This is a genomic window from Alteromonas confluentis (genome assembly GCF_001757105.1).
Classification (GTDB): Bacteria; Pseudomonadota; Gammaproteobacteria; order Enterobacterales; family Alteromonadaceae; genus Alteromonas; species Alteromonas confluentis.
Genome location: NZ_MDHN01000029.1, coordinates 57,672 through 113,867, shown reverse-complemented (window position 1 = coordinate 113,867; position 56,196 = coordinate 57,672). Strand labels below are relative to the sequence as shown.

Here is a 56,196-nt window from a genome sequence, read left to right as displayed (position 1 = left end):
CTATATCATTGAAGAACAACTTACCAAACTGACCGGAAACTCAGATACGACCCTCAGTTGGGGAGTAATGCTGAGCCTGCTCATTACCACCTGGAGTAGCTCAAAGGGAGCGAATGCGCTAATCACGGCTTGTAACATCACGTACAACGAGAAAGAAGGGCGTCCATTTTTATGGGGATTGGTTGCGCGCATGGTGTTAACCGTTGGCATCATTGCTTTTGTTATTGTGGCGTTGCTGTGTATCTCAGTTTTGCCAGAAGTGCTGAGTTATATTGCAGGTGCTGCATTAAGTGAAAAAGCGGCGATGTGGCTCACCTGGCCAGTTATGATTTTGCTATTTAATGTCGCGTTGGCGGCGCTATATCGTTATGGCCCACATCGTCGTCCAGCTAAATGGCGTTGGGTGACAGCAGGGTCACTGTTTGCGTCCATCTTCTGGGTCGTAGCGTCTTATGCGTTTTCTATGTATCTGAACGCCTTTGCCTCGTACAGTAAAACCTACGGGTCGCTGGGTGGCATTGTTATTCTGCTGATGTGGTTTTATCTAAGCGCCTATATCATTTTATTGGGGGCAGAGCTGAATTCAGCTACGGAATATCAAACTGACCAGGACAGTACAGCAGGGGAAGACAAACCGAAGGGGAAGCGTGGCGCTTATGTTGCCGACCATTCTCCGGGGGACGGTAGCAACTGAAACTGTATAAAAGCCGTAAATTAAAATGGCCGGATGAGCCGGCCATTTGAAAGAGTCAGAAATTGATATGTGCTGACTCGAAAATCCTACAGATTAATTGAAGTAGCGATCTACTTCTTTTTCTGCTTCATCACGGCTTTTGCCGTAATTTTTCTGAATCTTACCTACCAACTCTTCGCGACGACCATCAATCTTATCAAGATCATCATTAGTGAGTTTACCCCACTGCTGTTGGATTTTACCTTTCATTTCTTTCCAGTTACCTTCAATACGATCGCTGTTCATAGCAGTCTCCTCGTGTTGTTAACTTGTTTCGCCGCGTTGTGCGACTGAATGTTTCAGAATGAGTTATACAAGGCCTGTTCCAAAAAGTCGCACATCAAGTTAAATACATGAATTCAATTAATTATTTTATATTCTCGATTGCGATGGCACCGAGTGGTTGATAGCGGTACGATGTAGAACTTTCACACCGCCCGGTAAAAGCGTTTCGGTTTACCCAAAGTGCTTAAAAGTTTGTAATTTGGATCGGTAAATGCCGGTCTGTAGTATTAAAGATGTTGTTAACCGACTTGCGTCGGTATTTGGTAACAAGCCACTTGATAAATGGCGTCGAACCACTATCTTTTCCCGCTATGCACGAATGCATCAATAGGAAAGTCCATGCTCGTATCTACTCAAAATGCTGATTTCTGGCTAACGCTGAAATCTGAAGCTCAGACAATTGCTGATAATGAACCGCTTCTTGCGAGCTATATTCATGCATGCATTCTTACTCACCATAATTTTGAATCGTCGCTAAGCTTTATTCTGGCCAATAAAATGGCGGATGAAGTGATGCCTGCCATGGCAATTCGTGAGGTGTTTGAAGAGGCGTATTTACTCGACCCGATGATTATTGAATCGGCGGTTGAAGATATCAAAGCCGTGTACAATCGCGATGCGGCGGTAACGAACTTTCTGACTCCATTACTGTATTTTAAAGGCTTCCACGCTGTACAGGCGCACCGTCTGGCGCATTACCTTTGGCAGCGGGGGCGCCATCAGTTAGCCCTGTTTCTTCAAAGCCGTAACTCGGAAACCTTCGGCGTAGATATTCATCCAGCCGCTAAAATTGGCAAAGGTGTCATGTTCGACCATGCGACGGGCATCGTGGTAGGTGAAACGGCAGTTGTTGAAGATAACGTGAGTATTCTGCAAAGTGTAACGTTAGGCGGTACAGGTAATGAATCTGGCGATCGTCATCCCAAGATTCGTCAGGGTGTACTTGTGGGCGCTGGCGCAAAAATTCTTGGTAACATCGAAATCGGTGAAGGCTCTAAAGTTGGCGCGGGTAGTGTAGTGCTTGATAATGTACCAGCGCACGTAACGGTAGTTGGAGTTCCTGCCAAAGTGGTGGGCAAGCCCTGTTGCAAACGTCCTTGCGACTCCATGCGTCAAAACGTGCTTGAGGACAGCGAGCAAACAGCAAGCTAGTGAGTCTGCTTTAAAACGATATTGAGGCTGGTTTATGCCAGCCTGAGTAAGTCATCCAGCGCCGATAACTCAACGTGAGGCAGCAAAGTTACAGCTTCACGACTTAAGTTCATCTCCCGATTAGCGGCTATCCACGCGCTTTGCATGCCTGCCTTGATCGCACCCATCACGTCCTTTTCTAAGTTGTCACCCACATGCAGTATCGCTTCCGGTGGCAGGCTCAGCATGTCTGCGGCTTCGTGGAACATGTCTGGCGCAGGTTTCGACGGGCGAACGACGCTGGCGTGCAACACCGCTTCGAAATACTCTGTTAATCCCGTTTTCTGCGTATCTACGTTTCCGTTAGTAATCGCGATAAGAGGTACTTTTTTCGCCAACGCCGACATGACTTCATGAACCTTATCATCTAGCCGGAAATCACTACGGGCATGGTAAAAGCAATTAAAGCAATCCTGTGCTGCCTGCTCGAGCGCAGAGCATGGCGCGACATCGTCAGCCAACGCGACTCGCAGCGTTTCTAATCGCAGTAACCCCATATCAGAACCCAGCGGGGGATTGTTTTTGATAAGTTCGCGTTTTATTTCGTTCCAGCGAGAGCGAGGAAGCGCTGCCGCACGGGGGAAATTTGCAGCGATAAATGCAGTTAGCGAAGCATCAGCCAGACTAATGATCGGTTCGTTATTATACAAGGTGTCATCAAGGTCGAAGGTCATCGCCTTTATCGGAGAAAGCGGTCTATAAAATCGCATGGTACCTCTGTGAGTCTTGCTTGTTACTTTTTACGTGCGCGGGGGTGTGCCGAATCGTACACCTTTGCTAAATGCTGAAAATCCAGATGCGTATAGACCTGGGTAGTGGAAAGATTAGCATGTCCTAACAGTTCCTGTACGGCACGCAAATCACCACTAGATTCTAATACGTGTGTGGCGAAGGAATGGCGCAGTTTGTGAGGGTGAACGGTCTGGTTCATGCCCTGTGATTGTGCCAGCGCGTTAAGGCGGTTTTCTACCTGACGGTTAGAAATTCGATTGCCTCTTTTACTGACGAATACAGCAGGTTCGTAGGGGGAGGCGAAATCACCGCGTACTTTCAACCAGGCGCTAAGGGCTTTTTGTGCGGTTCTTCCCAACGGCACTAAGCGTTGCTTATTTCCCTTACCCGTCACTCGTAACGTGCCGTCTGACTTATTCCAGTCAGCCAGCCGCAGACCCGTGAGTTCATTTAAACGTAGTCCACAGCCATACAGAAGTTCCGCCATAGCCATATCCCTACATTCAATGCCGGAATCCTGCGGCGTAGAAAGGAGTTGCTGCATGTCATCTACACTGATTTGCTTAGGCAGTGGTCGACCAAGCTTTGGGGCTTGAATGCCTTCAACAGGATTGCTGAACAGTTCGTTCTTTTCTATCAAGTAATGACATAGTGTACGCAGAGAAGAGAGCATGAGTGCAATAGAGCGGGCATGCTTGCCTTGGCGTTTGGCAATAGCCATTACCCTTTTTACATCAGAAGGCGTTAGGCCAGACCAATCCTCCAGTGCGAGTTCGCGGGCGACGGAAGTAAGTTGTCGTTGATAGTTGGAAATGGTGTGAGATGACAGACCCCGCTCCACTTCAAGGTGCAGAAGAAATTTATCAAGCCATTGCTGGCAGGTGTCAGACAGAGGGGGCTGTTGCTCCGCCGCTGGCATCAATACCCCAACAAATCCGGCATAGTAATATTCAGGACTTCCTGTAGCTGCTTAAGCAGAAGGGTATCCATGTCTGGAGTGAAGTGACTGGCATCGTTAGAGCCTATGGCCAGTATGCCCATATCACGATTGTCACCAAGCAGGATCAGCGCGACAGACTCGGCGGTTTCTTCACCAAAAATCACTTGTCGCTCGTGCTGGCTCAAACGGCCGAAGAAGAATGTGCTGTCTTTGAAACGTTTTTCGATAACCAGGCGACGCTGCAGTTCCTGCATGGCGTGAGGGCCTTTGAAAAGCTGTAATACCACCGAGTGGAGATCTAAACGTTCCTGCAGTACTGTTTCCAGTTTGTACTGAATCTCAGACACTGATTTGCAACGCAGTAATTCTACGTTCAGGTCGGTATACACCCGATAGATTTTTTCGTTCTGCTTGGCAACGCCAATAAGCTGATTGAGTTTGAAATTTAGCTGGCGTACTTTCTTGCGCAGCTGTTCGCTCTGTCTTTCAACCAGAGAAATTGCCCCTTTTTCCTCGTGAGGAATAACCAGGCGCTCTAAGATATCCGGATTCTGGTTGAAAAATTCGGGGTGTTTTAGAAGAAACGCCCTGACTTCTTCAGCGGTGAGTCCGAATGCCTCGTCGTAATTTGGTTCCAGCGTTACCGGTTGCTTAGTTTGACCTGAAGCATCACTCATAGGTTAATCTGTCCGTCGTAAATATGCTCAGCCGGCCCGGTCATCTTAAGTGCCGAGTCCTCGCCCTGCCAGCGAATACGTAAACTGCCGCCGGGTAAATCTACCCTGACTTCCTTATCTAATTTGCCTTGAATCTGACCGACAGCTACCGCCGCACAAGCGCCACTGCCGCACGCCAGGGTTTCCCCTGAGCCGCGTTCAAACACCCGAAGTTTAATATGTTCCTTCGACACCACCTGCATAAAGCCAACATTAACCCCTTCAGGAAAACGCTCATGACGCTCCAAAAGCGGGCCAAGTACATGCACATCCGCGGTGTCGACATCATCGACTTCCATCACACAGTGAGGGTTGCCCATCGATGCCGCGCCTAAGAAAACCGTTCTGTCGTCAACCCGGAAAATGTAAGTCTTTTCTGGTTTATTGGCGACCATAGGAACCCGGGTGGGCTCGAAGTCAGGCACACCCATATTCACGGTGACCTGACCATCCTTTTCCAGATACAACACCATTTTTCCTGCTTTGGTGCTGACCTTAATTTTGTTGCGGTTGATTAACCCTTTCATTTTGACGAAACGGGCAAAACAACGGGCGCCGTTGCCACACTGTGACACTTCGGAGCCGTCTGCATTGAAGATGCGGTAATGGAAATCCTGTTCAGGATCATAGGGAGGTTCTACCAACAAAAGCTGGTCGAAGCCAATACCAAAGTGCCGATCCGCGAGTTGCTGGATCTTCTCCTTTGAAAAGAAAACGTTCTGGGTAACGTTATCAATAACCACGAAGTCATTACCCAGGCCGTGCATTTTGGAAAATTGAACTTGCATTAAGCGCACATCTTTCTTATTTGTATGTCTCTAGTTTACGTAAGTTTATGCTCACCTTTCCAGAGATCTTTTAACATTTCTCGTTCACGCACTACAGTAACGGTAGTTCCATCGACCATAATTTCAGGTGGACGACAGCGTGTATTGTAGTTTGAAGCCATAACAAAACCATAGGCGCCGGCGCTACGAACCGCCAGTAGATCACCGGGTTTTATTGCCAGTTCGCGGTCTTTACCAATGAAATCACCGGTTTCGCAAATTGGGCCAACCACGTCATACACCCGTGGCGTTGCATCGGTGTCTTGTTCAACGCGGCCAATATGTTGCCATGCTGAGTATAATGAGGGGCGGATAAGGTCGTTCATCGCCGCATCAACAATGGCGAAGTGTTTTTCGTCACCTTCTTTTACAAACTCAACCTCGGTGATCATGATGCCCGCATTCGCTGCAATGGCCCGTCCCGGTTCCATAATCAATTTCAATTGCTCACGGCCAGACATTTTTTCAGCCAGTGCGGCGGCATACTCTTTCGGGTGAGGCGGCGTTTCGTTGTTGTAGGTTACGCCAAGGCCTCCACCGACATCCAGGTGACTGATGGTGATGCCTTTCGATGCCAACACGTCAATGAGTTCAAGCAGGCGCTCAAGGGCATCGACAAAGGGTTCGATGGTGGTGAGCTGCGAGCCAATATGACAATCCATGCCTTTTACTTCAAGATTCGGCAGGCTGTCTGCTAACTCGTAAGTGGCAATAGCACGCTCACGAGGAATGCCGAACTTGTTCGCCTTCAGACCGGTAGAAATATACGGGTGAGTTTTGGCGTCCACGTCAGGATTAATACGTAGAGAAATGGGCGCTGTGACCCCCATTTCTGCAGCTACCGCATTGATGCGCTCGAGTTCTGGTTCCGACTCTACGTTAAAGCACAGAATACCTTGCTCCAGCGCATAGCGGATTTCTTCGCGGGTTTTACCAACACCGGAAAATACCACTTTACCTGCATCGCCACCGGCTTCCAGTACCCGTGCCAATTCACCACCAGATACAATGTCGAATCCAGAGCCCAGCTTTGCCAGAACACTGAGTACACCAATATTGGAGTTGGCCTTTACCGCGTAACAAATAAGGTGCGGGTGTTCGCCTAGCGCTTGGTCAAAGGCGTGCCAATGACGCTCAAGGGTTGCGCGAGAGTAAATGTAAGCCGGGGTGCCATACTGACTGGCAATATCAGAAACCGCCACGTCTTCAGCGAAAAGGCGGCCGTCACGGTAAGCGAAAAAATCCATTACTGGGTATCTCCGGATTGATCGGCGGGTGACTCGGCAGGAGTCTGTTTGTTGTTTTGAGACTCATCTGGAAGAGTGAGTGCCCCGCGATATCCACATGCCGACAGGCTGCTGGCAGCCAAAAGCAGCACGATTAAAAAGAAGGGTTTTCTGCGCACAACGAACCCGCAAAGAAAGACTGAAATTGCTGCTATGATGGCACCGCGGTGCTAAATTGCAAGCGCCAATAATCGCTCTTTGGTTTTATCGCCATATTGTACCTCTGCCCACAGTGCGTCGCACAAGGTTTGGGTATCATGCAGGTCACCATTTTTCAGCCAGTTAATCAGTAGTGATGGGTCTTGCGGGAATTGAATTGCTTCGTTTTCTGGGGCGTCGAGCCATTCTTCCACAATGTCGGTATCGAGCTGGAACAGGGTATGGCACAAACCCATTTTATCCAGTGTCAGCACGTTGGATAACTGTTCGAACTGCCCGTGTAGTGGTTTGATCAACAGCTTCTTACCTAGGTGGAGTGCTTCGCTAGACAATTCAAAGCCGCCATTGGCAATCACTCCATTACAATGTTGCAGGTCGTGCTGAAACCCTTTTTTCGATGGTGGATGCCAACTAATATGGCGATTTTGGAAATGCCCTTTTATTGCTGGGTGATAGCAAATAAATTGCTGTTCGGTGAGAGGTTCCAGCATCAGGCGAATATCGTCGATATGCTCGAAGGGCAAATAAACTAACACATGGCTTTTAGTTGGCCGGGCGATACGTTCATCGGCGACAAAGGGAGGCACAATGGGCTGGTTGAAGTGAAACCAGTGCACGCCGAGTTGTACTTGCGTGGGGGCAAAATATTTCAAAATAAGCTTGTTAAGCACGCCATCACCGGCTTTAGGTACCGGATAACTGAAACAGGCTTGGTGGCTAATTGAAATAGACGGTAGCCCTGCACGTTTCGCTGCCCAAGCGGTGATAGGCTCAAAATCGTTAATCAGCAGGTCGTAACCAGACACGTCAAAATGACGCACGTCTTTAATAAGCTGGCTAAAATTGTTCGATTTAACCGTGGCAATGTTGTCTACTCTGCCATGGCTGGTGATAAAGGTTAGCCCTTGGAAGGTGCGGTAGTTTCCAAACACATCCATGTCGAAGTATTTGTCGGTGTCGCGACCTGAAAAAACAAAATCAACTTGAAAATCATCACGATGGGCAAACGCTGCCGCCATAATTCGCGCACGCGCGATATGACCGTTACCGGTGCCCTGTACACCATAGAGAATTCTCATACTACCCCAGAATAGTCAGACTCGCAGATGCAATGGTAAGGCCCAGCAACGCGCCGGCAATGACATCCGTTGGATAATGCACGCCCAGAAGAATGCGGGATAAGCCAATTAATGCTGCCCAGCTATAAGCAACGACAGCGAATGGCGGATAAAAGTGCGCGACAATACTGGCCATCAGCCAAGCTGCTGCAGTGTGCCCAGAGGGAAGGCTGAATTTATCTGATGGCGTGACGTGCGCGTTCAGATTATGCAGAAAGTCGCAAGGACGCGGGCGCTTGAACATACGTTTAAGCACCACATAAACGGGCAGTTCCAATGCGTAAGCCATAAGCGCCGTATACAAAAACAGTTCACCGAATTCAGGCTCGAACGCCCAGAGCAATAATCCAATGGCAAAATACAGGTAGCCGTCGCCGGTTTTTGACAACCAGACAATTGCGGTGCAGTTTCGTTTTTGTGTTCGTCGATAAAGCCAGTAGAACAAATCAGTATCGGCTTTGGTCAAGGATTTCCGGTTTAGCATAGCCTTGGCCTACATAATATTGGTTAAGAACTAAGCTAATCGCGATCTGTGAACCGCAGGTGACAGAAAAAAGAAACCTTTGTGACAGGGGGGTGAGCGGGAAATATTTGTGCCTGATAAAAGCGGGGTAGGTGTTTTTATTACAGTAAATAATGCTATGCTAACAATAGTTTCTGTTAATACGCTGTATGCTTTTAAGCTTACATAAATAGGGCGGTTTTCCGGCCTGCTGCGTATAACGAGTTTACAATCGGTTTCACAACCAGCACCTCCCTTTCTCTCATCAGCAATAAGGCACAGCGATGGACTATAACACCTCTGAATTATGCGATTTATTTGCAGACAGCGTAGACGTGGTCGACCCTATGTTCGTCAGTTATGGCGGGCGTTATTCGTTTGGCGGCGAAGTCACAACGATTAAGTGCTTCGAAGATCGCGGTCTTATCGATCGTGTATTGGCTCAGCCGGGTGCAGGAAAGGTATTGTTGATTGACGGTGGCGGTTCTACCCGTCGTGCGCTGGTCGATGCCGCTTCTGCCCAGCTTGCCATCGATAATGACTGGGAAGGCATTGTGGTATACGGGAGTGTTCGTGAGGTAGATACACTGGCAGATATGGACATCGGTATTCTTGCCGCAGCTTCTATTCCTGTTAATGCCGAGTCAGAAAGCGTTGGAGAAGTGGATATCCCGGTTAATTTCGGTGGTGTGACATTCTTACCTGAAGATCATCTGTATGCAGACAGCACTGGCGTTATTCTGTCTCCGGAGCCGCTTGATTTGGATTAGTCTGAGCGTTAACGCCTCAGTATTGAAAAACCTTCCGCGCACGTGCCCGGAAGGTTTTTTTAACGCTATTTCTTAGCAAATACGTTATTCAGGTACGCTGCAATACGCACACCAGCTTGTTGTAAGCGGGTTTTGGCTACCGGTAGAAAGTCGTAAACATAGTCGTAAGACATGTTGTTCGCATCTTCCGGGTACAGAGTATCGCGAATTTCAGTGCTTTCTTTGATCCAGACATTGGGGTCAAGTTCTTGCCACTCTTCGGCCTGTTTAGCGGTAATTTTTCTATCCAGCCAGTCGGTCCACTCTGTGTACGACAGATTTTTTGAATCAATCATGCCCGAATCCCAAACTGAATGAAGATTGCTGTCTTCCCAGAAGAAACGCACTTTTACTGAGTTTCCACCGCGATCTGTGCCGTTACCTGCGTGTAGAGGCTGATGTAAATCGCCGATAATATGTACGATAAAGCGCAACGCAACCCGACGATCTTCTCGGCTGGCTTGCGGGTCTTTAATCACTTTTGTGTAGTGCTGTAGCGCGCTATAAGCATCGCCTTGTTCTGGTGCACCCACCTCATGATACTCATGGCCTTCGGGTACGGTAACGTAGTGCCAGGGCGGCGAAATTTTGCGCCAGAATTCACTCGGATTAGAACGCATTTCATCAGGATACGTGGAGGCTTCTGCCAGTGATTCATGGGGTAGCAGTTTTACTACAGCCGCTTTCGCTGCGGGTGAAAGATGGTTTTCAGCAATAGCGCCGGTAACCCGGTGACCGGTTTGTCCCCAGCCAAATGCCGGCAAACTGGTTGCCAGCGTGGATGCCAGGCAAAAAGAAAGTGCAACAGTCCGTTTTGCAAACACCTGCATATCGGTTCCTCTTAAAATTGTTATTTGTCGTTAGTGTGGTGGTAGCCCCAGCGCATCATGAGTGTTTGGTCGATGCCCAGGTGGTCGAGTACTCTGGCCACGACGAAATCAACCAAGTCGCTGATTTTCTGTGGGTTATGATAGAAGCCTGGAGACGCAGGCATAATTGTGGCACCCATTTGTGACAGTTTTAGCATGTTTTCCAGATGAATCGTTGAAAGGGGCATTTCCCGGGTAACCAGAATTAACTGTCCGCGTTCCTTTAGCACTACATCTGCAGCGCGCTCGATAAGGTTGTCGCTTGCGCCCACGGAAATGGCCGACAAAGTGCCGGTAGAGCAGGGGCAAACTACCATCTTCTTTGGTGCCGCGGAGCCGGATGCTACTGGGGAGAACCATTCTTCTTTACCGCAAACGGTGATCTGGCCTTCGCGAGCACCAAATCGCTCGCTAAAAAACGCGGCAGCATCTTCAGGACGAGAGGGAATTTTAACCTCTTCTTCGGTGGCGAAAACCACCTTCGCTGCTGATGATATCAGCACGAATATGTCGTAGTCTGCCTTGACCAGGATCTGCAGTAACCGCAATGCGTAGGGCGCGCCCGATGCGCCAGTAATCGCTAGCGTGACGGTATTCGTCGTCATGTAAAAACCTCTGATTAACTCTGTGTCTTGGTGCTTTGCCAGTGAATCTATTTGCTACCAAGGGCGTCTAGTAATCGCTGATGAATACCTTCAAAGCCGCCATTACTCATTACCAAAACGTGATCGCCCGGCTGACTGATAGCAGCCACCTTTTGCACAATACTTTCTACATCATGATAGCAGTAAGCAGGCGTTTCACTGTGTTCGGCTATCTCGTTAAGCGACCAGTTCATCCCTGCAGGCTCGAATACAATGACTTCATCTGCCTGTTGCCAGCTATTCCCTAAAGTATGTTGATGTACGCCCATTTTCATGGTGTTCGATCGCGGCTCAAGTACAGCGATAATGCGTGCGTTACCTACTTTATTGCGCAGGCCGGCCAGCGTGGTGGTAATGGCAGTGGGGTGGTGAGCGAAATCGTCATAAACGGTAATGTTGTTTACCGAGCCTTTGCATTCCATGCGGCGCTTCACGTTTTTAAACGTGCCCAGTGCTGCGATTGCATCGCTTAACGTTACACCTGCGTGGTGGGCCGCAGCGATAGCCATCAACGCATTATCAACATTGTGCTGACCTAACAGCGACCAATTTACCGTGCCAGCCAGTTCGCCCTGATACATCACATCGAATCGGCTGCCGTCGGCTGCGTGCAGCTCGGCTTTCCAGTCAGAACCAACAAACTGTTGCTCTGACCAGCAGCCTTTCTGCAATGTGTCGTTCAGTGCTTCGTCATGCTGCGGAGACAGGATAAGGCCGTTTTGCGGTACCATGCGCACCAAGTGGTGAAACTGAGTTTGAATGGCCGCTAAATCGGGAAAAATGTCAGCGTGGTCAAATTCTAAGTTGTTCAGTATTAGCGTGCGCGGGCGGTAGTGCACAAATTTGGAACGCTTGTCGAAAAAGGCACTGTCGTACTCGTCTGCTTCAATCACAAAGAATGGGCTTTCGCCAATGCGTGCCGATACACCGAAGTTTTCCGGAATACCGCCAATCAGAAAACCAGGCTTGAGACCGGCATATTCGAGAATCCATGCCACCATGCTTGAAGTGGTGGTTTTCCCGTGGGTGCCCGCAACACCGATAACCCAGCGGCTGGTGAGCAGGTTATCGAGCAACCACTGTGGGCCGCTGGTGTAAGGCAGATTGCGATTCAGTACATATTCAACGGCAGGATTTCCCCGCGACATGGCGTTACCAATAATCACCATATCCGGTGCTGGCTCAAACTGCGCAGTATCGTAGCCTTCGGTAAGCGTTATGCCCAGTGCTTCCAGTTGCGTACTCATTGGGGGGTAAACGTTGCGATCTGAGCCGGTAACTTTGTGGCCCAGTGATTTGGCGATAGCGGCAATACCACCCATGAAGCTGCCGCAGATCCCGAGAATATGAACGTGCATAAAAATCCTGTATCCAATTAAGAGCGCTACTTTAGCAGAACTCCTACCGTGCGCGCCAACATGAGCGTTGAGACCAGGAGTAAAAGCCAATCTGTGAATAAGCCGTTTCCCTGAGCGGCATTCGCGGTTACAATCATTTTTAACTGCTGCTGTACAAATAAAAACATGATCGAAATCATGTTTAATTTCCAATAATAATAACTAACCACTGCAGTTCTGATTTGTTCGCCAAAGACGGGCGGGAATGCCCGGCTGCGTTCAGTCGTTACCCTACATAAATCAAAAAGGCTATTGCACACAATGAAACGTTTAAATTCTCAACTTCAACAAGACGGCGCTCCCCTCGAACTGATCCTGCTTATCCGTACTTTGCTTGCGGGCTGTAAGGAAATTTCGTTCCGTGTAAGTCAGGGCGCACTGGCAGGTGTACTGGGTTCCACGTTGAGTGAAAACGTACAGGGCGAAACGCAGAAGAAGCTGGATGTGATTTCCAACCAAATTCTGAAAGATACATTGCGCGACTCGGGTTACGTTAAAGCGATTTCGTCTGAAGAAGAAGATACGGTTGTGCCATGTAACCCTGAAGGGAATTACCTGGTGAGCTTTGATCCGTTAGACGGCTCATCGAATACTGAGATTAACAGTCTGATTGGTACCATATTTTCAATCGCTCATGCGCCACAGTGGATGGAAGCGGATGACCCTTCTGCGTTCCTGCAGCCAGGCACGCAAATGGTCGCTGCCGGTTATGTGCTGTATGGCCCGTCTACTATGATGGCGTTAACCACAGGTCGCGGTACCCACATTTATACGCTGGATAAAACCCATGGTGGTTTCCTGCTGACGCACCCCAATGTGCAGGTGCCAGAGCAAACGTCAGAGTTTTCCATCAACGCATCGAATCAGCGTCATTGGGAAGCGCCAATGAAAGCGTACATCGCAGATTTGCTGGCCGGTACTGATGGTCCACGCGAAAAGAATTTCAACATGCGCTGGGTAGCAGCCATGGTGGGTGATATTCACCGCTTACTGTGTCGCGGTGGTATTTTTATGTATCCGTACGACAACCGTAATCCGTCGAAAGCCGGTAAGCTTCGTTTGTTGTATGAAGCCAACCCGATGGCGTTTCTGATGGAGCAGGCGGGCGGTATGGCCGATACCGGAACAGGTCGTATTATGGAAGTCATGCCAACAGAAATTCACCAACGAGTACCGGTGATTTTGGGTTCCAAAGAAGAAGTGGAAACCTGTCTGAGTTATCAGAACAAAGCTGAATAGGCTCTATTCAGCTAAGAAATAACGAGAAATAACGAAAGCTGCTTAAGACATGGGTCGTAAGCAGTTTTTATTTGTCCGGAGTCACCGTATACTTAGGCGGCGATTTCGCCGGGAAAGGGAATAAATAAGTTTCCTTTCCCGGAAAAATCCTATTTTAATTTAGCAAACCAAAGGACTATTTCATGAGCCTTAATAACGTTCCAGCTGGTAAAGATATGCCAGAAGTGGTGAATGTCATCATCGAAATCCCAGCTCACGCTGACCCGGTAAAATACGAAGTAGACAAAGACACCGGTGCAATGTTTGTTGACCGTTTCATGGCTACTTGCATGCACTATCCGGTAAACTACGGCTACGTGAACAACACACTGTCTTTAGACGGTGACCCGGTTGACGTACTGGTTATGACCCCGTTCCCAATCATTAGCGGTTCTGTCATCAAGTGTCGTCCTGTTGGCGTTCTGAACATGACCGACGAGTCTGGTACCGATGCAAAAGTACTGGCAGTGCCAGTAGACAAGCTGTCTACCATTTATCGTGACGTTAAAGACATCAACGATGTGCCAGAACTGACTAAGCAGCAAATTGAGCACTTCTTCTCTCACTATAAAGATCTGGAACCAGGCAAGTGGGTTAAGATCGACGGTTGGGCAGATGCTGAAGCAGCAAAAGCTGAAATCGTATCTAGCGCTAAGCGTTATCAAGAAGGCGAATAAGCCCTCAACGCATGTTTATGCTTAAGTATTTGGAAGCCCGGTAAGCCGGGCTTTTTTATCTCTGGTTATCCTGATCGGGTTGTATTGTAAACACGAAAAAGATCCGATCTGATCGGCATTTTAGCTTGCATTTTCCAGACTTTTCCGAAACAGCGATCCACAAACAGTTTGACAATTTCCACAGGCACAACTTTTGTTGTATTTGCCAAAGGCTATAGTTACTTCTTCTACTATTTATATCTGCTGAATTGATCGACACCTTGTCATATAGGGTCTTGACGGCTGTTGAATGGCTTCTCTATGCGGCTTGCAGAGCGGTTGATTCAATCTCATCAACGCTATGTATACAAACAATACACAAAGTTATCCACAGGTTGTTGGCGATCAATTACTCTGATCCGGATCGAAATACAAGCGTGATCAATTCGCGGCCAGCACACATGTTTGTAGACGATGAAATTAGACTGGCTCGATTGGAAAAGTGGGGCGTATGTTGTAATTTGTGCTAGAAGTAGTAGATGGTCTGACAATCTTGTGCCGCGCCTGGCTGTGTTCAGGACGTCCGTTGTCTTATCCAATTGTAACGGCCGCACGAAGTCGCGCGGCTGCCGGAGGGTGATGTGAGTTCAGAAATCAGTAAGCTTCAACAGCAAATAGCCGTATTGCAGCGCAAGCTGAGCCGAGAACAACTTGCCAGAGTGGCAGCTGAAGACATGCTGAACAACTACTCTCGGGATGCTTACCTGGCCAATCAGAATTTGCGTAAAGCCCTCAGTGAAACACGCGCAATTTATCAGCACTTACTCACTCACTTGCCCGAAGAAAAAGCGGCGAAGTTAGATACTGCTTCACAAGCTAATTTTCATGAGGCAGGTATGGTAGACCGCATGACTCTTCTTAGTCAGCTTGCAGCGGGTATTGCTCACGAAATCAATAATCCCATCGGCTTTATTAAGAGTAACTGTGAGATTCAGGGCCATATGCTTAAAGATCTGTTTGAGGCTTGGGATGAACTCAAAAGCGAGATAGTGCAGTCGGACTCTGAATTGAAAGACTTACCTCGTGATCTTGAGCTTAAATACATGCTACCGGACGTGCGTGAAATGTTGGACGACATCCAACAGTCCTCTCTTGAGGGAGCGAGTCGTATTGCTGAGATAGTATCGTCACTGCAAATATTTTCCTCACCAGTCACCGTTGAAAAACGGTGGGAAGAAATTGACGACTTATTGCAATACTGCGTTGAAGATATTATTCACAAATTACCATCGTCGATTAGCCTTGAGATGATGCCCACCCTCACACATGAAGGCATTGAAGTTAACCGCAAGCAAATTAAGCGTGTTGTAGAATCGCTGATTGAAAATGCCGTGGATGCTTGTGGGAAGAAAGGTGCAATTACGGTGGCCACCTCCATTATGCCGGGAGCACTGAAAATCTATATTAAGGATAACGGCGAAGGTATAAAGCCTGAACATAAACCACTCATTTTTACTCCCTTCTTTACAACCAAGCCCCCCGGTGGTGGAACCGGACTCGGCCTGTCTGTAGCGCAAGCTTTGATGGAGTCTCACACCGGTTGGATCAACATAGACAGCACTGAAGGTGTTGGTACCACGGTGACCCTTAACTTCCCACTTAGCTGAGCGTTTATCTGGGGTTTACATCATTGTGGTCATAGATAATTATAAATTCTGCGATTTTCAATCGCTTGTATGCCCTTTATAATCAGGAATAGTTTTTTTTATCGGGTCAATTACCTATTAGTTGTAATTTGCACTAAGGTTTACTTAACGATATTTAATCTATCTTGAAACAATAGGGATATGATTCAGAAACATGCGAAATAATCAGCCGGTTACTCAAAAGCTTTACTCGATTCCCAAACAGTTTCGCCTTATCTCGTCTACCGACAAGCGCGGGATTATTACTCACTGCAATGATGAATTCGTTGAGGTGAGTGGCTTTGAGCGTGATGAACTCATTGGGAAAAACCACAATCTTGTTCGACATCCCGATATGCCCCCTGATGTTTTCAGGGAAATGTGGGAGACATTGTCTGCCGGCAAGATCTGGATGGGATTAGTGAAGAACCGCCGCAAAAATGGCGATCACTATTGGGTATCTGCGTTCGTAACACCGGTATTTGAAAGCGGAGCAATTGTTGGCTACGAGTCGGTACGGGTACCCGCCTTGCAGCACGAGATAGACCGAGCGGAATTTCGTTATGCCCGCTTGCGCGCAGACCAGTCAAGTACGTCGATGGGTGAACTCACTGTTCACTGTATCAAGTCGAATCTGCCTTTTTTTATTGTAGGGGCGGCGACAGTTTGCGGGCTATTACTGTTAGCCGGACTGCTACCCGCGTTAGTGGGGCTAATTGGATTCGTGCTCTGCGCACTTTGGATGGCACACCAAAATAAGCAGGATTGGCTAAGTATCATTTCACTCTCGCCGGAGAGTTATTCAAACCCATTGGTTGCGCAAACCTATTTTGCTGATTACGGAAACAAAGCCAGAGCTAAACTCGTTTTGGGCTGTGAACTCGCGCGAAGCCGCACGGCATTGGCACGCATTGAGGATGCAGCAGGTGGTTTGGACGTGATAGCCAACACAACTCATGAACAGGCAGAAATTACCAGTACAGCAGTGGTGCAGCAAAACGAGGCTACGCAGAATATTGCTTCTGCGGTGAATCAGATGTCACAAGCCATTCAAAGCGTGTCAGAAAGAGTTGATATGAACGCTGAAAGTGCGCGCTCGGCATCAAAAAATGTGGAAGAAGGAAATCGCAAAGCAGACGACGCCTTAAGCGCGATTATGTCGCTGAAACAGGCTGTGGGCTCAATCTCAAAAACGGTACAGGAACTTGCGCAGTCAACCAACGACATTGGTGAAGCGGCCAGCTTGATATCTACCATCGCAGAACAAACGAATTTGCTGGCGCTCAATGCTGCCATTGAAGCTGCACGGGCAGGGGAGCAGGGACGAGGCTTTGCCGTGGTAGCCGACGAAGTACGTTCTCTGGCTTCGAAGACGCGGGAGTCTACCGACAAAATTCACAACATTATACATGTACTGGCCGAACGCTCTGAAAGGGCAGTCAGGGTGTCTAACGATGGTATGGAGTCTGCGGAGCAAGGTGCGAATATCGTAGAAGATACCCGCAAAACCCTGTCTGAAATTAACTCTGCTGTGAGTGTTATTGCCGATCAAACCTTTGAAATGGCATCAGCGGTGGAAGAACAAAGTTCGGTGGCTGAGCATATTAATCAGCAAATTGTTGAGATTGCTGATGGTGCTAAAGACACCCAGCGGGCTTCAGAGTCTTCGCTGGATGCTAGCCAAAAACTTCGTAATACCGTTACCGAGGTGTATTCCGTCATTACCCGGTTTGCGAGCAAAAGTAATATTGTCTGACTCGACGTACCCACGCCTATCGCTGCGCCCGGGCGTTAGTAACAGGCCGTTAGCTTTTGCTATTGGCCTGTAGCTTTACCACTTCAGCGGATTCGCTTTCCAGTACATCATCGGCAGAAGCGCCTTTAAGCAGTTTTGTTAGCGCATCTTTATTTTTTGCCAGCATAACTGACAAATCTTCAATCAATTCTTCATCTAGCTTAATACCTTTCGCGCCTATGTAGGTGGCGATATTGTCGGCGGCATCCAGCATCTTATCGTACTGATCGGCTTCCTTTTTATCTGTAGTCACCAGTTTCTCTACCCCTTTATGTGAAACAACATATTGCACTGTAATAGCCATGATGGTTCTCCGAAAGTCTGCGCGTTGTGAAATTTAATTGTTACTCGATTCGTAATTACTGTATAAATAAACAGTATGAAGAGCAACTATTTTTTGACCTATGCTGAGAATTATTCCTGTTGTCGCACAAGCCGGTATTACCGGATTCGAATCGCCCGCGGCGGAGTACAGAGAGCTCGGGCTGGATCTCGACGCCCTGCTTATCGATCATCCCACGGCCACCTTTATTGGTCAGGCCCAGGGCGACTCGATGACGGGGGTGGGCATTTTTGACGGTGATCTGCTTATTGTTGATCGCTCAGCTGCGCCCACATCGTTAGATGTAGTAGTGGCAAACCTCAACGGTGTTTTCGTGTGCAAGCTGTTCGACCGTAAATCTATGGTGCTTATTTCACCGGGTAAGGGTCATAATCCTTACGTACTCAGCGAGGGGGACGTGTTTGAGGAAGAGGGCATTGTGGTGCGCTCTGTGCGCATGCACCGCTATACCAGGATGCTACGCAAATGTTTGCGTTAGTCGATGCCAACGGATTTTACGCCTCAGCCGAAAAGGTGTTCGACCCGTCCATACGTAATAAGCCTGTTGTGGTGCTTACCAATAACGACGGCTGTATTTGCGCGCTGTGCGATATTGCCAAACAACTTGGCGTGAAAAAATTCGGGCCCTATTACAAAGTACAGAAGTTTCTTGAAAAACACGGTGCAGTTGTGCGGTCATCCAATTATGAACTGTACGACTACTTGTCTAATCGAATGATGGCGGTGGTTGCCGGCTTTGCGCCCCATCAGCATGTGTATTCTATCGATGAGTGCTTCCTGTATTTCGATAACTGGCAGCCGCAAGAAGGCTGGTATGCTTATGGCGAACGTATTCGCAAAGCCGTATGGGAACAATTGCGATTGCCTGTCGGCGTGGGCTTTGGTCTTACACCAACCTTAGCCAAAGCGGCCAGTCATGCTGGAAAACGTTTGGGCGACAAGTCAGGCATTGCTGTGTTGGCCGACCGCACAGGCATTCAAAGCACACTGCAACAAATGACACCGCAAGATGTGTGGGGAATAGGGCTGCGTATTGGCGAAAAGCTGGAACAGTCTGGCATGCAGACAGCGTGGGATTTTGCCTGCGCCGATGCCAAATCCATTCGTAAGCGCTTTTCCGTGGAAATTGAGCGCACGATAAGAGAACTGAATGGCATCCGCTGTATGGAGTGGGAAGAATACCGGCCGAAGAAAAAGCAGATTTACGCCACCCGCGCATTCGGACAGCCCGTTTCCGACATTCAAAGTCTTAGACAGGCATTGTGCTGGCATGCCGAGCGGGTAGCTGAAAAGCTCAGGCGGCAAAACAGTAGTGTAAAAACGCTGACCCTGTTTGCTCATGCCAACCCGTTTGCTGCCAGTGGTCATTATCACAAGGCCGTGCAACACCAGTTTGCTTTCGCCACTGCTGATTCTTGCCAACTGGTGGCCGCCGCCAGTAAAGCCGCTGATACGCTGTATTGCGCCGGCGTACAGTTTCATAAGTGTGGCGTGGGCGCGATAGAAGTACAGGACGACGATGTAAAGCAACCCGACCTGTTCGACGAGAACCCCACAAACAATAAACTTATGGCTTGCATGGATGCCATAAATGCGCGTTATGGCAGCAGTACCATTGGCGTAGCAGCAAAAGGGGAAAATCAGCAGTGGCGCATGAAACGGGCGTACCTGTCACCACGCTACACCACCAACTGGCAGCACATCCCTCAGTGCAAGTGCTAGTACAACCCTGTTGCGAGCAGGTTTCCCCAAGTTTAATAGAGATGACTGAATTCAAAGGTATACTCAGTGTTTAAATTGATAAACCACAGGCAGGAGTGAATGGAATGCTGAACCTTGAAGGCATAAAAGGCGTGATCTTTGACTTAGACGGCACGCTGGTGGAATCGTCACTGGATTTCACCGCCATGCGCAAAACCATTGGCTGCCCGCAAGATGAAGACATTCTTACCTTCATCGATAACCTGCCCGATAACGATCAGCAAAAAGCCGCGCATCAGGTGATTTTAGACCACGAACTCGCCGACGCCAGAGAAGCCCGCTGGCTAGACAACGGTAAAGCGATGGTAGAAGCTGTACTAAAGGCCAACCTGCCCATGGCCATAGTCACTCGCAACTGCCGCCAAGCTTCAGACATCAAAATTACCAACAACAACATTCCCATCACTAACGTGCTTACCCGCGAATGCGCCCCCGCTAAACCCGACCCCACCGCACTACTAATGGTAGCCGAGCAATGGCAAATAGCCCCCGCACAGTGTTTGTATGTGGGGGACTATATTTACGACCAGCTTGCTGCGGAAAATGCAGGGATGAGGTGGGTATTGGTTTAGTTTTGATTTCCGGTTTTTGGCCAATCAGGTTTATCAGGTATCTCGGGCATGAATGCTATGCCCTGCTTATCTATAGCTAAATACTCAAATAGGTGTTCTTGACTTATGCCTCCCATGACTACTTTACATTCTTTAGTATTAAGTTCGTGAATATTGCCTTTAACTAATTTATCCATTCTTTTATCCTCTTAAAACCTTCAAAAATTATTCATAAAATATGGCGGACACGCAGTCATGGAACGGACGCGCTTTTATCAAAAAGGGACATTGATTCTTTTTGTCCTTCTATGCACAGTTATTTGGCCGGTTCAAGCGAACCATTATTGGAAAGATGCAAATGTCTATTTTGACGGGTTCTCAACGGGCATAATTCGTGACATTGAATATGCTGAGGACGGACTCTGGCTAGGAGCTGAGAATGGCCTCTTTCGCTTAGCAGGAGAGGAAGCAGAAAGATTTGAACTCCCTTATCTCACATCCGGCTATATATCTGACTTAGAGCTAACAGTCGAAGGGGATATTTGGCTGACTGTCTATGGTACTGGTATCTTTCTCAAAAGAAGAGATGGTGCGATAGAGAAACTTGAACAAGGTGAGGCTTTTCAATCCGCTTGGCAAGTTCACGATACCGGAAGCACACTACTCGTTCTGACGGTTGGAAGTGTTTTGATTTATGATAAAAGAAGCTCAGAAATTGTTCGTAAAATTGATGGGCTAACTAAACGAAAATTCGATGGCTTCCCTTATATCTTTTCTAACAAGGAACATACGCTAATTATCGAAGGCAGCGATGTTTTGCACGCACAAGACTCATCATTTAAGTTTGATGAGTATGAAATTGAAAAATACTGGCCTCGCCTCAGTACAGTATCTCATATTGCCCACCATCGTAATGTATACCATGTAGTAGGTCCGGAAGGGGTCTATTCCGGTTCAAAGCTATTTGAACCCGAAATATATCGATCTGCGGACAGGCCTTTAAAAAATATCAAACTGGTAACATCTATTGATGACACGGTTACGCTTGTTGGAAATAGTCTTTCAAAGTTAACAAAAACCAAGGTTGAGGCTGTTCGGTGGGTCAGAAATTTATGGGATGATCAGGAAATAGGTACAATTACATCTGCGACTGAGTCGGAAGATGGTGATATCTATATCGCATCGTCTCAGAAAGGCCTGATCTACATTCCGACTTTCTTTGATGCAATTACTACAAGTGAACAGAACAGTGGCTTGCTCACCCGAGCTTTGGGCAGAATAGTCGATGGTAATAGCATTTCATCTACAAAACTCTACCGTAAACAGATAGATGAAGTTTGCGATATAGGAGTTGAAAAGCCGTTTTGTCAAAAGCAGCATCTCTTGGTTAGCGCTTATGGTGAAAATGATTGGCTCACTGTTGCTGTAAATAATAGTCAGAGCAACATTCATATTTACAACAGTGAGTGGCAAAGAACAGACCAACTAGACGTAGATTTTGAGATTCAGGATATAACTATAAGTGAATCAGGTGCAATTTATGCCCTATCCGAGACAAGTGAAATCTATGTTCAAATGTCCAGAACATCGTGGCGTAAACTTCCCATAGATCTGGCAAACACACTAAAATTCGATTGCTTCTTCTTTTCAGGTAAAAAAGAAATCTATCTCTGCTCGAAAACACGGGGGCTTTTCCTACTTGACCTTGATTCGGGAACCATTTCAACAGAAGAATTAAGTTCCAGTCACCGAGTGAAATATATCCGAAGTGGTACTTCTGACGCCGCAGGTACTTTATGGATCGCAACAAACTCAGGGCTCTTTTTCAAAAACATCAAAGGCGACTGGATGGTGCTAAATCAGTCAGACGGTGTTAAAGATATCGATTTTGAGTATAAGGGGTTAGTCGCCGCTAAGTATGCAATCTTCACAGACGGGGATATTTATAACTACCGTGTGAATAGCTCTGCTTTTGCAAATAGAATAGATAGTAGGCAAAGACGCGCTAGCTCTGCTGTGATTAGAGTTATAGATAAAAAATCAGGCAAAGTCATAGAGAGTGCGGAGAACAACGTTTATGACCTTGTTCAGGGTGATAGAGAGGTCATGCTGTATGCCTTTATAAATAACTACATATTACGACATGATCTGAAGCTTGAGTACTTACTGTCAGGTGAAGGTGATTGGGTATCGTCTGAGAGTACTTATATAAATCACGATCTTAGTACGTTATCGCCAGGTACTCACACAATAGCCCTAAGGGTAAGCGATCCACGTAGCTACGCTAAGCAACTCGAAACGCTAGTGACACTTCATATTCTCCCACCATGGTGGCGTACTTGGCAGGCGATGATTGGTTATATTATTGCGCTGATGGCTTTAAGCTATCTGGGGTATCGCAATTACCTTCATCGTGTCAGCGAGCAGGGGGAGATGCTATCCAAGCTGGTGGATGAGAAACATACCGCATTAGAAAACAGCGGCGAGTTTCTAAATCATGTTTTGGGGCAAAGGCAGAGAATTATGGCCAATTTGTCTCACGAAATCCGCACACCGCTTGCTCTAGTGGTTGGCCCGATAAGCCAAATTATGAAATCCCCCGCTGATGCTGAAGTGCCTGAACTACTTGATACGGCAAATCGCAACGCGCAGCGCATTCAGGTGTTGGTCGATCAGATGCTTGAGCTGGAAAAGCTCGACTATATGCGCAGTCGACCTAAACAGCTTTACGACCTTGACCACGATATCCCCAAAATTACCTACGATCTTAAGCCATTTGCAGCAGCCAAAGAGCAGACATTGTCAGTCAAGTGTTCTACCGGAAAATCAATTCTGCTGTATGAGGATTCCCTCGAAAAAATACTAAGTAACTTGGTTTCTAATGCGGTGAAATATACCCACGTGGGGGGCAATATCACGGTTAAGATCAGTGAGCGTTCGATGCAATTACTCATTGAAGTTAGCGACAATGGGCAAGGTATTCCCGATGATATGAAAGGGAAAATTTTCGAGCGTTATGCGCAACTGGATAAAAGTAAAGATGGGGTGGGTGTCGGACTTGCACTGGTTAAAGAATTGGTCAACGTTAACGACGGCCATATCAAATTGAAGTCATCGTTGGATGAAGGCACTAGCGTAAGCATTTGGTTGCCCTTGATTAATACGGAATATCAGCAAAGTGAGGAAAATTCGGTTGTCGCCGCGAATGAGCCAGAACGTCCGGACTACGATGTCATGTTAACGCCGCCGTTGGAAGACAAGCTCATTTTGATTGTCGACGATAACGATGAGTTGCGTCACTACCTACATAAACAAGTCAGAAGCCATTATCATTGCTTAGTCGCAGGGTCAGGCAGACAAGCGTTAGAGATTGCATCTCGCATGCGACCCGATCTCATCGTCACAGATTATAAAATGCCGGGTATGGATGGACTGGAATTAATTGTGAAGGTAAGAGAGCAGTTTGACGAGCTTCGCATACCAGTCATAGTCATGTCGGCATTTGGCGACCCTAAGAGTATTCGCGATGCGCTTTCAGCCGGCGCTGATAGCTACTTAACGAAACCCGTGGAATCTGAGCTGCTCCTGCTACGAATCAGGAACGTGCTTGAAAGACAGCAGATCCAAATCGTCGAGGTGAGTACAGAAAACTCTGATGATGAAGCGCCAACTCTACCTGATTTTGTGAATGAAAAAGATCAGAACTTCTATTTTAAATTCGTTAACACCTTAGAAAGTAACTACACAGAAGAAAGCTTTAATAGAGCAGCTATGGCCAGCGAAATGGCGGTGAGTGAAAGACAGCTTTCCCGTAAACTTCGAGCAATATTTGATAAAACGTTTAACGAGCTGCTGAAAGAATTCCGCTTGGATCAGGCAAAGCAGATGCTGGCAGAAGGTATGCAGGTTACTCAGGTAGGACTAGAAGTGGGCTTCTCTTCGCCTTCTCAATTCAGTCGCGTGTTTCGTGATGTGCTCGACATGACCCCCACACAATATCAGCAGGAAAACGTAAAGCCTGTGCGAAGGACAAGCCAACTTTAAGCATTTCCACTAATTTATACTTTTTACTAATACGTTTCCCCCCGGTATATTTGGTAAAAAGTGCGTCTCGCAACAATAAAACCAACAAGCGCGACCGGAAGGCATGAATAGCAGGGCAGAGACCATTGCAGCATGCGGCCTACAATACGGACATAAAAAGACGCCACCACGGCACAAATAAATCCAAATTCATTTAGTACAATCAGGACATCAATATGCGTAACTGGCTTTTAGCTGTTGCTTTACTCTTGCCGTACCCGGCGTTTGCTCAGGCGTCTGCCGACACTGGCGACACCGCCTGGATCCTCACTTCCACCGCACTGGTATTGTTCATGACCTTACCGGGCCTGTCATTTTTCTATGCCGGCCTGGTGCGCAGCAAAAACGTGCTTTCGGTGCTGATGCAGTGCTTTGCTATTGCCTGTGGCGCATCGCTTATCTGGCTGATTGCCGGTTACAGCCTGGCATTTGGTGAAGGGAATAGCTTCATCGGCGATTTCTCAAAAATGTTCTTAGATGGTGTGGGCAAAGACACCCTTTCCGGTACCATCCCTGAGGTCTTGTTCTTTATGTTCCAGCTTACCTTTGCGGTTATTACGCCTGCGCTGATGGTGGGCGGTTTCGCTGAACGTATGAAGTTTTCCTCGGTACTGATTTTCGCGCTGGTGTGGCTGGTGCTGGTGTATCTGCCGGTATGCCACTGGGTGTGGGGCGGCGGTTGGCTGGCGCAGATGGGCCTGCTGGACTTCGCTGGCGGTACGGTAGTACATATTACTGCAGGTGTGGGCGCACTGGTGGCTGCGCTGGTTGTAGGTAATCGTTTGGGTTACGGCAGTGCCAACCTAATTCCGCACAACCTCACTATGACGGTAGCCGGCGCCGGTATGCTGTGGGTTGGCTGGTTTGGCTTTAATGGTGGTAGTGCTGTAGCGGCGAATGGCGATGCGGCCATGGCTATGCTGGTCACGCATATCAGTGCGGCAGCCGGTTCACTGGCGTGGATGACCATTGAATGGAAAAAATACGGCAAGCCATCGGTACTGGGCATTGTTACCGGCATGGTAGCTGGCTTGGGTACAATTACCCCAGCATCTGGTTATGTGGGCCCAGCGGCGGGTCTGGTGATTGGTCTGCTTGCCGGTGTGGTGTGCTTCTACTGCACAAACCTTATCAAACAGAAGTGGAAAATTGACGACTCGTTAGACGTATTTCCCGTACACGGTGTCGGCGGTATTTTGGGCACTTTTCTGGCCGGTGTTTTCTGTTCACCCGATTTGGGGATATTCAGCGGCTACGGCTTTGGTGGTGATAACACGTCAATCAGCGAACAGCTAACAGTGCAATTGATCGGCATTGTTGCGGTATTCGCCTATACGGCCGTGGTGTCCTGGCTGCTATTGAAAGTTGTCTCGGTGCTTACAAATGGTTTACGCGTGAGCGAAGAAGTTGAGCAAAAAGGATTGGATATTTCCAGCCACGAAGAGCGTGGTTACAATCTGTAATACACAATCTGCCGCCCGGGGTCTCTGGGCGGTAATCATGTTCTTGTAGCACATCAACCCAAACTCCTCAGCACGATAGCAGTTCACATTCCAACCTCAGTGTGTAAAAATCATGTGAAATGTTACCGATAACGTTAACGCTTTCTTCTTCAAGGAATACTTATGAAAACGAATTTGTTTGCCCTGTCTGCATTAGGCTTGAGTTTACTGTCTCCCGTGGCGTTGGCCATGGATGCAAGCTTTGCAAAAGACGGCGTAGTGGTTAACGGGGCTGCCGATGATGCTGTTTGGGAAACGGCACAGTGGTACCCGCTAGAGCATTTGATGGTGGGCACTATGCCCTCCAAAGAAGATTTTTCTGGTCGTTTTAAACTGGCATGGGATGAAGGTAAGCTCTACTTGTTGGTGGAAATGCTCGATGACGTGCTGATAGATACGCATCCTGATCCTAAAGATAAGTACTGGGACGATGATGCTCTTGAAGTCTTTATCGATGAAGATGCGTCTGGCGGCAACCATCAGTACAGCTACAATGCGTTTGCTTATCATATTGCATTAGACGGCAATGCAGCAGACTTTGGCGACAAAGGCGATAATGACGGCGTGGTGTTGTTAAACGACCACGTGACGAGTGTGTTGCATCGCGCTGAAGCAGCGCCATATACCATTACCTGGGAAGTGGCTATCGACATTTACGACGATTCCTTTACCACGGCGAAACCGGGTAAACCTGTTACGCTTAGCGAAGGCAAAGTAATGGGGTTTATGTTGGCTTACTGTGATAACGACGGTAGTCCGGAACGTGAACATTTCGTCGGCTCACACGAAATCACGCCAGTAGATGGCAGTAAAAATTTGGGTTATATCGATGCGTCGGTATTTGGAAAAATCACCCTGACAAAATAGTCCTGAATGACAGGATATGCATACGCGTTCTGCGAATACAACAAGGCCGCCAGAAGTTTACTTCAGGCGGCTTTTTAGTTGTTGGGCAACAACAGCAGACTCTTCGGCTACCTTTTTTTGATCATTCGAAAATGGGTGCTGCGCCAGTTCGCACATCAGTGCAGGAATATCATTCAGCGGCAACACGTGTGATGGGTGGTCGTTGAGCACGGCATTTAATGGCAGGTAAGGTGCGTAAGCGTCTTCTGGCGATTGTGCCACAGTGATGCCACCCTGTGCAGACGTTTCACGCAGGCCAGCAACTCCATCATCAAGGTTTCCGGTAAGCAGAATACAGATAGCCCGTTCAGTGTATTCTTTTGCCGCCGACTTAAACAAAAAGTCGATAGAAGGGCGCCAGTAGGAAAAATCAGGCTCTTCATAAAAGCGAATGCGATTGTCCTCTACGCCAATGTGCAGGTTGTCGGGGGGCAGATAAATGTGACCACCGCGAACGACTTCTCCGTCTTCCGCATTTTTCACGGTAAGCTGGGTTTTCGCCTGAAATACCATTTGCATATCGCCGCCTTTCTTGTCGCTGTCTTTAATTCGATGCAGCAACAAAAAAACAGGGGCAGGAAAATCATCGGGTAGTTTTTCTACCAGAGAGATAAACGCTTTTACACCGCCAAGAGAGGCACCGATAAAATAAACCGGGCCTGGCTCAGGGTACCTAATCTTCGTTTTTGGTGTTTCTTCCATTCAGGTATCTTAAAAGAATTTCATGTAAGTTGGTTATTTCTACGGGCTTAGGCAAAAAATCGCTCATACCGGTTTTTAAACAACGTGCAATGATATCCTGGTGAACGTGGGCCGAGACTGCGATTACGTCTGTTTTGCTCGCAATGTCGGGCTTCTCTGTGGTCAGCACTTCAAAGAATTCGAAGCCATCCATGACGTCCATTTGCAAGTCTAGCAAAATGACATCGTAGTGCTGTTTGTCTACCTGTTCTAGCGCTTGCTCGCCATTCTCTGCAACATCGTAGGTCAGGCCGAGTTCTTCCAGATACGTAGTAAGAATAAAGACGTTAGCGTCGTTATCTTCCACAACTAAAACGCGGGTATCGTCGGCGGTGGCTAACTTACTAATTTGCTTGTCAGACTGGGGGCGTTTTTCCATAACGGCTTTGGGCGTTTGCAGTGGCAGTGTGATAGTAAAGGTGGTGCCCGCATTCTCTTTACTGGAAACAGAAATCGTGCCGGCCATCAGCGCCACTAACTCTTTAACGATCGACAGACCTAATCCAGACCCGCCAAAGCGTCGTGCAATACTGGAATTCGCCTGGGTAAATTTCTCGAAAATCTGCTGCAGGTTTTCTTCCGACATACCGATGCCGGTATCGGTAACTTTGAGCAGCAGGCGATAAACACCACTATCCCAATGTCCACTAAGAGACACTTTGACACTTCCTGACTCGGTAAATTTAATCGCATTGGACAGCAGATTGGTGACAATTTGTTGTATTCGCAACGGGTCGCCGATAAATGCATCGGGCAGATCTTCACTGAAGTTCGCTGAGATTTTGCGGTCTTCTCTGTCGTTATCAACTGCGTAAAGCTCAATTAAATCTTCAACTAAATCTTTCGGTGAAAACTCCGTGTGTTCAAGCGATAGTTGGCCTGATTCCAACTTGGCAAAATCGAGCAGATCATTGAGCAAATCTTTTAGTTTGCGGGTAGCGTTGTCGAGGATCTTAAGTAATCGCTCTCGCTTCGAATCGTCGTCAACGCTAAGGCCGAACACCTCGTTCACACCGACAATTGCATTTAGCGGGGTGCGGATTTCATGACTGACATTCGCCAGGAACTCCGTTTTTGCCAGGTTAGCACGTTGCGCCTGCTCACGTTTTTCGTCGAGCTCGTGTTGATGATTAACCAGCACGGTGTTATCGATAAAGCTGAAAATAGCGCCTTCAACTTTGTTGTTAGTTGAAAAGTAAGGAGTAACCTGGAGGCTGTAGTATACGTTTTCGCCTTCCAGAGGGACGGTTAACTCTTTACCGGAATCAGTCACGCCATCGACCAAATCACGCACTTTAACGCCGTCGAACCGCTCGCGGATACGCTCGTTAAAGTTGTCCAAATCGGAATTTAGCTTAAACGTTGCTTTGGCAGCTTTGTTGGCTCGTACAACCGTGTAGTTGCTATCAAGATAAACCAACGGGAAAGCCAGAGAGTTTTTAATGTTGACCAACTCATTGGTCACTTGCTCAAGCGACGTGGTTTTGTCATTGAGCTGATCGTTCATTGTTACCAGTTCTTCGTTGGTAGATTGAAGCTCTTCATTAGTGGTTTCCAGTTCTTCGTTGGAAGATTGTAACTCTTCGTTCGACGATTGCAGCTCTTCGTTCATCGACTGCAATTCTTCGTTTGATGTTTCGAGTTCTTCCACCACGGTTTGAATATGCTCGCGAGCCATAGATAGCTCGTCTTCAAGCTCTTTTATGCGCGCAGCACTCTCGTCAAGAATAACCGCAGTCGATTCATTGATGGCTTCAGCTGAGCGTTCGAAACAGACCAACAGAAACTTTTCGTCCTGCTCCTCAATCTGAACCGGCAGCACCTTCATTTTAACCTGATACTTCTTGCCATCAATCGTCATGCGGCGTATTTGACTTTCAGACTGCTTTTTCGTGCGGGTGACTTTATAAACCAGTGGGCGAATTTCGTGTCTGAACATTTCCAGCACGATTTCACTCAGGTTAAACGACGGCTTTCCTTTCGGAAACTTGATGTAGTTGGTGCTATTACCATAAGTATGTTCTACATCCAGGTTATCGTTTATCAGAATGCAGGCATCGCCAAGCTGTTCTACCAAGGCGTCGGGTAGTTGCGGAGGCTGGCTGGTATCCGTAGTTCTTGCCGGCATTTCAGTTAGTCTAACCGACGCCTTTCCACTTAAATGAAAACGCTGCGGGTTATAGGAAGACACGCTTCGTTTTTGAAAAATCTTTTCCTGTGAATTAACGGCACGGAAAATATCCGTAACCTGAGAGGTACTTTCAGATTTGCCCAGGAATAAGTGTCCACGGTCTCGCAAGGAGTAGTGGAATATACGATACACTTTTTTCTGCAATTCCTGATCGAAGTAGATAAGCAGGTTGCGGCAGGTAATGAGATCGATACGCAGGAACGGTGGATCATCGATGATATTGTGACCGGAGAACAAGATAATACGCTTGATCTCATCAATCACTTCATAAGCATTGCCTTTCTTGCGGAAATACTTCTCTTTGAACTGCTGCGGTACATCTGCCATGGATGCTTCGCTATAAATACCACGGCGAGCAACGGTGAGCGCATCGGTGTCGACATCCGATGCGAAAATTTGGTGCTCTTCGCTACTCAGTTTCTCTACGCCACCGAGTGCCTCACACAGCATAATCGCTAAACTGTAGGCTTCTTCACCGGTTGCGCAGCCTACCACCCACAATCGAATAGGATCGCCATTACTCTTACTGTCTTTAATCGACTCAAGCATTGGCGCAAGTTGGCTAAAAGTATTGGGGTCGCGGAAGAAGTTAGTAACGGAAATCAGAATGTCTTTGTAAAGCAGGCGCACCTCTTCGCTATCGTCACGAATCAAATCGACGTATTCCGAGAAGCTGTCGACCTTCCGCGCCAGCATTCTACGTTCGATGCGTCGTTGCAAGGTAGCCTTTTTATAATGCTTGAAAGACACGCCGCACTGCTTTCTGACAATACTAATGAGTTCGAGGAATCTATCCTGAACCTCTTCACCTTCGATTTTGATTTGCAAATCTCGGGGCAGTTTAGTGCTGAGGTCGTGTAGATGAACGCCGATATCTGACGGATTCAGTACAAAATCAACGCAATCGGTGTCTAGCGCTGCGCGTGGCATGCCATCGTATCCGGCAGAGGTTGGGTCTTGTGCGTAGGTTACGCCACCTGACGCTCTGATCACTTTAATTCCGTGCGCGCCATCTGAACCGGTTCCAGATAATACAACACCAATGGCATGCTCCCGCTTTTCTTCAGCAAGTGAGACAAATAAGGTGTTAACGGAAGGCTTCGCAAAGTTGGCGGAATCCAACTCAGAGAGATAAATCTTTTTTCCTTTAACCCGAACATCATATTTTGGCGGCGTGATGTAAATCGTGTTCGGTTGTGCCTCAATACCGTTGGTAATGGTTTGCACTTTCAGGCGTGTTTCCCGCTGAACCAGCTCAGTAAGCTTACTTTCATGTTTAGGCGAGAGGTGCTGTGCCACAATGTAAATCATATTTGCATCGTTTGGCAGCTGCTCGCAGAGGGTTTGGATAGGTTCGAGTCCGCCCGCGGATGCACCGATCCCCACCCAGTAATAAGCTTTTTCATCAGAGCTTGTAGTCATCTAAATATCATGTTCAACAAGAAAATATGAATCTAATACTATCATTTAGTTTAACGAGATCCATCATAAACGGCCGAGTGCATGACAAACTGCTGACTCACCTTTTTGCTGAGTATTCAGACAAAAAATGATGCTGATACTTTTGCATTTAACTATGGATGGGGGGTGACTAAATCATACAAATCGGCAATCGTGCTGTTCACCTTCTGACTGGTTTCAAGAACAGCACCGTGCGCATTGACTGCGCTTACACTAAACAGCACATTCTCCAGCGGATACTGGATTGTCAGGCCAGTGGTATTGGTGCGACTGAGCGTGCGAGTTTTCAGTAATGCAAAGGTGTCGCCTACTGCCACGCCATCGGCAGCCCCCATACCGATTACCAGGTTATCTTCGAGTTTGTCTGCGACTTGCGTAACGGAAGGTTCACACGTAATGATATTGGCGATATCCGTTACCGCTGCATTCACCGTATTTAACACAATTCTGCCGTAGTCTTTGCGCCAGAACAGGCTGTTGTTGGTGTCTACTTGCTGGCCTTCCGGATAATTCCAGTCGGCTTCTGAATGGTAGCTCTCCTGGAAAAGCAGTGAGCTTCGATAAGCATCCACCACATACACGTCCAGAGTGAAGTTTCTTCTTAGCGCGCTTTCGTCATCATCCGTTATATCAAACTGCTCGAACAAGCTGATATCACGTATATATCCGAAGATAACGAACTGACGCCCCTGGGTTTGTGCAAGGTAGGAGGCTTTATCATAAATGATTTGTGGAGTCAGAGAATTAAACGCCGCTCTTGAAGCAAACGCTTTATCTAGTAGCTGCACGTTCATGGCCTGTTGCTGCCGCAGTAATTGCTGCTCGAAGCGCTTGCTGATTTGGTTGCCGAAGTCATAAATATCGCCATAGGCTGCCTGCCGGGGGCGTAAAAGCTGAAGTTGGGTAACCAGCACCGAGCGATGATATTTATCACTTTCACAAGAGAATAGTGGCGTGATGTTTACTCTAACCACCACATGCAATGTGCCTTCGGTTATTGTCTCATCAATAATTTCCACCCGCTGTATACGACCTGTAGAGTGAATTTCAGCTTTGCTGCTTACCAGTAGCCCGTTCAATACCACATCTTCTGCGGTGATCACACTGCCTGATTTAAACGACGCATCAGCAATGGCATTTTTTATTGCAACTAACCTAACGTCATCTAATGGCGCATCTTTTACCATCAGAGAGGCTTCTCCCTGTACCCATTCGGCGCGGGAAACAAACGACATAGCAGAGAGAACGAAAAGTATGGCTAAAGGAAAACCACGAAACATAAGATTACCCGAAAATGGAGAAGAGTTTGCCAAGCAAGCTGCGCTTCTGATTATCTTGAAGCTCCCCTTTTCCGCTGTACTCAATTAATGCGTTCCCGACTTTAGCGGAACTAACGGTATTGTTTACATCAATATCGCGAATCCTTACTTCGCCGGAAAAGCGAATGAATTCCTTACCCTGATTCATCGTGATCCACTTTTCACCGGCCACCACCAGGTTATCGTTCGGCAACATCTCAACCACATAAACGGTAATTTGTCCTTCCAGCGAATTCGACTGGCTCGTATTGGCTGAGCTGTTAAATTCGCCACTTTGCTGGTGGTCCATGTTCAGGTCATCATCGCTGATGTGTATCGGGCCGGCATTCACGGTTAGCGGTTGAATCTGAAAACGGGTGTTTTTGTCTTCGTTGTAATCGACTGATTTTTGGGATGAAGTCTGCTCATCGAGAGAGATCAGGATCATGTCTCCTACACTGAAATTGTGATGCAGTTCATACAAACCCGCTGCATGGGCGGGGTCGAAGAGCGAACCGGTAGGTACGCTTACCACTGAAACTTTCTCGCTACGGGGCGGACGAAAGGCCGCCTCACCTGGAGAAGCCTCTCGCTCGCGGGTATCGACAGAGCGTTGCGATACATTTGGATTCGTTGGACTACTTGCAATAACTTGCGCTTCTTCAGAAGGCGTTTGGCTGCATGCCGCAATATGTAAAGAAATGAAAAGAATCAAAATTTGGCATCGTAATTTCATAGCTGCGTCGCTCGGTGTCAGGTTTCTGACAATAAATATCGTTAATCATAGGGAGAAAGTGCCGCCGTCCTTTGCGAACCCGAATTGAATACTAACTGAGGTTTTGGCTTACAGCACAGCTGTAGCTTATTGATTTTCAGTACCTTTACAGAGTTTACAATGCCCGCTGGGTAGGGGGATTTATGCAAATTTTAGAGACGATGAGCGGTTACATCACGAACACCGTTGATGTGGGCGACACTATGGACAGTACCCTATCGACGAGTGATTCAACACTGACCACTGCGACGGAGACGGCAGATGGTTTTACGGCAATGTTATCTACCCTTACGTTGGGAGATACCAATACCAGTGCGAAGTCAGATGAATTGGTCTCTGGCATTCAATCGGCGTTTATGCGCTCTTTGGGGCTGGGGGAGGGCGTAGATGAAGCGCTGAACTTACTGACTTCTGATGAAGGCTTAGCCAAACTTCAGGGCTCTCTTTTGTCAGTGTTGAAAACCGATTTACTAAAGTCAGCTGTTTCTGCTTCTTCGAGTGATGCACAAGGCGTGACTGAAGAAGTGGTTGAAACGGAATCGGTAGACAGCGAAAACATGGCGTCTTCTGACTGGGCCACCTTTTTAGATAGCGCTTTTGGTGAAGATGGCGTCGACTGGAATGATGGCTTCGATGCGGTCAATCTGCTGCATCACATTCCGTTAGTGTCTGACTTTTATCAGAATGTATCTTCGAGTCATATTAGTGCCGCATCCGATTTAGCTGGAAGCTTTCTGTATGGCGGCCCTGCAGGGTTGGCTTATTCGGCGGTAAATCTGGGTGTAAAGGAAATGACCGGAGATTCCATCACAAATCATTTATGGTCGGCTGGCCATGACTGGTTGTTCAGTGAAGAAAACACAGGGACAGATGAGAGTGTGACAGAAGGTGTGGTTGGTGAACACGGTGAGGCTGTAGCGCAGTCGGCATACCAGTTCGCGAGGCGGAAATTCGATGCAGATTAAGCGGCAACAACGTGCCGCTTTTGCATAACTTGGGTAACGTTATTCCGCACCACTGACAATTTGCACTTGCGCGAGATCGGTATCGCCCTTGATCACTTTATAAATAGCATCCTGAACCAGTGTACGCATGCCGTCTTTCATCGCCTGATCTTTCATGTCAGATACACTGCCTTCTTTGTACACCAAGCTGCGTAGCTCTGGTGTCATTCCAAGCAGTTCGTGTACACCGGTCCGACCGCGATAGCCTGTACCACCACAATCATCGCAGCCTTCCGCCTTGTGTAGCATAAGCGGCGTTGGAAGGTTCAGTTCTGCAAGGTAGTCTTCACCATATTGACGTTTGATAAACGCCACGTCGCTCTCTGATGCCGGGTACTCTTTTTTACAGCTCTTGCACAATGTGCGAATTAGTCGCTGTGCTAGAATACCCACACAAGCATCTGAGAAGTTTACCGGGTCCAGACCTAAATCCAGCAAACGGGTGATGGTTTCTGGTGCAGAGTTGGTGTGCAGGGTAGATAACACAAGGTGACCGGTAAGGGACGCTTCGATACCGGCATGGGCGGTTTCTTTGTCACGCATCTCACCGATGAGGATGATATCCGGGTCGGCCCGAAGGAACGCCCGAAGCGCCGCCGCGAAGGTAAAACCAATTTTCGGACTTACCTGCACCTGCTGTAAACCGGCCTGAGTAATTTCCACCGGGTCTTCGGCAGTCCAGATTTTCTTCTCCGGCGTGTTCAGATAGCCCAACACTGCGTGGAGCGTGGTGGTTTTACCTGAACCGGTAGGTCCTACAACCAATAGAATGCCGTGAGGCTTACGAATCATACTTTCGAGGCGCTGAATGTTCGATGGCGCAAGGTTCATTTTATCGATGGGCATGGCACCGCCTGATGCCAATATACGCATTACCACGCCTTCGCCAGCGACGGTGGGAATGGTGGCAACACGCACCTCTACTAACTGTCCATTCATACGGAAAGAGAGCTTGCCGTCTTGTGGCACCCGTTTTTCGGCAATATTCAGGTTCGACAAAATTTTAATACGAGCGATGACCGCACTGTGGTGAGATTGCGGAATTTGACTCATATCCCGACACACGCCATCCACACGCATTCTCACGCGGGTAGGGCCGCCTTTTTCCGGGTCAATGTGGATATCCGACGCGTTTAGCCGCTTTGCATCGTGCAGAACCCGGCTCACAAGACGCACCACGGCTGGCGCGTCGTCAGACATTTCATCAACCTGGTCGTCGCTGTCTTCATCGCCGGCGCTGATTTCGTCGAGAATTTCGCTCATCTCGCCGGGGGCGCCACCACCGCTACCTTCACCTAGATATTGCATGACCTGGTTAGGCAACGCGACAGCTATTTCGTAGGTATCTATGCCCAGCGCACTTTCTATTTCCATAAGCAGCGCAGCATTGTTCGGCTCTGCCATTAATACAGTGGGGCGTTCGTGCGCATCGGCAATTACGGCAACAAGATTACGCTTTAGATAAGAGAGGTTTAACTTACTGTTGTTTTGATACAGGTGATACTTTTCCGGCAGGTACGGGATATAAGGTACCTGATAATGCACAGAAAGCGTGTTTCCTAGATCATTCTCGCGGATGCTGTGTTCAGACATCAATCGCTGCACTAAAGCTCGGTGATCGTTGGCGCTTTCTATTAACTCTGCCAGCGCTGTGGATGAAATCAGGTTTTTATGCAGCAACAGGTCGAAGGGATTGTTAGTACCACCTAGCTCATATCGAAACTTATTTCCCAACAGTTCCGTGAGGTTTTGAGCGACGGTGAGGTCGGTATCGTTGAACGGTCCTGTTTCCTTATTAATGAGCTGCATAACGCCAAGCAGAACACCGGCATTCAAAATGGGCACACACAGAATATTATTGGTACGGAAATTTGTGCTCTTATCGAATTTGTCGGCGAAACGAAGACGGGGATGAATACTGGCTAATTCTTCAGTGTCGTAAGGGTTAGCGACGATCACTGGTCGTTGAGCAAGCGCGACATAACCTGCAATGGACATTGGCGAAATGGGAACCTTAATTTCCTGTGTGGCCTTTCCAGTTTTAAAGCGGGCAACCAAATCCTGGTGTTGCCGACGACGCATAAAAATACTCATACGCTGCGTATCGAACAAATCAAGAATGATGGATTCAATTTCGCTATAGGCATCAAGTAAGGATGAATGCTTCTCAAGGATGCTGTTGATTTTATCAAATGCCAACTGCTGACTACTGTTTCCGAGCATAAATAAAGGTTCTATTATTAAGACAAACCGACAATACGAGACATACCGGGCAAAAAAACGTGGTAGCGCCCGAAACTAATGCGTTTCACAATACCCCTTTCTGGTTAAACCAGCAACTGACCGAGAATGCAGAAGCCGCGATTTACCTGATACCGACAATGACTTACGTATAAATAACCTAGTACAACCTACCCACTGAATAAAAATAGATCAATTTTTACAATTCGCGGTTGCTTTGATTCGTTAGTTCTGTATAATTCGCGCCCACTTGCCATGTACAACTTGTACAAAAGGCATGGTTTCGGCCGCAACTACACTGCTTTTAGGGTAGATGCCGAAGCTACAACTCCAGTAAACCGGTAACGTAGCGGGCGTGTCAGAAACAAAGAACAAGATTCCAATTGGGAATCACTGGTTTATACGCACATCTTTTCATCCCATTTATAAGAGGGAGTGAGAAGATGATTTTTTTGTTCTTTCGATTGGAGCTTAATCGATGCCAAATCAAAGAATTCGTATTCGTCTTAAAGCGTTTGATCACAAGTTGATCGATCAGTCTACGGCTGAAATCGTAGAAACGGCGAAACGTACTGGTGCTCAGGTAAGCGGTCCTATTCCTCTGCCTACTCGCAAAGAACGCTATACAGTTCTGGTTTCTCCGCACGTTAATAAAGACGCGCGTGACCAATACGAAATCCGTACTCACAAGCGTTTGGTAGACATCATCGAGCCAACTGATAAAACAGTTGACGCGCTGATGCGTTTGGACTTGGCTGCTGGCGTTGATGTTCAAATCAGCCTGGGCTAATAAGAGAGGGTATTAACAATGGCGATTGGTCTAGTCGGTCGTAAAGTGGGTATGACTCGCATCTTCACTGAAGATGGCACGTCTATCCCTGTGACTGTTATCGAAGCGACCCCAAACCGCGTTACTCAGGTTCGTTCTGAGGAAACTGACGGTTATCGCGCTCTTCAGGTTACTACTGGTACTAAGAAAGCGAACCGCGTAAACAAAGCTGAAGCAGGTCACTTTGCTAAAGCTGGCGTTGAAGCAGGCCGCACTCTGGTAGAATTCCGCCTGGAAGACAACGAAGGTGCTGAAATTGAAGTTGGCAGTGAAATCACTGTAGAAATCTTCAACGACACCAAGAAAATTGATGTAACTGGTACTTCTAAAGGTAAAGGTTTCCAAGGTGCAATCAAACGTTGGAACTTCAGTTCACAACGTATGACTCACGGTAACTCTTTGTCTCACCGTGCTCCTGGTTCAATTGGTCAAAACCAATCACCAGGTAAAGTTTTCAAAGGCAAGAAAATGGCTGGCCAACTTGGTAACAAGCAAGTCACCACTCAGTCTCTGGAAGTTGTACGTGTAGACGTAGAAAACAGCCTGATCCTGGTTAAAGGTGCCGTACCTGGCGCAACTGGCAGCGATGTTATCGTAAAGCCAGCTGTTAAAGCGTAACGTCTGGGGAGTTAAGTGATGGAATTAACATTGAAAGACGCGCAAAGCGCTCTTGAAGTATCCGAAGCGACCTTTGGACGTGAGTTTAACGAAGCTCTGGTACACCAGGTAGTTGTTGCTTACGGCAATGCTGCCCGTCAGGGTTCTAAAGCTCAGAAGACTCGTTCTGAAGTTCGCGGTGGTGGTAAGAAGCCATGGCGTCAAAAAGGTACTGGCCGTGCACGTGCTGGTACTATCCGTAGCCCAATCTGGGTTGGCGGTGGCCGCGCATTCGCTGCGAAGCCTCGTAACTTTGAACAAAAAGTTAACAAGAAAATGTACCGTGGTGCTATCAAGAGCATCCTGTCTGAACTGATTCGTCAAGACCGTCTGGTTGTTGTTGAGAAGTTCGGCATCGATGAGCCTAAAACTAAGGCACTGGTAGCTAAACTGGCTGAACTGGAACTGTCTGATGTTCTGATCGTTACTCCAGAAGTAGACGAGAACCTGTTCCTGTCTGCTCGCAACCTGTACAAAGTTGATGTACGTGATGTTGCTGGTATCGACCCTGTTAGCCTGATCGCATTTGAAAAAGTGCTGATTACTGCGGATGCAGTGAAACAACTTGAGGAGGCGTTAGCATGAAAGAAGAACGTCTACTGAACGTGCTTAAGGCACCACACGTTTCAGAAAAGTCTACGATGGCTGCTGAAGCGAGCAACACGGTTGTATTCAAAGTAGCTAAAGACGCGAACAAAGCTGAAATCAAAGCAGCAGTTGAAAAACTGTTTGAAGTTGAAGTAGCTGACGTACGCACTGTGAACGTTAAGGGTAAAACTAAGCGTCACGGCATGTCTTTCGGTAAGCGTAGCGACTGGAAAAAAGCGTATGTATCGCTTAAAGAAGGTCAGGACATCGACTTTGTCGGTGGCGCTGAATAAGAAGGGGATTAGAAATGCCATTAATGAAAGCTAAGCCAACTTCTGCCGGTCGTCGTCACGTTGTTCAGGTTGTTAACCCTGATCTGCACAAAGGTGCGCCTCACGCGCCTTTGTTAGACAAGAACAGCAAATCTGGTGGCCGCAACAACAATGGTCGTATTACCGTACGTCACCACGGTGGTGGTCATAAGCAACACTACCGTATCGTTGACTTCAAACGTAACAAAGACGGCGTACCTGCCAAAATTGAACGTTTAGAATACGATCCAAACCGCTCTGCAAACATTGCTCTGGTACTGTATGCAGACGGTGAGCGTAAGTACATCCTGGCACCTAAGGGTCTGAAAGCAGGTGATGCGATTCAGTCTGGTTCAGATGCAGCGATCAAAGCAGGTAACGCCCTGCCTATGCGCAACATCCCAGTAGGTACAACTGTACACGCTATCGAAATGAAGCCTGGCAAAGGCGCGCAAATCGCTCGCTCTGCTGGTCAATACGCTCAGATCCTGGCACGTGAAGGTAACTACGTTACTCTGCGTCTGCGTTCAGGTGAAATGCGTAAAGTATTGTCTGACTGCCGTGCAACAATCGGTGAAGTTGGCAATGCAGAACACATGCTGCGTTCACTGGGTAAAGCCGGTGCGAGCCGCTGGCGTGGTATTCGTCCTACAGTCCGTGGTGTTGTAATGAACCCGGTAGATCACCCGCACGGTGGTGGTGAAGGACGTACGTCTGGTGGTCGTCACCCAGTGACTCCATGGGGTGTTCCTACTAAAGGTAAGAAAACCCGTAGCAACAAGCGTACTGATAAGCTTATCGTACGTCGTCGTAACAAGTAATAGCGAGGATTCACCATGCCACGTTCTCTCAAGAAAGGTCCATTTATCGACCTTCACTTGCTGAAGAAGGTAGAGGCTGCAGTGGAAGCGAACGACCGTAAACCAATTAAAACTTGGTCACGTCGTTCGATGATCATCCCAGATATGATTGGGTTGACCATTGCGGTCCATAACGGTCGCCAACATGTACCTGTCATCGTAAGTGACGAAATGGTCGGCCACAAGTTGGGCGAATTTGCGCCAACGCGTACTTACCGCGGCCATGTCGCGGACAAGAAAAGCAAACGTTAAGGGGTAGGAAATGGAAGCATTAGCTAAACATCGCTTTGCCCGCACGTCGGCTCAGAAAGCACGCTTGGTTGCGGATCAAATTCGCGGCCTGAACGTTGAAAAAGCTCTTGAAGTTTTAGCGTACAGCCCGAAGAAAAGCGCAGCATTAGTTAAGAAAGTACTGGAGTCTGCTATTGCCAACGCAGAGCATAACGAAGGTGCTGACATCGACGAGCTGAAAGTTGCGAAAATCTTCGTTGACGAAGGTCCAACGATGAAACGTATCAAGCCACGTGCTAAAGGCCGTGCTGATCGTATCTTTAAGCGCAGCAGCCACATCACTGTAGTTGTAGCGGATAACTAGGAGTAGACAATGGGACAGAAGGTACATCCTACAGGTATACGCCTGGGTATCAGCAAACCATGGACTTCGACCTGGTACGCTAATACTGCAGACTATGCAGACAACCTGTATAACGATCATCAGGTACGTCAGTATCTGACTAAGCAGCTGAAAAACGCTTCACTTTCTAAAATCGTGATCGAGCGTCCTGCTAAGAGCATCCGTGTGACTATTCACACTGCTCGTCCGGGCGTTGTTATCGGTAAGAAAGGTGAAGACGTAGAAAAACTGCGTAATTACGTATCTAAGCTGGCCGGTGTGCCTGCTCAGATCAACATTGCTGAAGTACGCAAGCCAGAGCTGGATGCACAGTTAGTAGCTGACAGCATCTCTAGTCAGCTGGAGCGTCGTGTAATGTTCCGCCGCGCTATGAAGCGTGCGGTACAAAATGCAATGCGCCTTGGTGCCAAAGGTATCAAAGTTGAAGTTAGCGGCCGTCTGGGCGGTGCAGAGATTGCACGTTCTGAGTGGTACCGTGAAGGTCGCGTTCCTCTGCACACTTTCCGTGCAGACATCGATTATGCGACTTCTGAAGCTTTAACTACCTACGGTATCATTGGTACTAAAGTTTGGATCTTCAAAGGTGAGGTTCTGGGCGGTCTGCCTACAAACCAAGAGCCGGCTGCGCCAGCTCAACCTAAGAAGAAAGGCCGCAACGCTAAGCGAGAGGGCTAAATCATGTTACAACCAAAACGCATGAAATTTCGTAAAATGCATAAAGGTCGTAACCGTGGTCTTGCTATTGCTGGTGGCAAAGTAAGCTTCGGCACTTATGGCCTGAAAGCAGTTGGCCGTGGTCGTATGACTGCACGCCAAATCGAAGCAGCGCGTCGTGCTATGACTCGTCACGTTAAGCGTCAAGGTAAAATCTGGATTCGGGTTTTCCCTGACAAACCAATTACTGAGAAGCCTCTTGAAGTGCGTCAAGGTAAAGGTAAAGGTAACGTTGAGTACTGGGTATGCCAAATTCAACCTGGCCGTGTTCTGTATGAGATGGAAGGTGTTCCTGAGTCTCTGGCACGCGAAGCGTTTGAACTGGCAGCGGCAAAACTGCCATTTAAAACAACCTTTGTAACTCGGACGGTGATGTAATGAAAGCGACTGAACTGAAAGATAAAAGCGTAGAAGAGCTGAACGCAGAGTTGTTAAACCTGCTACGCGAACAGTTCAACTTGCGCATGCAGCATTCAACTGGTCAGCTTGAAAAAACAGACCAGCTGAAGAAAGTGCGTCGTAACATCGCGCGTGTTAAAACCATTCTGACTCAAAAGGCTGATGCGTAATGACTGAGCAAAATGTTCGTACAGTACAAGGTCGTGTGGTTAGCAACAAAGGTGATAAGTCAATCACTGTTGTTGTTGAGCGTTTCGTTAAACACCCTATCTACGGGAAGTTCATCAAGCGTTCTACCAAGCTTCACGCACACGACGAAAGCAACACTGCTAACGAAGGCGATACCGTGACTATTCGCGAGTGCCGCCCTGTTTCCAAGACTAAGACTTGGACTCTGGTAAGCGTTGTAGAAAAAGCTAGCATGTAATTGCTGTTTTTATCTTGAAAAAGCCCGGTTTATCCGGGCTTTTTTGTATGTAAAATTCAGCATTTCTTACTCATCCGTTAATAATTGCTTACATACACAATTCACTTCGTATACGAAATAGCGGTATGCTGTCTTTAACAAGGCGGTGTACGGTTATTGCTCCGTCTAATTACATCAGAAAATCACGTAACGATTAGATAAACCCACACATCAACGATAATTCTAATAAACAAAGGGAAACAAGCATGAAATCTTCTGTAAAAGCCAGTTTTGGTTTTGCATTGAGTTTAGTGGCTGCCGCCATGATGGGCTGTTCGCCTGCGAATGAAGCTTCGAAAGAGCCGTCAGAAGTTGTCGCCGAGGCGCAGGCAGAGCAATCAGAAACCGAACGCTTAAACGCGTGGTTCGAAGAGCAATACGAAGAAGGGCTGAAAAAGTCTCCACTTGCGTTAACCATGCAGGGCAGAAAAGAACGTTACGGCGAGCTGGATCAGATGTCTGAGCAGGCCTCCAACGAACGTTTTGCTGATATGGAAGCTGCGGTAAAGGAAATGAAAGAAACCTTCGACTACGACAAGCTGGATGACGATGCGAAGATTTCCTGGAATGTATTCCTGTTCGGGTACGAGCAGCAAAAAGCGATGAAGCCGTTTGAGCGTCGGGAATATATTTTCAATCAGATGTTTGGTATGCACTCTCAGTTGCCGACTGTGCTGATTAACTATCACAGAGTGGGCAGCGAGCAGGATCTTAAAGATTACGTGAGCCGATTAGGTGAAGCCGGTCGTGCAGTGAATCAGCTTATTGATCGTGCTAGCGTGGCAGCCGACGAAGGCGTAAAAGCACCGTATTTTGCTTATGAAGGGGTAATCCAGCAGAGCAAAGGCATTATCTCTGGCAAGCCGTTTGATGATTCTGATAATGACAATGCACTTTACGGTGACTTCAAGGCAAAAGCTGAGGCACTGGTAGAGCAGGGCACGCTAACACAAGAACAGGCGGATAAATATATAGACGAAGCCGCTACCATGCTCACCACCAAGGTGGGACCTGCTTACCAGACCCTGATTGACTGGTTTGAAGATGACTTGCCAAATCTGGATAAAGAAGCAAAAGGTGTATGGGCGTTGCCTGATGGCGAAGCTTATTACAATGTGATGCTTGCTCAGTCTACCACCACAGACATGACCGCAGATGAAATCCATGAGCTGGGCCTGAAAGAAGTTGCGCGTATCCGTGCTGAAATGGAAAAGGTAAAAGGCGAACTGGGTTTCGATGGAACTTTACGTGAAATGTTTGATTATCTACGTGAAGATAAATCTGACGAGCGCCTGTATTATCCAAACACTGATGAGGGACGAGAAGCCTATCTGGCAGATGCCCGCACATACATCAACGATATGAAGGAAATATTGCCAGACTACTTTGGACGTCTGCCAAAAGCTGATCTGGTGGTGAAACGTGTTGAAGCGTTCCGCGAACAGCCGGGTGCTGCGCAACATTACTATCCGAGCTCGCCGGATGGTTCTAATCCGGGTGTGTATTATGTGCATCTGATTGATATGACCATGATGCCAAAGAGCGAGATGGAAGCGATTGCTTATCACGAAGGTGTACCAGGTCACCACATGCAAATCGCTATTGCGCAGGAACTGGAAGATATACCTACATTCCGTACTCAACAGTTCTTTACCAGTTACGTAGAAGGCTGGGCACTTTACTCTGAGCGTTTAGCTAAAGAGATGGGCATGTATAAAGAACCGATTAACGATTTCGGTCGTCTGCATTCCGAAATGTGGCGTGCCATTCGTCTGGTTCTGGATACCGGCATTCACGCGAAGAAGTGGACCGAAGCGCAGTCTATTGAATATTTCATCAATAACACGCCAATCTCTGAAGGCCAGGCCAAATCAGAAGTGCGTCGGTACTTTGTAATGCCAGGACAGGCTACCGCTTATAAGATTGGTATGCTGAAAATTCTGGAATTAAGAGAAAAGGCGAAAACCGAGCTTGGTGAGAAATTTGATATCAAGGCGTTCCACGACCTGGTACTCGGTGGCGGTGCGGTTCCGCTGAGCACGCTGGAGCTTATGGTTAACGACTGGATAGCCTCGCAAAAGTAAGCGTGATTTCGTATTTATGAAAAAGGCACATCAGCATTGATGTGCCTTTTGTGCTAATAGGCAAATAAAAAGTTCAGGATGCCCGTTTAATGACGCGTTCGCATTTCTCTCGCCACTCATCATCGAGTACCTCGATACCGACATAATCTTTCGCTTTCTCAGGTTGGCCTTTGTCGTATACCGCCGTCATGAGTGCAGCAATACTCACCGTGTGTTGTGGGCGTGAGACTAATGCTACGGCGTCGCCCACATGCAAAACACCGGTTTCGAGCACCCTATAGTACCAGCCTGTAATGCCATTCAGCCCAACGAAGCGATCCAGATTCTTAATTTCATAGCGATGGGATATTTTATTGCACGGTGCCCGAGGAGCGCTAACCTGCAGTACCACGTTACCCATTTTATATACATCACCAACATGCACGTTGTTGTCGTCCATACCGGCCACAATCATATTCTCGCCGATTGTTCCAACGGCAAAGGCTTTTTCAGGAAATGCCTCAGTTAATGCCTGATAACCTTTATGGCTATATTGATGCAGTACCTTTTCAGGGCCACCGTGTAGCTTTTTGTTTCCTTGTTCATCTTCATCTGTTCCATCGATGTTAACGTGAAGCTGTTGAACTGCTTGTTTCTGAATGGCGCTAGGTGCACCACGGGGGCCGAAGGGAGCTGGTTTGGCAGCAAAAAGCGCTTCAAGGTGCATATCTGAATGCATGGCGATGTCCTGTGGTAATTGGTAGGTGACTAATGTAAAAAAAACCAAGACGCATTTAAACCTTTTCATCTGGCGATGCGACTAATGAAATATCAGCATCAAAAAACACCGCGCTTAGCGATGAAATAAAAAGAGTTAAAGCGTAAACGCTTAAGGAAAGCATGGAATTATCACACGCCACGGTCACAGATATGAAACCCGACACTTTAAGAGTGCGGGAAAGTGTACTTTTGCGTGCGGCAGTTAATGGTGACCGTGATGCATACCGAGAAATTTACGACATCCATATCAAACGTGTTTTTGGATTGTGTTTTCGGTTAACCGGCGAACGGGGAATGGCTGAAGATGCTGCTCAGGAAGTGTTTATCCAAGTCTGGCGCACACTATCTAATTTCGATGGACGCAGTCAGTTTTCTACCTGGCTGCACAGTGTGGCGGCGAATGTGACAATCAGCTACATGCGCCGACAGAAAAACTGGTTGCAGCGCATGTTCGACATCGAAAGCGTCACATTGGCAGAACCCGAGACGTCTGGTTGTAGCAGTGGGGTCGATCTTGAAAAATATATTCTACGATTGCCGGAGCGGGCTAGAGTGGTGTTTGTATTACATGCCATCGAAGGATATCGACACGAAGACATTGCCACTATGTTGAAAATTGCATCGGGTACGAGTAAAGCACAGTACCACCGAGCGCGTCAGTTGCTCGAAGATTGGATGGGAGCAGACTAATGGTTGAGCATAACCACAAGCTAACAGTAGCGCTGGCGAAGCTAGAGAAAGAAAAAGTGCCTGATAAGGATTTGTGGGTTGGTATTGCGCATAGCATTAATGACAACATCCCTGCCACTCCTGTTAAGCAGGGAAGGGGCGTGGCTATGCCTATTGCTGCCTCCTTTATATTGTTCGCTGCAGTGTTGCTCGTTACCAAAATAGATCCACTTTCAGAGCCGTCATCACAAGGTATGCACGGTGATGCACTGGTGCAGGCCATCAGTCAGCAGCATGAAGAGCAAAAATTGTCGCTGTTAACCCGTTTCAGTGAGAAAGCAGCAGTGACGGATGATTGGCAGCAGCAACTTAATGAACTGGATGAGGCGGCTTCGGCGGTAAAACGCGCGTTGGCCGAAGATCCAGACAATACCGCTTTGCTGGGCATGCTCCAGCATATATACCAACAACAGTTATTGCTGATTGAGCGAGTGCACGCGCCCAAGTGGCAGCAAATTTGATCGTAAGGATAATTTTATGATGCGTAACAAAACGTCCCACTCTTTCATCACCGCGTTAATTGCTAGTAGTCTGCTTATTGTCTCGTTGGGGGCGCAGGCTAAAGAGAAGGTCGATAAGCGACTGGAAACCTCGGCTTCCCCCCATGTGGAGATAGAGCATGTTTCCGGTAAGGCAAAAATTATTGGTTGGGATAAAAATGAAGTCTACGTTTCCGGCGAGCTTGGCGATCGCACCGAAGAATTCATTTTCGAGAAAGACGGTAATGACATTACTATTCAGGTAGAAACCAACCATCGTAAAATCAACTGGAAAGAGAAAGATTATGACGATGGTGATGATCTGACTATTTATGTGCCTACAAAATCTGGTGTGTCTTACACGGCTGTCAATGCAGGCGTAAGTGTTGAATCTCTTACCGACAGTGTGCAGTTGGAAGTAGTGAACGGCGATATCGATGCCAAAGACATAGCCGGTCGAATGAAATTAGAAACCGTAAATGGTGACATTTCACTTAATGCAGTACGTGGCTTACTTCAAATTGAAACCGTAAACGGCGATGTGAAAGGCGAACACCAAGGTGACGAACTCACAAAAGTGATGACGGTAAATGGCAATGTAAAGCTTAAAACATCGAGTCCCGTCGTTGAATTTGAATCGGTGAATGGCGATGCGGAATTAGAATTGGCTCTGATAAAATCACTGTCATTGACTACCGTAAATGGTGAGATCGAAACATCAATGACCCTCGACAGCAAAGCGGATGTGGAAGCTTCCTCCGTAGGGGGCACCATCACTCTTACCATGCAGAAAGACGTGTCAGCGCGCTTCGAGTTGGAAGCCCATGCTGGAGGCGATATTGTTAATAAAATTACCAGCGACAAACAGAAGTCGGCAAAATATGGCCCGAGTAAATGGCTTGAGTTTTCGGTGAATAAAGGTTCTGCAGGGGTGGAAATGTCCACCGTGCACGGCGAGCTCATTGTTAAAACTAAGTAGCAAGCTAGAAAAGTATTCAATATCAAAATAGATAAAAGAGCAGAAAATCATCAGGTTTTCTGCTCTTTTTTGTAAACTTCTGAACCTCTCTTCGCGCAATTAGACCAATTATCCAATAAGCACGACAAGCTCCCTCAGCGGCTTGTTTAATTCAGCCTTTTTGACCCTATTTATGTTTGGTTATAAAAATAAGGAGAAACTGATGTCAGCGCGACACCGAAGCGCAAAGGGAACTTCCCCACTTATCTGGTTCGGCGTACTTTTTCTTACCGCTTGTGCGGCCATTACCAGTTGTGCAGTAAAAGAGCCTGCTAGCGTAGAAGGAACTTGGGTTATTACCTCCTCGGTGGCTCCCGGGATTAGTGCTATGGAGCCTGAAGACACTAAAACTATGCTAGGCCAATCGTTTCAATATTCAACCGACAATGTGGTACTTGGTCAAACACAATGCGGGCAAACGAAATGGCACGAAAAAAAGCTATCAGAGAAAGACTTTCAAATTGAATATAAAGTGTCTTTTGCGCAACTCGGCATCGTAGCGAATAAAATTTCACGTTTCGACATTGAATGTCACGGGGAAAATGTGCCGGGTCAATCAGTACTGGTTGCCAGTAAAGAGCGTGCTTTTACCCTATGGGATGGCGTTTTCTTTCAAATGGAGAAAACCGAAGCCATAGCGCAATAATGGCGCTGTTAAACATGTGAAAGCCAAATATCGTCAGTTATTGGAACGACAAGTTATTAGCTTGATAGCCTAAACACATTGCAATTCGTGCTGATTCACGGACAATATCCTCTTCGAAATTTCGGAAGTGAATATTGTGAAAGTCGTTCCAACCTCAAAAGATAAAAATATCGAAAAGCTGAAGGTACCGCCGCACAGCATCGAAGCTGAGCAGGCCGTGCTTGGAAGCATGCTTATCGATCGTGAGAGTTGGGACAAAGTGGCCGAAGTGGTCACCGATACAGATTTTTATAATCACTCCCATCAGGTCATCTTCAAAGTCATTCTTCATCTGTTAGGTCAGAGTCAGCCGGTGGATTTGATTACTGTGTCTGAAGCGCTTGAGCACCGAAACGAGCTCGAAGATGCAGGTGGCTTCGCCTATCTTGCCGAATTGGCAAAGAATACGCCAAGCTCTGCCAACGTGGTCTCCTATGCGAAGATCGTTAGTGAACGCGCAATCACTCGTGAGTTAATTAGCGTTGCTCACGAAATTGCCGAAGTGGGGTACAACCCGGAAGGTCGCGACAGTGCCGACATTCTGGATATGGCAGAGAGTAAGGTTTTTGAAATCGCAGAGAAACGAACAGGGGAAAATGAAGGCCCCCGGGATGTTGACTCGGTGCTTGATAAAACTATTAAGCGACTGGAATCGTTGATAGAAACCAGCAAGGAAGTAACCGGTGTTACCACGGGTTTCAGCGACCTCGACAAGAAAACCAGTGGTTTACAGCCCTCCGACCTAATCATCGTGGCTGCCCGTCCGTCGATGGGTAAAACAACTTTTGCTATGAACCTGTGTGAAAACGCCATGATGGCTGAGACAAAAGCCGTGCTGGTTTTCAGTCTGGAAATGCCGTCTGAGCAAATCATGATGCGTATGCTGGCATCACTGAGTCGTGTAGACCAAACCCGCATTCGTACTGCCCAACTTGATGATCAGGAATGGGCTCGAGTCTCTAACACCATGGCCATGCTCAAAGACAAAGATAACCTGTTTATTGATGATTCTTCCGGCCTGACACCGATGGATGTGCGCTCGCGGGCACGAAAGCTGGCCCGGGAACGTGGCGGCATTAGTTTGATCATGGTGGATTACCTTCAATTGATGCGGGTGCCGTCTTTAAGTGATAACCGTACGTTGGAAATCGCCGAGATTTCGCGTTCATTGAAGGCTTTGGCGAAAGAATTGGAAGTACCTGTGGTTGCGCTGTCGCAGCTTAACCGTAGTTTGGAACAACGGGCAGATAAGCGCCCAGTAAACTCGGACCTTCGTGAATCGGGCTCCATCGAGCAGGATGCCGACTTGATCATGTTCATTTACCGTGACGAGGTTTATCACGAAAACAGTGAATACAAGGGTATTGCAGAAATCATTATTGGTAAGCAGCGTAATGGTCCCATCGGTACAAGCCGTCTTACCTTCCAAGGCCAGTTTTCGCGTTTTGACAATTATGCTGGTCCCGCTTTCGACGACGAATACTAACGCTTACACTTACACTATCGAAACAATCGATAAATCTACAGACACAAAAAAGGCGCCAGATGGCGCCTTTTTAATATGTCTTATTGTCGAATTAACGCTTTTCAGGTACTTCAACAATCGCTGTAACGCGGATAGAGATACGACGGTTTACGCGGTTTGCTTCTGGAGAAGTACCTTCCATCAGCAGTTCACTTTCACCGAAACCTTCTGTGCTAAGACGTGCAGGGTCGATATCGTATTCATTTACCAGAACGTCTTTAAACGCTTCTGCACGACGCTCAGACAGTTCCATGTTGTACGCATCAGTACCTGGAGCAGATGCGTGACCTTCGATCACTGCTTCTGTTTTGCCGTAGCGCTTGAAGAATGCAACAAAGTCTTCGATGTCAGCAGAGTGTGGCTCAGACACTTCAGCACTTTCGTTCGCGAACAGAACACGCAGGTTGTGCGTTACTTCTTTTTCGTCAAACACAGTACAACCGTCTGCGTCTACTTTGTCGTTCATTGGTGTGTCAGGGCACATGTCTTTGCTGTCTACAACGCCATCGCTGTCGCTGTCAGCTTCAGTAACTACTGCACAACCTGTTGAATCAACTTCGGTACCTGCTGGTGTGTTAGGACACTGGTCAACACTATTAAGCACGCCATCGCTGTCGCTGTCACCGTCTACAACAGGCGTAGGCTCTTTGTAGTTAGACGTTGTCGCGTTTCCGAATGGGAATGTCAGACCAACTTTAACGCTGTAGTCGTAGTAAGAATCGTCGATGTCGCGATAAGCAGCAACTTCAGTAGAAAGCTTCAGCTTTTCACCGATTGCCCAATGCTTACCCAGACCTAAGTTAACCAGGTTGTGATCTTCATCGAATTCCTGACGCTTAAGACCACCGAAAATGTACCACCAGTCATTAGGCATGAAGTACATTGCGTCTACGCCAAACATGAAGCCAGAAGCGCTGTCTTTATTGCTCAGAACTTCCATATAATCGAGTTCTAATGCAGTAAATTCACCGCGAACAGCCCAGCTTTCATCAAAACGCCAGCCCATTTCCATACCAACGCCTTTGCCATCGTCCAGGTAATCAGGTGCTGGTTTGTCTACGTCAGCATTATAATACATACCGTAAATGCCAAACCATTTATCGTATGATTGTGTTGATGCTTCCTGTGCAGATACGTGAGCAGAGGCTGCTAATGCAAATGCCAGTGCAGACAGTTTAAAAGTTTTGTTCATTTTCACATCCTGTATAACGTTGAGTGATAGATAAATCAATTGGATGAAAAAGTCTTAGCATACGGCGTGCCAACTGCGACCTTTCGTATATAAGAATTTTCTGGAGTTTATCGCCAAAGGCCGTGTAAAGTCGCCAGAATGCGCCGACTGCCACCATTATTGCGATGTTCGCCCATAATAACACCTTGCCAAGTGCCTAGCTGTAGCTTTCCATCCTTTACCGGAATTGTTACCTCGCAACCCAACAAGCTAGACTTGACGTGAGCGGGCATGTCGTCCATACCTTCATAGGTGTGTGTAAAAAATTCCGAATTTTCTAATACAGTATGGTTAAACCAGCTTTCCAGATCACTTCTTACCGATGGATCTGCATTTTCATTAATGGTGAGACTGGCACTTGTATGCTGAAGCCACAAGTGAAGTTGCCCAATCTTTACGTTTGCTAACTCACTGATTGCACTTTCGATATGGTCTGTGATGAGGTGGAAACCCCGTCGAAACGGGGGAAGGATAATTTCTTGCTGGTGCCAGTTACTTGTCAAAGCATATTTCCATATGAGCCAATCCTTCGTCGCACATAAATGGCATGATGAGTTTGGAACCATCGACCTGGTGACTAATAGTGTGTTGCTTTCCAGATACTACGATTGGTGTGGCCATGCCAAACTCGAAGCCTTTCTCCGCCAGGTCTCGCTTCGCGTTGCCACAAATCATGTTGGTGACTTCACCAACCATATCGCCAACTTCCGCGTCGAGCTTCGCAGGACGCTCGCCTACCATACGCTCCATAATGGTCAGCGCCAGTTCCTCATCAAAGGTGATCGACATTGACCCTTTTATCTGAGGCCCTACCATTCCAATTAAGCCGGAAACATCGCCCTGCGCTATATCGCTTTGTTTACGCTTTGGTTTTCCTGGCTTTAATTTGGTTTGTGCCATGGTTTCCATTACGTTTAGTAAACCATTGATGAAAGGATTAACAAACTCAACATTCATGGTGTTCTTCCTCTGGCTCAGAGTTTTCTGCATCCTGACAGTCTGCACAAAGTCCGTGAGCTTCTATTGTTTGTTTGGAAACTTTGAAACCATATTTACTCGCCTGGTTTTCAAGGGTTTCCTGTAAGCCTTCCGACTGAATTTCTGCTACATCGCCACAACTGTCGCAAATAAGGAACTGTACCGGATGGTGGCAGCCAAAATGATGACAGGCCACGAATGCATTAGTAGATTCCAGTCGGTGTATAAATCCAAATTCTAGTAAAAAATCCAGAGCACGATAAACAGTTGCCGGTTTCGCGCCGGATTCTGTCTCTTTTAATGTGTCCAGCAACTCATACGCCCCCATCGGACCATGTTTACCAAGTAAAATCTCGTAAACTTTTTCGCGTAAAGGGGTGAATCTGGCGCCACGCTGTTCGCAATAAGCACGGGCTTTATTAATCAGGGTAGTACTATTCATGACTTTTTACCGACAAATGTCTTTATTATTTATGACATGACAACCCGTGACTGGTTCGGGTTCCTGCCAATGCAGCTGATTTCTATTCTCAGTATAACATTGCGGTGAACCTTAACAATGACAGAGGTGTTTCCGCAATCGTAACAACTATAAAAATACCGGGAAAATCACTATCATGAGCGCCGGGTTTTTGAAATGCCGCATTTATAGCAACACAAGTTTAGGACTTTTTAAGGTGAATGAATGATTAAGCCAGTGCCAGAGAATCGCCTCGCTACTACACAGGCGTTATGGATTATATTCAGCCGTGACATGTTGCTGGTGAGAAAGTCTGAAGATGCTTTATTTCAGGGGTACTGGAATGAGATTAGTCTACTCGCCCACCATCAAAGTAGTATCGTAGAATTACCCGCACTATCGGAACATCACGACCTCGCGCATCCCGTTTTTCTGCTCGATCTAGGAGCTGAGCACGTAGAACATGAGTTGTGGGAGTTTACTACAATGCGTAGCGTGATGGCTGAAGGCTCAGAGGCACTCTTCAATGTACTGTCGAGAGCCTGGCAATATGTACATTTTCTTCGCACCCATCGCTACTGTGGCCAGTGCGGCGCGCAGATGGAACAGGTGGATTGGGAAATGGCGATGCAATGTCATCAGTGCAAACATCGGGCTTATCCTCGTGTCTCGCCTTGTATCATTGTGGGAATTTATCGCGATAATCAGATTTTGCTGGCTAAGGGCGTTCGTCACAAAGAAAGTGGTATGTACTCTACACTCGCCGGCTTTGTGGAGAGCGGCGAAAGTCTCGAGCAAGCCGTTCATCGGGAAGTCGAGGAAGAAGTGGGCGTAAAAATTAAGAATCTTTCATACTTCAATAGTCAGCCCTGGCCATTTCCGCATTCCTTAATGATGGGGTTTCTGGCGGAATATGACTCTGGCGATATTGTTCCGCAGCCCGGCGAAATTGATGATGCGCAATGGTTTGATATCGATAATCTACCAAAGATTCCACCTAAGCTTTCTATAGCTGGCAAGCTTATTGAGGCGATGATCCAACGAGACATGGGAAACGAATAATAAAAAAGCCTCGCTAGGCGAGGCTTCAGGAAGGTTTTAATCGGTCCCTTAAGGGCTTCTTTATTTTTCTTACTATTATATAAGTCTTCGTGAGATGCAAGACTAAAGTCTTATGCATTCGTATGCAAAGCGGGTCTTTAGCACAATTTTGGGTAACAGTTGATTTGACCCCGACGCAAGCGGGCGAAATATTGTTATACTCCCCACCAGATTATGATTAAGTTGTAGAGGATTTGCATGTCGGCTAATAGCCCATCTATCGAGCGCCCGGCGCTGAAGAATGACAGATATTTACGCGCGCTGCTCAAGCAGCCTGTAGACGTTACTCCTGTATGGATGATGCGTCAGGCTGGTCGGTACTTGCCAGAATATAAAGCCACCCGTGCGGAAGCCGGTGATTTTATGTCGTTGTGTAAGAACGCCGAATTAGCCTGTGAAGTAACGCTACAACCTCTGCGTCGTTTTCCTCTTGATGCCGCTATTCTGTTTTCTGACATTCTCACAATCCCTGATGCCATGGGATTGGGATTGTATTTTGAAGCGGGCGAAGGTCCTCGCTTTAAAAATCCAATACAGAGTAAAGCTGATATCGATAAAATTGGTATTCCTGATCCGGAAGGTGAGCTGCAATATGTGATGAATGCCGTGCGCACTATTCGCCGCGAACTGAAAGGCGAAGTGCCACTGATTGGTTTCTCGGGAAGTCCGTGGACACTGGCAACTTACATGGTTGAAGGTGGTTCAAGTAAGGCCTTCACCAAAATTAAGAAAATGGCGTTTGCTGAACCTGCACTGCTACATGCATTATTGGAAAAGCTCGCTGATTCTGTCACCAGTTATCTGAACGCGCAAATTGCTGCTGGCGCACAGTCGGTGATGATTTTTGACACCTGGGGTGGTGTATTGTCGCCACGGGATTACAAATTATTTTCTCTGCAGTATATGGCGCGTATTGTTGAAGGGCTTAACCGCGAAAGTGAAGGCCGTCGAGTGCCGGTTACCTTATTTACCAAAAATGGCGGCATGTGGCTTGAAGCCATTGCTGATACTGGCTGCGATGCTGTCGGTTTGGATTGGACTATCGATATTGCTGATGCCAAAGCCCGCGTCGGTGACAAAGTCGCTCTGCAGGGCAACATGGATCCTTCCATGCTATATGCTCAACCTGAACGAATTGAGCAAGAAGTTGCAGACATCCTAGCTGGATTCGGCGAGGGGACAGGCCATGTATTTAATCTTGGTCATGGTATACATCTTGATGTACCACCCGAGCACGCAGGTGTGTTTGTTGACGCAGTGCATAAGCTAAGTCGCCAATATCACAAGTAATTGTTACTAAGCGTAAAATTGCGGGAAGGTAGGCGCTAATTACGCGTCTCTTGGTAAGCCTTTCTGAATGACTCTGATCAAACGCTGCTTCTGACGATTGTCGTCATAGGCAGCGTTTTTGTTTTTCTGCTGATCAATGGCCCAGTCGATGTGTTCCTGAACCAGTTCGCTTACCTGGCCACTTCTGCTTTCAAGGGCTGAAAGTATAGACCCATCGGCAGCGGCATTTCCCATCGCAACTGCAATGTTGCGTAACCAGCGTGCGTGACCAATACGTCGAATGGGTGAGCCTTCTGTGTTTTTCAGAAACGTCGTTTCATCCCAATTAAACAGGTTAACCAGCGTTTCACCATGCAGCTGACTGCGGGGAAAGAAGTCTTTTTCTTCGGTAATATTGCCGTAGCGGTTCCACGGACACACCAGCTGGCAGTCGTCACAGCCGTAAATCCGGTTACCCATTAGCGGACGCAAGTCTTCCGGTATCGGGCCGTCGTTTTCGATGGTGAGATAGGAAATACATTTTCTGGCATCCACCGTATAGGGGGCGACAATCGCCTGTGTGGGGCAAATAGTCAGACAGGCAGTGCAGCTTCCACAGCCTTCTTCAACCGCCTCATCTACTGGCAGGGGCAGGTTAATAAACAACTCGCCGAGGAAAAACCAGGAGCCAGCTTCTTTGTTTAATGTGAGAGAGTGTTTGCCTGTCCAACCAATACCGGCTTTCTCGGCTATAGCATGTTCGAGCACCGGCGCGGAATCTACAAACGGGCGATACTCAGTGTCAGCTAATTCAGCTTTAATTTTTTCACCCAGCTGTTTAAGACGGTTTCGCAGGACTTTATGGTAATCCCGACCGAGAGCATAGCGACTGATATAACCGATTTTGTCGTCAGACAGATGGCGGGCAAAGGAGGCATCAGGCGGCAAATAGTTCATGCGTACGCTGATCACCCGCACTGTGCCAGGTACCAGTTCTGCCGGACGGGCGCGCTTTAATCCATGAGCAGCCATATAGTCCATACTGCCGTGGTAGCCGTTATTCAGCCATTCAAGCAGTTTATCTTCGTGCTGACTGAGATCAACATCGCTGATACCGACCTGCTGAAAACCTAGCGCACGGCCCCAAGCCTTGATATCGTCTGTTAATCTATTGAGATCGATTGATTGCAACGCGGATATAAAACCATGCTAGATACTAAACTCGCGACAAGCTTATCACACAAACTGTTTCGCGCCGAACAGGTGAGAGAACACGAACGTAAAGCGGCGGAAGATTCAGGCTGCGAATTGTTTACGCTGATGGAACGGGCCGGTACCTCGGTATTCCGTCAGTGTCAGAGCCTGTTGCCCAACACCGATGTTTTTCTGGTGGTGGTAGGGCAGGGCAATAACGCCGGTGACGGTTATATTGCTGCACTGAAAGCAAAGGATGCTGGCAAACAGGTGCATGTCTGCGCCGTAGAGCCTCATCGAATTCTCGAAGGCGATGCTGGTGAAGCACAGCGCCGCTGGTTAGATGCTGGTGGTAAAATTGAAGTGTTTAGCGAAGAACTGCTGGCAAAAGCAGGGCTAGTCGTAGATGCCATGTTGGGTACCGGCATTACCAGTTATATCCGCAATGAGTTTGCCGATATCATCGACGCCATCAATGCCAGCGATACGCCTGTTGTGAGTATTGATGTACCGTCAGGCCTGGATGCCAACACTGGGCAGTCTTTAGGGCGTTGTATTGAAGCCGATGTTACGGTTACGTTTGTGGGCATTAAGCCCGGTTTAACCACCGGTGCCGGAAAACAGTCCTGCGGCAAACTGGTTTACGATGATCTTGGTATTGGTAAAGCCTTTGCCGAGTTGGCGCGATCATCTGCCAGTTTGCTGGATATCGAACAGTTCCGTGGTATGGGGCCTCGTGCTGTACAC

General features: G+C 47.5%; 59 protein-coding genes (2 of these 59 running past the window's edge). 34 read left to right on the top strand and 25 right to left on the bottom strand.

Annotation, left to right across the window (positions count from 1 at the left end; translation table 11 throughout):
* Positions 1–694: the 3' portion of a YihY/virulence factor BrkB family protein gene (locus BFC18_RS12240; protein WP_070125843.1), read on the top strand. 266 nt of this gene lie to the left of the window's left edge; 694 of the gene's 960 nt are visible here — the last part of the coding sequence; its start codon lies off the left edge, out of view; its stop codon occupies positions 692–694.
* A 93-nt stretch (positions 695–787) separates the two neighbouring features.
* Here the strand turns inward: BFC18_RS12240 and BFC18_RS12235 are convergent, their stop codons facing one another.
* On the bottom strand, positions 788–979 hold the full coding sequence (locus BFC18_RS12235; RefSeq protein WP_070125842.1) for a CsbD family protein: 192 nt from the start codon (positions 977–979) through the stop codon (positions 788–790).
* A gap of 378 nt (positions 980–1,357) precedes the next feature.
* Between BFC18_RS12235 and cysE the strand changes: the two genes are divergently transcribed.
* Entirely contained in the window at positions 1,358–2,170 is an 813-nt protein-coding gene (gene cysE, locus BFC18_RS12230) for a serine O-acetyltransferase (RefSeq protein ID WP_070125841.1), read from the top strand.
* A gap of 32 nt (positions 2,171–2,202) precedes the next feature.
* Here the strand turns inward: cysE and BFC18_RS12225 are convergent, their stop codons facing one another.
* From BFC18_RS12225 to BFC18_RS12195, 8 genes are read right to left on the bottom strand one after another with little or no spacing between them, the layout of a single operon-like run.
* Positions 2,203–2,919 (bottom strand): HAD-IA family hydrolase, encoded by a 717-nt coding sequence (locus BFC18_RS12225; protein WP_070125840.1) that lies wholly within the window; start codon positions 2,917–2,919, stop codon positions 2,203–2,205.
* 23 nt (positions 2,920–2,942) lie between these two features.
* A complete protein-coding gene (gene xerC / locus BFC18_RS12220; protein WP_070125839.1) occupies positions 2,943–3,860 on the bottom strand; it encodes a tyrosine recombinase XerC in 918 nt (305 codons plus the stop codon).
* Positions 3,860–4,558, bottom strand: a complete 699-nt coding sequence (locus tag BFC18_RS12215) for a DUF484 family protein (RefSeq protein WP_070125838.1) — start codon at positions 4,556–4,558, stop codon at positions 3,860–3,862. The genes xerC and BFC18_RS12215 overlap by 1 nt, the downstream gene beginning before the upstream one ends.
* The gene (gene dapF, locus BFC18_RS12210) at positions 4,555–5,385 is read right to left on the bottom strand and encodes a diaminopimelate epimerase (RefSeq protein WP_070125837.1); all 831 of its coding nucleotides are present in this window, start codon (positions 5,383–5,385) and stop codon (positions 4,555–4,557) included. The genes BFC18_RS12215 and dapF overlap by 4 nt, the downstream gene beginning before the upstream one ends.
* Before the next feature lie 35 nt (positions 5,386–5,420).
* Entirely contained in the window at positions 5,421–6,671 is a 1,251-nt protein-coding gene (lysA, locus tag BFC18_RS12205) for a diaminopimelate decarboxylase (protein ID WP_070125836.1), read from the bottom strand.
* On the bottom strand, positions 6,671–6,829 hold the full coding sequence (lptM, locus tag BFC18_RS22160) for an LPS translocon maturation chaperone LptM (protein WP_425388383.1): 159 nt from the start codon (positions 6,827–6,829) through the stop codon (positions 6,671–6,673). Before lptM ends, lysA begins: the two co-directional genes overlap by 1 nt.
* A 51-nt stretch (positions 6,830–6,880) precedes the next feature.
* Complete coding sequence (locus tag BFC18_RS12200) at positions 6,881–7,948, bottom strand: MJ1255/VC2487 family glycosyltransferase (RefSeq protein WP_070125835.1); 1,068 nt, start codon at positions 7,946–7,948, stop codon at positions 6,881–6,883.
* A 1-nt stretch (position 7,949) separates the two neighbouring features.
* A complete protein-coding gene (locus BFC18_RS12195; RefSeq protein ID WP_070125834.1) occupies positions 7,950–8,471 on the bottom strand; it encodes a phosphatase PAP2 family protein in 522 nt (173 codons plus the stop codon).
* 302 nt (positions 8,472–8,773) lie between these two features.
* On the opposite strand from BFC18_RS12195, the gene rraA reads away from it, so the two are divergent.
* Positions 8,774–9,259: a ribonuclease E activity regulator RraA gene (gene rraA / locus BFC18_RS12190; RefSeq protein WP_070125833.1), complete on the top strand. Its 486-nt coding sequence runs from the start codon at positions 8,774–8,776 to the stop codon at positions 9,257–9,259.
* Between the two features lie 65 nt (positions 9,260–9,324).
* Here rraA and BFC18_RS12185 read toward each other — a convergent pair whose 3' ends face one another.
* Genes BFC18_RS12185 through mpl form a run of 3 tightly spaced genes read right to left on the bottom strand, consistent with a single transcriptional unit; the run spans position 9,325 to position 12,169 of the window.
* Positions 9,325–10,128 (bottom strand): S1/P1 nuclease, encoded by an 804-nt coding sequence (locus BFC18_RS12185; RefSeq protein WP_070125832.1) that lies wholly within the window; start codon positions 10,126–10,128, stop codon positions 9,325–9,327.
* Between the two features lie 20 nt (positions 10,129–10,148).
* Complete coding sequence (locus tag BFC18_RS12180) at positions 10,149–10,772, bottom strand: flavin prenyltransferase UbiX (RefSeq protein WP_070125831.1); 624 nt, start codon at positions 10,770–10,772, stop codon at positions 10,149–10,151.
* Positions 10,773–10,819: 47 nt separating this feature from the next.
* Positions 10,820–12,169, bottom strand: a complete 1,350-nt coding sequence (gene mpl / locus BFC18_RS12175; RefSeq protein ID WP_070125830.1) for a UDP-N-acetylmuramate:L-alanyl-gamma-D-glutamyl-meso-diaminopimelate ligase — start codon at positions 12,167–12,169, stop codon at positions 10,820–10,822.
* Positions 12,170–12,469: 300 nt separating this feature from the next.
* Here mpl and BFC18_RS12165 point away from each other — a divergent pair, with 300 nt between their 5' ends.
* The 4 genes from BFC18_RS12165 to BFC18_RS12150 all read left to right on the top strand — a co-directional run bounded on the left by BFC18_RS12165 (position 12,470) and on the right by BFC18_RS12150 (position 17,583).
* On the top strand, positions 12,470–13,447 hold the full coding sequence (locus tag BFC18_RS12165; RefSeq protein WP_070125828.1) for a class 1 fructose-bisphosphatase: 978 nt from the start codon (positions 12,470–12,472) through the stop codon (positions 13,445–13,447).
* A 182-nt stretch (positions 13,448–13,629) separates the two neighbouring features.
* The gene (gene ppa, locus BFC18_RS12160) at positions 13,630–14,163 is read left to right on the top strand and encodes an inorganic diphosphatase (protein WP_070125827.1); all 534 of its coding nucleotides are present in this window, start codon (positions 13,630–13,632) and stop codon (positions 14,161–14,163) included.
* A gap of 620 nt (positions 14,164–14,783) precedes the next feature.
* On the top strand, positions 14,784–15,809 hold the full coding sequence (locus tag BFC18_RS12155) for a sensor histidine kinase (RefSeq protein WP_070125826.1): 1,026 nt from the start codon (positions 14,784–14,786) through the stop codon (positions 15,807–15,809).
* Between the two features lie 193 nt (positions 15,810–16,002).
* A complete protein-coding gene (locus BFC18_RS12150) occupies positions 16,003–17,583 on the top strand; it encodes a methyl-accepting chemotaxis protein (RefSeq protein WP_070125825.1) in 1,581 nt (526 codons plus the stop codon).
* 49 nt (positions 17,584–17,632) lie between these two features.
* Here the strand turns inward: BFC18_RS12150 and BFC18_RS12145 are convergent, their stop codons facing one another.
* Positions 17,633–17,926, bottom strand: coding sequence for a YebG family protein (locus BFC18_RS12145; protein ID WP_070125824.1), 294 nt, complete (start codon positions 17,924–17,926; stop codon positions 17,633–17,635).
* A 100-nt stretch (positions 17,927–18,026) separates the two neighbouring features.
* On the opposite strand from BFC18_RS12145, the gene BFC18_RS12140 reads away from it, so the two are divergent.
* The 3 genes from BFC18_RS12140 to BFC18_RS12130 all read left to right on the top strand — a co-directional run bounded on the left by BFC18_RS12140 (position 18,027) and on the right by BFC18_RS12130 (position 20,298).
* Positions 18,027–18,443, top strand: coding sequence for a S24 family peptidase (locus BFC18_RS12140; protein WP_070125823.1), 417 nt, complete (start codon positions 18,027–18,029; stop codon positions 18,441–18,443).
* Positions 18,431–19,687 carry a Y-family DNA polymerase gene (locus BFC18_RS12135; protein WP_070125822.1) on the top strand — a complete coding sequence of 419 codons (1,257 nt, stop codon included), beginning with the start codon at positions 18,431–18,433 and terminating at the stop codon, positions 19,685–19,687. The genes BFC18_RS12140 and BFC18_RS12135 overlap by 13 nt, the downstream gene beginning before the upstream one ends.
* A gap of 104 nt (positions 19,688–19,791) precedes the next feature.
* The gene (locus BFC18_RS12130; RefSeq protein WP_070125821.1) at positions 19,792–20,298 is read left to right on the top strand and encodes an HAD family hydrolase; all 507 of its coding nucleotides are present in this window, start codon (positions 19,792–19,794) and stop codon (positions 20,296–20,298) included.
* Here the strand turns inward: BFC18_RS12130 and BFC18_RS12125 are convergent.
* A complete protein-coding gene (locus tag BFC18_RS12125; protein WP_070125820.1) occupies positions 20,295–20,474 on the bottom strand; it encodes a hypothetical protein in 180 nt (59 codons plus the stop codon). The two genes, BFC18_RS12130 and BFC18_RS12125, sit on opposite strands and share 4 nt — an antisense overlap.
* Before the next feature lie 58 nt (positions 20,475–20,532).
* Here BFC18_RS12125 and BFC18_RS12120 point away from each other — a divergent pair, with 58 nt between their 5' ends.
* The 3 genes from BFC18_RS12120 to BFC18_RS12110 all read left to right on the top strand — a co-directional run bounded on the left by BFC18_RS12120 (position 20,533) and on the right by BFC18_RS12110 (position 26,729).
* Positions 20,533–24,321, top strand: a complete 3,789-nt coding sequence (locus tag BFC18_RS12120; RefSeq protein ID WP_070125819.1) for a hybrid sensor histidine kinase/response regulator transcription factor — start codon at positions 20,533–20,535, stop codon at positions 24,319–24,321.
* Between the two features lie 215 nt (positions 24,322–24,536).
* Positions 24,537–25,823 (top strand): ammonium transporter, encoded by a 1,287-nt coding sequence (locus BFC18_RS12115; protein ID WP_070125818.1) that lies wholly within the window; start codon positions 24,537–24,539, stop codon positions 25,821–25,823.
* Between the two features lie 162 nt (positions 25,824–25,985).
* The gene (locus BFC18_RS12110) at positions 25,986–26,729 is read left to right on the top strand and encodes a sugar-binding protein (RefSeq protein WP_070125817.1); all 744 of its coding nucleotides are present in this window, start codon (positions 25,986–25,988) and stop codon (positions 26,727–26,729) included.
* Between the two features lie 57 nt (positions 26,730–26,786).
* Here the strand turns inward: BFC18_RS12110 and BFC18_RS12105 are convergent, their stop codons facing one another.
* The 4 genes from BFC18_RS12105 to BFC18_RS12090 all read right to left on the bottom strand — a co-directional run bounded on the left by BFC18_RS12105 (position 26,787) and on the right by BFC18_RS12090 (position 33,195).
* A complete protein-coding gene (locus tag BFC18_RS12105; RefSeq protein WP_070125816.1) occupies positions 26,787–27,470 on the bottom strand; it encodes a chemotaxis protein CheB in 684 nt (227 codons plus the stop codon).
* Complete coding sequence (locus tag BFC18_RS12100) at positions 27,442–31,122, bottom strand: chemotaxis protein CheB (RefSeq protein ID WP_070125815.1); 3,681 nt, start codon at positions 31,120–31,122, stop codon at positions 27,442–27,444. The genes BFC18_RS12105 and BFC18_RS12100 overlap by 29 nt, the downstream gene beginning before the upstream one ends.
* A gap of 152 nt (positions 31,123–31,274) precedes the next feature.
* Positions 31,275–32,441 carry a flagellar assembly protein T N-terminal domain-containing protein gene (locus BFC18_RS12095; RefSeq protein WP_070125814.1) on the bottom strand — a complete coding sequence of 389 codons (1,167 nt, stop codon included), beginning with the start codon at positions 32,439–32,441 and terminating at the stop codon, positions 31,275–31,277.
* A gap of 4 nt (positions 32,442–32,445) precedes the next feature.
* Complete coding sequence (locus BFC18_RS12090; RefSeq protein WP_070125813.1) at positions 32,446–33,195, bottom strand: flagellar basal body L-ring protein FlgH; 750 nt, start codon at positions 33,193–33,195, stop codon at positions 32,446–32,448.
* Positions 33,196–33,377: 182 nt separating this feature from the next.
* On the opposite strand from BFC18_RS12090, the gene BFC18_RS12085 reads away from it, so the two are divergent.
* A complete protein-coding gene (locus tag BFC18_RS12085; protein ID WP_070125812.1) occupies positions 33,378–34,199 on the top strand; it encodes a hypothetical protein in 822 nt (273 codons plus the stop codon).
* A 39-nt stretch (positions 34,200–34,238) separates the two neighbouring features.
* Here BFC18_RS12085 and BFC18_RS12080 read toward each other — a convergent pair whose 3' ends face one another.
* Positions 34,239–36,461: a GspE/PulE family protein gene (locus BFC18_RS12080; protein ID WP_070125811.1), complete on the bottom strand. Its 2,223-nt coding sequence runs from the start codon at positions 36,459–36,461 to the stop codon at positions 34,239–34,241.
* Positions 36,462–36,957: 496 nt separating this feature from the next.
* Here BFC18_RS12080 and rpsJ point away from each other — a divergent pair, with 496 nt between their 5' ends.
* From rpsJ to BFC18_RS12020, 12 genes are all read left to right on the top strand, one after another.
* Entirely contained in the window at positions 36,958–37,269 is a 312-nt protein-coding gene (gene rpsJ / locus BFC18_RS12075) for a 30S ribosomal protein S10 (RefSeq protein WP_008845776.1), read from the top strand.
* Between the two features lie 18 nt (positions 37,270–37,287).
* Positions 37,288–37,926, top strand: coding sequence for a 50S ribosomal protein L3 (gene rplC / locus BFC18_RS12070; protein WP_070125810.1), 639 nt, complete (start codon positions 37,288–37,290; stop codon positions 37,924–37,926).
* Between the two features lie 18 nt (positions 37,927–37,944).
* Complete coding sequence (rplD, locus tag BFC18_RS12065) at positions 37,945–38,550, top strand: 50S ribosomal protein L4 (protein ID WP_070125809.1); 606 nt, start codon at positions 37,945–37,947, stop codon at positions 38,548–38,550.
* Positions 38,547–38,846: a 50S ribosomal protein L23 gene (gene rplW / locus BFC18_RS12060; protein WP_070125808.1), complete on the top strand. Its 300-nt coding sequence runs from the start codon at positions 38,547–38,549 to the stop codon at positions 38,844–38,846. The genes rplD and rplW overlap by 4 nt, the downstream gene beginning before the upstream one ends.
* A 14-nt stretch (positions 38,847–38,860) precedes the next feature.
* Positions 38,861–39,685 (top strand): 50S ribosomal protein L2, encoded by an 825-nt coding sequence (gene rplB / locus BFC18_RS12055; RefSeq protein WP_070125807.1) that lies wholly within the window; start codon positions 38,861–38,863, stop codon positions 39,683–39,685.
* A gap of 15 nt (positions 39,686–39,700) precedes the next feature.
* Positions 39,701–39,976 (top strand): 30S ribosomal protein S19, encoded by a 276-nt coding sequence (rpsS, locus tag BFC18_RS12050; protein WP_070125806.1) that lies wholly within the window; start codon positions 39,701–39,703, stop codon positions 39,974–39,976.
* Positions 39,977–39,986: 10 nt separating this feature from the next.
* Positions 39,987–40,319 carry a 50S ribosomal protein L22 gene (gene rplV / locus BFC18_RS12045; protein WP_070125805.1) on the top strand — a complete coding sequence of 111 codons (333 nt, stop codon included), beginning with the start codon at positions 39,987–39,989 and terminating at the stop codon, positions 40,317–40,319.
* Positions 40,320–40,328: 9 nt separating this feature from the next.
* The gene (rpsC, locus tag BFC18_RS12040) at positions 40,329–41,033 is read left to right on the top strand and encodes a 30S ribosomal protein S3 (RefSeq protein ID WP_070125804.1); all 705 of its coding nucleotides are present in this window, start codon (positions 40,329–40,331) and stop codon (positions 41,031–41,033) included.
* Between the two features lie 3 nt (positions 41,034–41,036).
* Complete coding sequence (gene rplP, locus BFC18_RS12035) at positions 41,037–41,450, top strand: 50S ribosomal protein L16 (protein WP_070125803.1); 414 nt, start codon at positions 41,037–41,039, stop codon at positions 41,448–41,450.
* Positions 41,450–41,641, top strand: coding sequence for a 50S ribosomal protein L29 (gene rpmC / locus BFC18_RS12030; protein ID WP_070125802.1), 192 nt, complete (start codon positions 41,450–41,452; stop codon positions 41,639–41,641). Before rplP ends, rpmC begins: the two co-directional genes overlap by 1 nt.
* On the top strand, positions 41,641–41,898 hold the full coding sequence (rpsQ, locus tag BFC18_RS12025) for a 30S ribosomal protein S17 (RefSeq protein WP_070125801.1): 258 nt from the start codon (positions 41,641–41,643) through the stop codon (positions 41,896–41,898). Before rpmC ends, rpsQ begins: the two co-directional genes overlap by 1 nt.
* Positions 41,899–42,143: 245 nt before the next feature.
* A complete protein-coding gene (locus BFC18_RS12020; RefSeq protein WP_070125800.1) occupies positions 42,144–44,021 on the top strand; it encodes a DUF885 domain-containing protein in 1,878 nt (625 codons plus the stop codon).
* Between the two features lie 73 nt (positions 44,022–44,094).
* On the opposite strand, the gene BFC18_RS12015 is transcribed toward BFC18_RS12020, so the two are convergent.
* Positions 44,095–44,739: an MOSC domain-containing protein gene (locus BFC18_RS12015; protein WP_083273052.1), complete on the bottom strand. Its 645-nt coding sequence runs from the start codon at positions 44,737–44,739 to the stop codon at positions 44,095–44,097.
* A gap of 191 nt (positions 44,740–44,930) precedes the next feature.
* Between BFC18_RS12015 and BFC18_RS12010 the strand changes: the two genes are divergently transcribed.
* The 5 genes from BFC18_RS12010 (at position 44,931) to dnaB (ending at position 49,177) form a co-directional block, all read left to right on the top strand.
* Positions 44,931–45,470 carry an RNA polymerase sigma factor gene (locus tag BFC18_RS12010; protein ID WP_070126113.1) on the top strand — a complete coding sequence of 180 codons (540 nt, stop codon included), beginning with the start codon at positions 44,931–44,933 and terminating at the stop codon, positions 45,468–45,470.
* Positions 45,470–45,970, top strand: a complete 501-nt coding sequence (locus BFC18_RS12005) for a hypothetical protein (RefSeq protein WP_070125799.1) — start codon at positions 45,470–45,472, stop codon at positions 45,968–45,970. The genes BFC18_RS12010 and BFC18_RS12005 overlap by 1 nt, the downstream gene beginning before the upstream one ends.
* 16 nt (positions 45,971–45,986) lie before the next feature.
* Positions 45,987–46,967 (top strand): DUF4097 family beta strand repeat-containing protein, encoded by a 981-nt coding sequence (locus tag BFC18_RS12000; protein WP_083273050.1) that lies wholly within the window; start codon positions 45,987–45,989, stop codon positions 46,965–46,967.
* Positions 46,968–47,169: 202 nt separating this feature from the next.
* On the top strand, positions 47,170–47,652 hold the full coding sequence (locus BFC18_RS11995; RefSeq protein WP_070125798.1) for a hypothetical protein: 483 nt from the start codon (positions 47,170–47,172) through the stop codon (positions 47,650–47,652).
* A 136-nt stretch (positions 47,653–47,788) separates the two neighbouring features.
* Positions 47,789–49,177 carry a replicative DNA helicase gene (gene dnaB / locus BFC18_RS11990; protein WP_070126111.1) on the top strand — a complete coding sequence of 463 codons (1,389 nt, stop codon included), beginning with the start codon at positions 47,789–47,791 and terminating at the stop codon, positions 49,175–49,177.
* A 91-nt stretch (positions 49,178–49,268) separates the two neighbouring features.
* Here the strand turns inward: dnaB and BFC18_RS11985 are convergent, their stop codons facing one another.
* The 4 genes from BFC18_RS11985 to BFC18_RS11970 form a co-directional block, all read right to left on the bottom strand.
* Positions 49,269–50,408 carry an OmpA family protein gene (locus BFC18_RS11985; protein WP_070125797.1) on the bottom strand — a complete coding sequence of 380 codons (1,140 nt, stop codon included), beginning with the start codon at positions 50,406–50,408 and terminating at the stop codon, positions 49,269–49,271.
* A gap of 107 nt (positions 50,409–50,515) precedes the next feature.
* A complete protein-coding gene (locus BFC18_RS11980; RefSeq protein WP_070125796.1) occupies positions 50,516–50,950 on the bottom strand; it encodes a secondary thiamine-phosphate synthase enzyme YjbQ in 435 nt (144 codons plus the stop codon).
* The gene (locus BFC18_RS11975) at positions 50,940–51,404 is read right to left on the bottom strand and encodes a chemotaxis protein CheX (RefSeq protein ID WP_070125795.1); all 465 of its coding nucleotides are present in this window, start codon (positions 51,402–51,404) and stop codon (positions 50,940–50,942) included. Before BFC18_RS11975 ends, BFC18_RS11980 begins: the two co-directional genes overlap by 11 nt.
* A complete protein-coding gene (locus BFC18_RS11970; protein WP_070125794.1) occupies positions 51,394–51,867 on the bottom strand; it encodes a transcriptional repressor in 474 nt (157 codons plus the stop codon). The genes BFC18_RS11975 and BFC18_RS11970 overlap by 11 nt, the downstream gene beginning before the upstream one ends.
* Before the next feature lie 243 nt (positions 51,868–52,110).
* Here BFC18_RS11970 and nudC point away from each other — a divergent pair, with 243 nt between their 5' ends.
* Positions 52,111–52,947: an NAD(+) diphosphatase gene (nudC, locus tag BFC18_RS11965; protein WP_070125793.1), complete on the top strand. Its 837-nt coding sequence runs from the start codon at positions 52,111–52,113 to the stop codon at positions 52,945–52,947.
* 237 nt (positions 52,948–53,184) lie between these two features.
* On the top strand, positions 53,185–54,276 hold the full coding sequence (gene hemE / locus BFC18_RS11960) for a uroporphyrinogen decarboxylase (RefSeq protein WP_070125792.1): 1,092 nt from the start codon (positions 53,185–53,187) through the stop codon (positions 54,274–54,276).
* Between the two features lie 39 nt (positions 54,277–54,315).
* On the opposite strand, the gene queG is transcribed toward hemE, so the two are convergent.
* Positions 54,316–55,455: a tRNA epoxyqueuosine(34) reductase QueG gene (gene queG, locus BFC18_RS11955; RefSeq protein WP_070125791.1), complete on the bottom strand. Its 1,140-nt coding sequence runs from the start codon at positions 55,453–55,455 to the stop codon at positions 54,316–54,318.
* Positions 55,456–55,461: 6 nt separating this feature from the next.
* Between queG and BFC18_RS11950 the strand changes: the two genes are divergently transcribed.
* A protein-coding gene (locus BFC18_RS11950; protein ID WP_070125790.1) for a bifunctional ADP-dependent NAD(P)H-hydrate dehydratase/NAD(P)H-hydrate epimerase crosses the window boundary here: on the top strand, positions 55,462–56,196 show its 5' end (the start). 765 nt of this gene lie beyond the right edge of the window; only the first 735 of its 1,500 coding nucleotides appear in the window; the start codon lies at positions 55,462–55,464; its stop codon lies off the right edge, out of view.

Excerpts from the sequence above, each read along its gene's own strand:
- BFC18_RS12090 (WP_070125813.1), bottom strand. The coding sequence starts at position 33,195 with ATGAAATTACGATGCCAAATTTTGATTCTTTTCATTTCTTTACATATT.
- BFC18_RS11975 (WP_070125795.1), bottom strand. The coding sequence starts at position 51,404 with ATGAATGTTGAGTTTGTTAATCCTTTCATCAATGGTTTACTAAACGTA.
- rplV (WP_070125805.1), top strand. The coding sequence starts at position 39,987 with ATGGAAGCATTAGCTAAACATCGCTTTGCCCGCACGTCGGCTCAGAAA.
- BFC18_RS12000 (WP_083273050.1), top strand. The coding sequence starts at position 45,987 with ATGATGCGTAACAAAACGTCCCACTCTTTCATCACCGCGTTAATTGCT.
- BFC18_RS12020 (WP_070125800.1), top strand. The coding sequence starts at position 42,144 with ATGAAATCTTCTGTAAAAGCCAGTTTTGGTTTTGCATTGAGTTTAGTG.
- BFC18_RS12100 (WP_070125815.1), bottom strand. The coding sequence starts at position 31,122 with ATGACTACAAGCTCTGATGAAAAAGCTTATTACTGGGTGGGGATCGGT.
- rplB (WP_070125807.1), top strand. The coding sequence starts at position 38,861 with ATGCCATTAATGAAAGCTAAGCCAACTTCTGCCGGTCGTCGTCACGTT.
- BFC18_RS11995 (WP_070125798.1), top strand. The coding sequence starts at position 47,170 with ATGTCAGCGCGACACCGAAGCGCAAAGGGAACTTCCCCACTTATCTGG.
- BFC18_RS12145 (WP_070125824.1), bottom strand. The coding sequence starts at position 17,926 with ATGGCTATTACAGTGCAATATGTTGTTTCACATAAAGGGGTAGAGAAA.
- cysE (WP_070125841.1), top strand. The coding sequence starts at position 1,358 with ATGCTCGTATCTACTCAAAATGCTGATTTCTGGCTAACGCTGAAATCT.
- BFC18_RS12005 (WP_070125799.1), top strand. The coding sequence starts at position 45,470 with ATGGTTGAGCATAACCACAAGCTAACAGTAGCGCTGGCGAAGCTAGAG.
- BFC18_RS12105 (WP_070125816.1), bottom strand. The coding sequence starts at position 27,470 with ATGGAAGAAACACCAAAAACGAAGATTAGGTACCCTGAGCCAGGCCCG.
- BFC18_RS12015 (WP_083273052.1), bottom strand. The coding sequence starts at position 44,739 with ATGCATTCAGATATGCACCTTGAAGCGCTTTTTGCTGCCAAACCAGCT.
- BFC18_RS12085 (WP_070125812.1), top strand. The coding sequence starts at position 33,378 with ATGCAAATTTTAGAGACGATGAGCGGTTACATCACGAACACCGTTGAT.
- rplP (WP_070125803.1), top strand. The coding sequence starts at position 41,037 with ATGTTACAACCAAAACGCATGAAATTTCGTAAAATGCATAAAGGTCGT.
- BFC18_RS12185 (WP_070125832.1), bottom strand. The coding sequence starts at position 10,128 with ATGCAGGTGTTTGCAAAACGGACTGTTGCACTTTCTTTTTGCCTGGCA.
- BFC18_RS12080 (WP_070125811.1), bottom strand. The coding sequence starts at position 36,461 with ATGCTCGGAAACAGTAGTCAGCAGTTGGCATTTGATAAAATCAACAGC.
- rpsC (WP_070125804.1), top strand. The coding sequence starts at position 40,329 with ATGGGACAGAAGGTACATCCTACAGGTATACGCCTGGGTATCAGCAAA.
- rplD (WP_070125809.1), top strand. The coding sequence starts at position 37,945 with ATGGAATTAACATTGAAAGACGCGCAAAGCGCTCTTGAAGTATCCGAA.
- BFC18_RS12200 (WP_070125835.1), bottom strand. The coding sequence starts at position 7,948 with ATGAGAATTCTCTATGGTGTACAGGGCACCGGTAACGGTCATATCGCG.
- xerC (WP_070125839.1), bottom strand. The coding sequence starts at position 3,860 with ATGCCAGCGGCGGAGCAACAGCCCCCTCTGTCTGACACCTGCCAGCAA.
- BFC18_RS12010 (WP_070126113.1), top strand. The coding sequence starts at position 44,931 with ATGAAACCCGACACTTTAAGAGTGCGGGAAAGTGTACTTTTGCGTGCG.
- rpsS (WP_070125806.1), top strand. The coding sequence starts at position 39,701 with ATGCCACGTTCTCTCAAGAAAGGTCCATTTATCGACCTTCACTTGCTG.
- dapF (WP_070125837.1), bottom strand. The coding sequence starts at position 5,385 with ATGCAAGTTCAATTTTCCAAAATGCACGGCCTGGGTAATGACTTCGTG.
- BFC18_RS12225 (WP_070125840.1), bottom strand. The coding sequence starts at position 2,919 with ATGCGATTTTATAGACCGCTTTCTCCGATAAAGGCGATGACCTTCGAC.
- BFC18_RS12195 (WP_070125834.1), bottom strand. The coding sequence starts at position 8,471 with ATGCTAAACCGGAAATCCTTGACCAAAGCCGATACTGATTTGTTCTAC.
- BFC18_RS12215 (WP_070125838.1), bottom strand. The coding sequence starts at position 4,558 with ATGAGTGATGCTTCAGGTCAAACTAAGCAACCGGTAACGCTGGAACCA.
- BFC18_RS12110 (WP_070125817.1), top strand. The coding sequence starts at position 25,986 with ATGAAAACGAATTTGTTTGCCCTGTCTGCATTAGGCTTGAGTTTACTG.
- hemE (WP_070125792.1), top strand. The coding sequence starts at position 53,185 with ATGTCGGCTAATAGCCCATCTATCGAGCGCCCGGCGCTGAAGAATGAC.
- BFC18_RS12165 (WP_070125828.1), top strand. The coding sequence starts at position 12,470 with ATGAAACGTTTAAATTCTCAACTTCAACAAGACGGCGCTCCCCTCGAA.
- BFC18_RS11985 (WP_070125797.1), bottom strand. The coding sequence starts at position 50,408 with ATGAACAAAACTTTTAAACTGTCTGCACTGGCATTTGCATTAGCAGCC.
- BFC18_RS11970 (WP_070125794.1), bottom strand. The coding sequence starts at position 51,867 with ATGAATAGTACTACCCTGATTAATAAAGCCCGTGCTTATTGCGAACAG.
- rplW (WP_070125808.1), top strand. The coding sequence starts at position 38,547 with ATGAAAGAAGAACGTCTACTGAACGTGCTTAAGGCACCACACGTTTCA.
- rraA (WP_070125833.1), top strand. The coding sequence starts at position 8,774 with ATGGACTATAACACCTCTGAATTATGCGATTTATTTGCAGACAGCGTA.
- ppa (WP_070125827.1), top strand. The coding sequence starts at position 13,630 with ATGAGCCTTAATAACGTTCCAGCTGGTAAAGATATGCCAGAAGTGGTG.
- BFC18_RS12095 (WP_070125814.1), bottom strand. The coding sequence starts at position 32,441 with ATGTTTCGTGGTTTTCCTTTAGCCATACTTTTCGTTCTCTCTGCTATG.
- nudC (WP_070125793.1), top strand. The coding sequence starts at position 52,111 with ATGATTAAGCCAGTGCCAGAGAATCGCCTCGCTACTACACAGGCGTTA.
- lysA (WP_070125836.1), bottom strand. The coding sequence starts at position 6,671 with ATGGATTTTTTCGCTTACCGTGACGGCCGCCTTTTCGCTGAAGACGTG.
- BFC18_RS12130 (WP_070125821.1), top strand. The coding sequence starts at position 19,792 with ATGCTGAACCTTGAAGGCATAAAAGGCGTGATCTTTGACTTAGACGGC.
- BFC18_RS12135 (WP_070125822.1), top strand. The coding sequence starts at position 18,431 with ATGTTTGCGTTAGTCGATGCCAACGGATTTTACGCCTCAGCCGAAAAG.
- BFC18_RS12140 (WP_070125823.1), top strand. The coding sequence starts at position 18,027 with ATGCTGAGAATTATTCCTGTTGTCGCACAAGCCGGTATTACCGGATTC.
- BFC18_RS12115 (WP_070125818.1), top strand. The coding sequence starts at position 24,537 with ATGCGTAACTGGCTTTTAGCTGTTGCTTTACTCTTGCCGTACCCGGCG.
- rpsQ (WP_070125801.1), top strand. The coding sequence starts at position 41,641 with ATGACTGAGCAAAATGTTCGTACAGTACAAGGTCGTGTGGTTAGCAAC.
- BFC18_RS12120 (WP_070125819.1), top strand. The coding sequence starts at position 20,533 with ATGGAACGGACGCGCTTTTATCAAAAAGGGACATTGATTCTTTTTGTC.
- BFC18_RS12180 (WP_070125831.1), bottom strand. The coding sequence starts at position 10,772 with ATGACGACGAATACCGTCACGCTAGCGATTACTGGCGCATCGGGCGCG.
- mpl (WP_070125830.1), bottom strand. The coding sequence starts at position 12,169 with ATGCACGTTCATATTCTCGGGATCTGCGGCAGCTTCATGGGTGGTATT.
- rpsJ (WP_008845776.1), top strand. The coding sequence starts at position 36,958 with ATGCCAAATCAAAGAATTCGTATTCGTCTTAAAGCGTTTGATCACAAG.
- rpmC (WP_070125802.1), top strand. The coding sequence starts at position 41,450 with ATGAAAGCGACTGAACTGAAAGATAAAAGCGTAGAAGAGCTGAACGCA.
- BFC18_RS12125 (WP_070125820.1), bottom strand. The coding sequence starts at position 20,474 with ATGGATAAATTAGTTAAAGGCAATATTCACGAACTTAATACTAAAGAA.
- rplC (WP_070125810.1), top strand. The coding sequence starts at position 37,288 with ATGGCGATTGGTCTAGTCGGTCGTAAAGTGGGTATGACTCGCATCTTC.
- BFC18_RS12150 (WP_070125825.1), top strand. The coding sequence starts at position 16,003 with ATGCGAAATAATCAGCCGGTTACTCAAAAGCTTTACTCGATTCCCAAA.
- BFC18_RS12235 (WP_070125842.1), bottom strand. The coding sequence starts at position 979 with ATGAACAGCGATCGTATTGAAGGTAACTGGAAAGAAATGAAAGGTAAA.